The organism is Sanguibacter sp. 25GB23B1 (genome assembly GCF_040012415.1).
In the GTDB taxonomy this organism is placed as follows: Bacteria; Actinomycetota; Actinomycetes; order Actinomycetales; family Cellulomonadaceae; genus Sanguibacter.
In genome coordinates this window covers 56,063-112,263 of record NZ_JBDYKL010000008.1, presented here as the reverse complement: position 1 = coordinate 112,263, position 56,201 = coordinate 56,063, and the positions used below count along the sequence as shown (strand labels likewise).

The window sequence follows — 56,201 nt, the reverse complement described above, 5'->3', positions numbered from 1 at the left end:
CCGTCGCGGCCGGCCTCGGTGTAGCCGGAGCGCCACCAGGCCGGGTCCTGGCGCAGGTCGTCGTCGAGGTCGGTGTGCTCGGGCAGGCCGAGCTCTTCGCCCTGGTAGACGTAGGCCGATCCTGGGAGCCCGAGCATCTGCAGCGTCGCGGCGCGGGCACGGCGCAGGCCGAGCTCGGCGTCGGGCTGCGGGTCGGTCTTGCCGATCCCGTTGGGACGCACGGCACCGCCTGTGAGCCCCATGCGGGACGCGTGCCGGACGACGTCGTGGTTGGAGAGCACCCACGTCGTGGGCGCGCCCACGTCGTCCGACGCCACCAGCGAGGCGGTGACGACCGAGCGCAGCGCCGCAGCGTCCCATGCGGTCGTGAGGAAGGAGAAGTTGAAGGCCTGGTGCATCTCGTCGCTGCGGACGTAGCGGGCGAGGCGGCTCAACGGCTCGACCCACGCCTCGGCGACGAGCGCGCGGTCGCCGTCGTACTCGGCGAGGACCGTGTGCCAGGCGCGATAGATGTCGTGGACACCCTCCTGGTCGAACATCGGGCCGCTGTTGCCGGCACCGGTGGACCCGTCCTCGGCGGGCTGGTGCGCCTCCTCGGTGGTGCCTTCGACCATGGAGACCTCGCCGTCCCAGTCCGGGAGGCCGGGTGCCTTGACCATCCCGTGCGCGACGTCGATGCGGAAGCCGTCGACTCCGCGGTCGAGCCAGAACCGCAGGACGTCCTCGAACTCGGCGCGCACCTCGGGGTGGTTCCAGTCGAGGTCGGGCTGCGTGGTGTCGAACATGTGCAGGTACCACTGGCCGTCGGCGACGCCGTCGACGGCCGCGGCGGCGCGCTCGCTGACGCGCGTCCAGGCGGGACCGCCGAAGATCGACTTCCAGTTGTTCGGGGGGAGCTCGCCGTGCTCGCCCGTGCCCTCGCGGAAGAGGTAGCGGGCGCGCTCGGGGCTGTCCGGGCCGGCGGCGAGGGCGGCCTTGAACCAGTCGTGGTCGTCCGAGGTGTGGTTGGGCACGAGGTCGACGATGACGCGCAGGCCGACGTCGTGGGCGCGCTCGAGGAGGGTCTCGAAGTCGGCGAGGGTGCCGAAGAGGGGGTCGACGTCGCGGTAGTCGGCGACGTCGTAGCCGGCGTCGGCCTGGGGCGACCGGTAGAACGGCGAGAGCCAGACCGCGTCGACGCCGAGCGCGGTGAGGTGCTCGAGGCGCGAGGTGATGCCGGGGATGTCGCCGATGCCGTCGCCGTCGCCGTCCGCGAAGGAGCGGGGGTAGACCTGGTAGATGACGGCGCTGCGCCACCACTCGCGTGCGGCGTCGCTGGCCGCGTGGAGGAGCGTGGCTCCCGTGGAGGTCAACGCGAGGGTTGCCTCGTCGGTGCTGGTCGAATCGATACGAGTCACGACGACGGTTTCCTTGTCAGTGGTTGCGGGTGGAGTGCTGGTCTGGGGTGAGAGGGGGCTTCAGGTCGACAGGCTGGCGCGCTGCTCGGCGTGGGCACGCATGTCGGGGGAGGCCCCGGTCGAGTTGCGGACGATGAGCTCGGGGTGGAAGAGGAGCTCGCTGCGCGGCGCCGAGGTGCCGTTGATGACGGAGAGCAGCGCGCTGATCGCGGCGTGGCTCATCGCCGAGACGGGCTGGCGGACGGTCGTCAGGGGCGGGTCCGTGAACGCGATGAGCGGCGAGTCGTCGTACCCGACGACCGAGAGGTCGTGCGGGACGGCCAGCCGGCGCTGGTGCGCGGCGCGGACGACGCCGAGGGCCATGAGGTCCGAGCCGCAGATGATGGCGGTGTGCCCGGAGTCGATGAGGTCGCCGCCGGCGGCCTGGCCGCCCTCGACGGTGAACAGGGACGTCGCGACGTGCGGGCTGGCGTCGTCGATCCCGAGGTGACGCGAGAGCGCGTCGCTGAAGCCCTCGAGCTTGCGGCGCGCGGTGATGAAGCGGTCCGGCCCGGTCGCGAGGCCGATCGTGCGGTGACCCAGGGAGACGAGGTGTCGGACGGAGAGCTCCATCGCTGCCATGTCGTCCGCAGAGATGAACGGAGCGTCGATCTCGGGGGCGTAGCCGTTGATGAAGACGAGCGGGACGCCGCGGTTGCGCAGCTGCTCGTAGCGGGCTCGGCTGGCCTGGGTGTCGGCGTGGAGGCCGGAGATGAAGAGGATGCCGTCGATCGAGTGGTCGAGGAGCATCTCGATGTACTCGTCCTCGGTGGTCCCGCCGGGGGACTGTGTGCACAGGAGCGGGGTGTAGCCGCGCTGGGAGAGCATGCTCTCGATCGTCTGCGCGAAGGCGGGGAAGACGGGGTTGGTCAGCTCGGGGACGATGAGCCCGACGAGGCCGGCGGACCGGTTGCGGAGCTTCTCGGGTCGCTCGTAGCCGAGGACGTCGAGTGCCGCGAGCACGGCCTGTCGTGTCTCGGAGGCGACGCCGACCTTGCCGTTGAGGACGCGCGAGACGGTCGCGGTGCTCACTCCGGCCTGCTTGGCGAGGTCGGTGAGGCGGGTCTTGGGGCCCGGTGCTGGTCCTGGTGTCGGGGGAGCAGTCAGGGACACACCAGACCTCCTTGTCGTGAGTCAGCGCCTCGCGAGGGCTGAGCGTGGTCGAGCGATCGTTGCAACGGCTTGCAACGGGCTGCCGGCGAGTCACGATACCCCAGCACCGCGGGAACCCGGGAAATACTGGCACATGTTGTGGCTTCTTGCGTCCACGGGCCAATCGTTGCATGAAAGTTACTGCAACGACTTGCAAGGCTGACGGGTCAGCGGCTAGCGTCCAGAGCATCAGGGCCAACGGCGGTGGAATGCACCGGCGTGGCCGGAAGCACCCTCATCCCTTGGAGACTCAGATGCGACGGAGCATCCTTCTTACCGGTCTGCTGGCCACGAGCCTCACCCTCGCCGCGTGCGGGTCGAGCGACGACAGCACCGATGACGCAGGCACAGACACCACCGCAGGAGACAGCGGCGCCCTCACCATCTGGGTCGACGACACCCGCGAGGCCGCCGTCGCATCAGCGGCCGAAGCCTTCACCGAGGACACCGGGGTCGAGGTCGACCTCGTCCAGAAGAACTTCGACGACATCCGCCCCGACTTCCTCGCCCAGGTCCCCACCGGCGAAGGCCCCGACATCACCGTCGGAGCCCACGACTGGCTCGGCGAGCTCGTCAACAACGGTGTGGTCGCCCCGATCGAGATCGGGGAGAAGGCCGGCGAGTTCGACGACGTCGCGCTCCAGGTCTACACGCTCGACGGCCAGCTCTACGGCCTGCCGTACGCCGTCGAGAACCTCGCACTCATCCGGAACACCGCCCTCGCCCCCGAGGCGCCTGCGACGTGGGCTGACATGGTCGCCGCAGGCCAGGCCGCAGGGACCACGTTCCCGGTGCTCGTCCAGAGCAACGGCGAGGCCGGGGACCCGTACACCCACTACCCGATGCAGACGTCCTTCGGCTCGACGGTCTTCGCCCAGGACGCGGACGGCCTGTACACCACCGAGCTCACGCTCGGCGGTCCGGAGGGTCAGGCGTACGCCGCGTGGCTCGCCGAGCAGGGCGCCGCAGGCATCCTGGACATCGACACGACGTACGACATCGTCGTCGAGGAGTTCAAGAACGGGAACTCGCCCTTCATCATCGGCGGCCCGTGGATGGTTGCGTCCTTCGAGGGCATGGAGCTCGCGATCGACCCCGTCCCGTCGGCCGGTGGCCTGCCCTCGCAGCCGTTCATGGGAGCGCCCGGCTTCTACGTGAACGCCCAGAGCGAGAACCAGCTCCTCGCCAACGAGTTCCTCATCGACTACATGTCCACCACCGAGGCGCAGGTCGCGCTCTACGAGGCGGGCGACCGTCTCCCGGCGCTCACCGCCGCGGCCGACCAGGTCGCTGCGACCGACCCGATCGTCGCCGGCTTCCGCGACGCTGCTGCCGACGCCGTCCCGGCACCGTCCATCCCCGAGATGGCATCGGTGTGGACGTTCTGGGGCAACACCGAGGCCGCGATCGTCTCAGGCAAGGCCGCACCGGCCGAGGCCTGGGACAAGATGGTCGCCGACATCCAGGGCGCGATCGACGCGACGTCCTGACCCACGCACGACCGACGTGGCCCGTCCCTCCCCGGGGCGGGCCACGCCGCGGGGCCGTCACACCGATGTGACCGCCCGAACCGATCGTCCCCGCCGCCGCCTCGTGTGCTGCGCGGTCCCGAGCACGTCGCACGGAGGAACAGATGAGCGCCCCCCACCAGCTGGACGAGGCCGAGGTGGACCGACCCAAGCGGTCCAGGTCGACGTGGATCTCCCACGCACAGGACTTCCGGCCCGGCTTCTTCGTGAAGCTCGCGATCATGGCCGTCCTCGACGCGCTCGGCGTCTATGTCGTCATCACCGCGTTCGCCGTGGGCTCGACGGTCATCGCGTGGAGCATGGTCGCCCTCCTGCTGGCGGCGAACATCGTGTACTTCACGAAGCGTGCGCTGCCCATGAAGTACCTGCTCCCCGGGCTCGCCTTCCTCTTCGTCTACCAGGTCTTCACCATCGGCTATACCGGCTACGTCGCGTTCACCAACTACGGCGACGGCCACAACGGGACCAAGGACCAGGCCGTCGAGGCGCTCCTCGCGCAGAACGAGAAGCGGGTCGAGGGTACCGACAGCTACCCCCTCGTGGTGGTCCGAGACGGTGACACGCTCGGCTTCGCCGTGATCGACGGTGACGACGTCCGGGTGGGAACCGCCGACGACCCGCTGGAGGTCGTCGACGGGGACGTCTCCGACGGCACGATCACGAGCGTTCCCGGATTCGACATCCTCGACCGGCAGGGTGTCCTCGCCGAGCAGACGGCCGTCGCCTCGCTCCGGGTCGCGTTCTCCGACGACCCGGAGAGCGGATCGATCCGCACCCAGGACGGTCGCAACGGCTACGTGTACGAGTCGATCCTCGCCTATGACGAGGACGCCGACACGATGACGAACGCCGAGACGGGCGTCGTCTACACCGTGAACGACTCCGGGCAGTTCGAGTCGGCCGACGGCGAGACGCTCAACGTCGGATGGCGCGTCTTCACCGGTCTCGACAACCTCAAGACCGCGTTCGGCGACGAGCGCTACTCCGTCCCGTTCCTCAAGGTCCTCGTGTGGACGTTCGTCTTCGCGATCGTCTCGGTCGCGGGCACCTTCTTCATCGGACTGTTCTTCGCGATCGTCCTCAACGACCCGCGCCTGCGGTACCGGCGCATCATGCGGTCGTTGCTCATCCTCCCGTACGCGTTCCCGGCCTTCATGTCCTTCCTCCTGTGGCGAGGCATGCTCAACACGAAGTACGGCTTCATCAACGAGACCTTCTTCGGCGGGATGGACATCAACTGGCTCGGCGACCCGACGCTCGCGCGCCTGGCCGTCCTCGGCGTCCAGATGTGGGTCGGCTTCCCCTACATGTTCCTCATCGCGACCGGCGCTCTCCAGTCGATCCCGGGGGAGACGATCGAGGCGGCGAAGATCGACGGCGCAGGTGCGCTGCGGATCTGGCGCTCGGTGACGATGCCGCTGCTCCTCATCGCCGTGACGCCGCTGCTCATCTCGTCCTTCGCGTTCAACTTCAACAACTTCAACATCATCGAGATGCTCACCGAGGGCGGGCCCATGTTCCGCGACGCGTCGGTGCCGATCGGCTCGACGGACATCCTCATCACGATGGTCTACTCCATCTCCGGGCTCGACGGTGGGGCGCCGAAGAACTACGGCCTCGCCAGCGCCCTCTCGATCATCATCTTCCTGATCGTCGCGACGATCTCGGTGATCAGCTTCAAGAAGTCGCGGACACTCGAGGAGATCAACTGACATGTCGACCACCACTGCATCTCAGAGCACCCTCCCCACCGACCGGGTCAAGGCCACCCGACGTCGCTGGTGGCGCGAGGTCGGCTGGCGCTACGTCGTGGGCGTCCTCGCGATCGCCTACGCCGGTTTCCCGATCCTGTACATCCTCTCGGCATCCGTCTCCGACGGCGGGACGCTCACGGGCTCGACGTCCCTGTTCACCTCCTTCTCCCTGGAGAACTTCGTCGCCCTCGGCGACACCCGGTTCTGGACGTGGACGGTCAACACCCTCGTCATCGGGACGATCACCGCGATCGGCACCGTCCTCATGGGGGCGGCAGCCGCCTACGCCTTCTCCCGCTTCCGCTTCACGGGCCGACGTCTCGGTCTCACGAGCCTTCTCGTCATCCAGATGTTCCCCCAGGTGCTCGCCTTCGTCGCGGTGTTCCTGCTGCTCCTCAGCCTCGGCGAGGTCGTCCCCGTCCTCGGCCTGAACTCGCGGCTGGCGCTCATCATGGTGTACCTCGGTGGCGCGCTCGGCGTGAACACGTTCCTCATGTACGGGTTCTTCAACACCATCCCGGCGGAGCTCGACGAGGCCGCGAAGATCGACGGCGCCACGCACGCCCAGATCTTCTGGACGATCATCCTGCGCCTCGTCGCGCCGATCCTCGCGGTCGTCGCGCTCCTGTCCTTCGTCGGGACGTTCTCGGACTTCCTCCTCGCCAAGCTCATCCTGCAGTCGGAGCAGAACTGGACCCTCGCCGTCGGTCTCTACCAGTGGGTCTCGGACCAGCTCTCCGCCAACTGGGGCATCTTCGCGGCAGGCGCAGTCATCAGCGCGATCCCGGTCGTGGCGCTCTTCATCTTCCTGCAGAAGTACATCGTCTCGGGCCTCACCGCCGGGGCCGTCAAGGGATGACGGTTCGGCACCACACCGATGCCGAGCCCGCCGGGACGGGTGCGGGTCACCTGCTCGCCGACCCGCACCACGACGGCTCCGACCTCTACGTGAGCCGGCAGACGCCTCGGCTGGGGGACCGCGTCACCGTCCGGGTGCGCGTCCCGGTGGAGCTCGACGAGCGTGGGGTCCACGTGCGGGTGGTGCGCGACGGCGAGCCGCGCACTGCTCCAGCCCGTCTCTCCGAGACGACGAGCACGGACCGCTGGTACGAGGCGGACGTCCTCGTGCACAACCCGGTGACGAGCTACCGCTTCCTCATCGACCTGCCGAGTGGCTACCGCTGGCTCACCGGTCGCGGGCTCGTCGACCGTGACGTCCCCGACTCGGCAGACTTCCGGCTGACCGTCTTCGAGCCCGCACCCGCGTGGATGTCCGGCTCCGTCGTCTACCAGGTCTTCCCCGACCGCTTCGCCCGGGGGAGCCCCGAGCCCCGGCTCCCGGGATGGGCGCACGCGGCCGGCTGGGACGACGAGCCGCTCGCCTCCGGCCCGGGAGTGGGCACCCAGCTCTACGGCGGCGACCTCGCCGGCGTCGAGGCTCACCTCGACCACCTCGTCGGGCTCGGCGTCGGGACGCTCTATCTCACGCCGGTCTTCCCGGCGCGCTCGAACCACCGCTACGACGCGACGAGCTTCGACATCGTCGACCCGCTGCTCGGCGGAGACGCGGCGCTCGCCGCGCTCTCCCGAGCCGTTCACGAGCGTGGCATGCGCATCATCGGCGACCTCACGACGAACCACACCGGAGCCGGCCACGAGTGGTTCGTCGCCGCCCAGGCCGACCGGTCGAGCGAGGAAGGCTCCTTCTACTACTGGAGCGACGACGAGCCCGGCTACGTCGGATGGCTCGAGCACGCCTCGCTCCCCAAGCTCGACTACCGCGCACCGGCCCTCGCACGGCGCATGATCGAGGGACCCACGTCGGTCATCGGTCGATGGCTCGCCCCACCCTTCTCGCTCGACGGCTGGAGGATCGACGTCGCGAACATGACCGGCCGCTACGCAGACCAGGACCTCACCCACGAGGTCGCGCGGACCGTGCGCGCGACCATGACCGAGATCAACCCCGACGCGGTGCTCGTCGCCGAGCACTTCCACGACTCCGGGGCCGACATGACCGGCGACGGGTGGCACACGTCGATGAACTACTCCGCCTTCACCCGACCGGTGTGGTCCTGGGTGGTCGACCCAGCCAGCACCCTGCCCGCCCTGGGGCTCCCGACGACCCTGCGCCGACGCTCGGGCAGGGACATGGTCGCGACCATGCGCGACTTCGACGCCGTCGTGCCGTGGAAGGTCACGGCCGCGCAGTGGAACATGCTCGGCTCGCACGACACGCCACGGCTGCGAACGCTCGTCGGTGACCGCGCCATGGTCGAGGTCGCCGCAGGGATGCTCCTCACCTACCCGGGCACCCCCGTCCTCTTCGCCGGGGACGAGCTCGGAGCGCAGGGGACCAACGGCGAGCACGCGCGCGTGACGATGCCCTGGGACGCCCCCGAGCGCTGGGACGCCGAGACGTTCGAGGTGTTCCGCGCGCTCATCGCGCTCCGCAACGACACCGACGCCCTGCGGACCGGCGGGCTGCGCTGGGTCGTCGTCGAGGACGACGCCGTCGCGTACCTGCGCGAGACGCGCCACGAGAGCGTGCTCGTCCTGCTCGCGCGCGCACCGTGGGCGGGAGCCTGCCTGCCGACCTCGATCGTCGCGCCCGGCACCGAGCCCCGCACGCTCTACGGGCGCAGCCCGCTCGAGAGCAGCGACCACGGCTGGGTCCTCCCGTGCAGCGGACCCGGCGTGCACGTGTGGCGGCTGCACGACGGTGTCCGTCCAGGTGCCCGTGCCGCCGATCGCTGACGCGTCCACACCGCGGACCCAGGCGTGTCGTTAGGGTTGACCCGTGCCCACCGCAGAAGATCACCACTCCAGCTCCGGCTACAGCCCCGCCGACCGCGCGCGCTGGATCGACGAGGCGCCCAAGAGCAAGGCACGCACCCCGTTCGAGCGGGACCGCGCACGCATCGTCCACTCGTCAGCGCTCCGACGTCTCGGCGCCAAGACCCAGGTCATGGGACCGGCCTCGGACGACTTCATCCGCACGCGCCTCACGCACACCCTCGAGGTCGCGCAGGTGGGCCGGGAGATCGGCAAGGCGCTCGGGTGCGACCCCGACGTCGTCGACACCGCCTGCCTCGCCCACGACCTCGGGCACCCGCCGTTCGGCCACAACGGCGAGCGCGCGCTCGCCGACCTCGCCGCGAAGATCGGCGGGTTCGAGGGCAACGCACAGACCCTGCGCCTCCTCACCCGGCTCGAGGGCAAGGTCTTCTCCGAGGACGGCTCGACCGCAGGGCTCAACCTCACCCGCGCGAGCCTCGACGCCTCCGTGAAGTACCCGTGGGCGTTCGGCCTCGGACCGCTGCGTCTCGATGGTCGACCGACGCACAAGTTCGGCGTCTACGCAGACGACATGCCCGTCTTCGACTGGCTCCGCCAAGGGGCGAAGGACGGGATGAAGTGCCTCGAGGCCCAGGTGATGGACCTCGCGGACGACATCTCCTACTCGGTGCACGACGTCGAGGACGGGATCGTCGGCGGACGTTTCGACCTCGCGATCCTCGCCGCCGACGAGGAGCGCGCACGCGTCATCGACGCGGTGCAGACCTGGTACGGGCACCTCGTCTCGCCCGACGCCCTGCGGGCGGCCATCGACCGCCTCGACGCAGCCGGGCTCCTCGTGAAGGGCTTCGACGGCTCGCGCCGCGCCCTGGCCACTCTCAAGGACACGACCAGCCAGCTCATCGGGCGCTTCTGCAAGGCCGCGCAGAAGGCGACCCGGGCGGAGTACGGCGAAGGTCACCTCACCCGCTACGCGGCGACCCTCATCGTTCCCGACCACACCCTCGCGGAGATCCTCGTCCTCAAGGGGCTCGCGGTCGCGTACATCATGGCCCCGCGTGAGGCGGAGCCGCTCTACATCTCGCAGCGGGAGCTCATCGCCGACCTCGTCGAGGTGCTCAGCGACCGTGCGCCGACGGCCCTCGAGCCGTCGTTCGCGGTCGACTGGGCCGAGGCGGCCGACGACGCCGCGCGTCTGCGCGTGGTCATCGACCAGGTCGCCTCCCTCACCGACGTCTCAGCGGCCCAGTGGCACGGTCGGCTGGTCCAGCCAGGTGCCCACTACCTCACGTGACACCGCGCGTAGAGTGGAGAGAGCGTCGACCGGGAGCGGTCGACAGCCCCACGAGGACGAAGGACGCATGATGAGGATCGAGGAGACGCGGCTGCCGGGGATCGGTGCCCGGTACGACTTCGCGACAGAGAAGGGCCGGCGCGTCGGTGTCATCTCCCAGCGTGACGGCGCCCGGCACGTCTTCCTCTACGACCCGCGCGACCCCGACGCGTGCCAGGCGACGATCGTCCTGTCCGCCGAGGAGAGCCAGACGCTCGCCGAGCTCCTCGGCGCCCCACGGATCGTCGAGCGTGTCGTACGGTCGAACGACGACGAGGATGCCCTGCCGGGCGAGAGCTCCGGCGCCGGACGCGTGTGAGCCACACCGCCAGCCTTCTCGTCGAGCTCGGGGCGGTGCTCTTCGCCCTCGGTGTCATGGGACGGCTCGCCGGCCGCTTCGGTCTGTCACCCATCCCGCTGTACCTCCTGGCAGGCCTGGCCTTCGGCACGGGCGGGCTCGTCCCGCTGCAGGCCCCTGAGGAGTTCTTCACGACCGGCTCCGAGGTCGGTGTCGTCCTCCTGCTGCTCATGCTCGGGCTCGAGTACTCGGCCGACGACCTCGTGGCCAACCTGCGTCAGCAGGCACCCGTCGGCATCGTCGACCTGCTCCTCAACGGCCTCCCCGGGGTCGCGTTCGCCCTGCTCATGGGGTGGGGACCGATCGCTGCACTCGCGATGTTCGGGGTGACGGCGATCAGCTCCTCGGGGATCATCTCGAAGGTCCTCACCGACATGGGACGGCTCGGAAACAGGGAGACGCCGAGCGTCCTGAGCATCCTCGTCCTCGAGGACCTCTCCATGGCGGTCTATCTCCCGGTGCTCACCGCGCTCGTCGCGGCGTCGAGCGGGGCGACTGCCGTGCGGTCCGTGCTCATCGCCCTCGCGACGCTCGCGGTCGTCCTCGTCCTGGCCCTCCGGCACGGGAAGGTCATCTCGAGCCTCGTCGTCTCACGGTCGAACGAGGTCCTGCTCCTGCTCGTCGTCGGTCTCGCTCTCCTCGTGGCAGGAGGGGCGGAGGCCGTGCACGTCTCGGCTGCGGTGGGAGCGTTCCTCCTCGGGATCGCGCTGTCCGGCGAGGTCGCCGAGCATGTCCGCGGACTGGTCGGGCCGCTCCGCGACCTCTTCGCCGCGGTGTTCTTCGTGTTCTTCGGTCTCTCCACCGATCCCACCCAGCTCCCGTCCGTCCTCGTCCCGGCGGGGATCCTCGCGATCGTGGGCATCGCGACCAAGCTCCTCACGGGCTGGATCGCCGGTCGTCGAGCGGGAGTGGGGCCAGGTGGGCGGATCCGTGCGGGGGCGGCCCTCGTGCCTCGCGGTGAGTTCTCGATCATCATCGCCGGCCTCGTCGGAGCGTCGGTCGAGCCGGCGTTCGCCCCGACGGTCGCCGCGTACGTCCTCATCATGGCTGTCGTCGGGCCGCTCGTCCCGCGCGTCGCCGACCCGTTCGCCCGGCGTCTCGCCCGCCGAGCCGCCGACCGTCGAGAGGTTGCCGTCGGTCCCGAGAACACCGCGCCGGTCGCGGGCACCTAGACTCGTCGCGTGGCAGGCCTCATCAAGCGCGAAGACGTGGACGCAGTCCGTGAGAAGGCGCACATCGAGGAGATCGTGGGTGAGCAGGTCACCCTGAAACCCGCCGGTGTGGGCTCGATGAAGGGGCTCTGTCCCTTCCACGACGAACGGTCGCCGTCGTTCCACGTGCGACCGCAGGTGGGGCGCTGGCACTGCTTCGGGTGCAACGAGGGCGGCGACGTCATCTCGTTCGTCCAGAAGATCGACGGGCTCGGGTTCTCCGAGGCGGTCGAGTACCTCGCCGGCCGTGTGGGCATCCAGCTGCGGTACGAGGAGGGCACGGGACCCCGCCGCACGGAGGAGCCCGGCACCCGGCAGAAGCTCCTCGAGGCGCACCGGATCGCCGGCGCGTACTTCATGGAGCAGCTGCTCACCCCCGAAGGGGCGATCGGGAGGACGTTCCTCGCCGAGCGGAGCTTCGACCGCGGCGACGCCGAGCACTTCGGCGTCGGCTACTCGCCCAACGGCTGGGACCACCTCCTGCGCCACCTGCGCGGCCGCGGCTTCACCGAGCCCGAGCTCACCGCGACCGGCCTCATGAGCCAGGGCAACCGCGGTCTGTACGACCGGTTCCGCGGCCGCCTCATGTGGCCCATCCGCGACGTGACGGGCGAGACGATCGGCTTCGGCGCCCGCAAGCTCCACGAGGACGACCAGGGGCCCAAGTACCTCAACACCCCCGAGACGGCCCTGTACAAGAAGTCCCAGGTCCTCTACGGGATCGACCTCGCCAAGCGTGACATCGCGAAGAACAAGCAGATCGTCGTCGTCGAGGGGTACACCGACGTCATGGCAGCGCACCTCTCCGGGGTGACGACGGCCGTCGCGACGTGCGGGACGGCGTTCGGCACCGACCACGTCCGCTTCGTCCGGCGCCTCCTCGGCGACACGAGCGCTGGTGGGGGAGTGAAGCTTGCTGGTGGCGGCTCGTCGGGCGGCGAGATCATCTTCACGTTCGACGGCGACGCCGCGGGTCAGAAGGCTGCGATGCGCGCCTTCGGCGAGGACCAGAAGTTCTACGCGCAGACGTTCGTCGCGGTCGAGCCGAGCGGGATGGACCCGTGCGAGCTCCGTCAGGCCCGCGGGCCGCAAGCTGTCCAGGCCCTCGTCGACGGGCGGCAGCCCCTCTTCGAGTTCGTCATCCGCACGACCCTCGGCACGTACGACCTCGAGACCGCCGAGGGACGTGTCTCGGCCCTGCGCGCGGCCGCCCCGGTGGTCGCCGGCATCCGCGACACCGCCCTGCGTCCCGAGTACGCCCGCATGCTCGCCGGCTGGCTCGGCATGGACGGGGAGTCTGTCCGGCGCGCTGTACAGGATGCGAGTCGGGCCGCGTCCGGCGGCGGGTCCGCCGGCGCGGCGCGTGGCGCGTCGACGAGCGGACAGCAGCGCGGTGGATCCGACCGCAGCCCGAGCGGCGACCGTGGAGCGTCGCCCGACCGAGGCCAGGTCCCCGGCGCGGGCGGCGGCGGCGCCCCCGCGCGGCCGAGCCAGGACGACCCCATCGCCCGCCTGGAGCGCCAGACGCTCGAGGCTGTCCTGCAGTACCCGCACCTCGTGCCCGCGCAGCAGCTCGACGAGCTCCCTGGGGACGCGTTCACCGTGCCGGCGTGGCGAGCCGTCCACGAGGCGATCCGGGCCGCTGGTGGGCTGCAGGCGGCCGGGCAGCACGGCGCCTCGGAATGGGTGGGTCTCGTCAGCGAAGAGGCCGCCGGGCCGGTCACCCAGCTCGTCAACGAGCTCTCCGTCGCCCCGATGCCCGAGGACCGCCCCGGAGCGATCGAGGACTACGTCCGTGGAGTCGTACGAGCGTTCCTCGAGCTCGGGCTCACCCGCAAGATCGGCAATGCCAAGAGCAAGCTCCAGCGCATCGACCCGACCGCCGAGCCGGAGGCCTACCAGCAGGCGTTCGCTGACCTCCTCACCCTCGAGCAGGAACGCCGGGTGCTGCGCGACCGCGACTCCTGATCGTGCGTCCGCGCCGCGCCCCGACCTGGTGGGCGGCGGACGCTGCGTGAGCGTCAAGGCGAGAACGACAGAGCCCGTGACCTGCATCTCTGCAGGTCACGGGCTCTGTGGGTGTGGCTCCCGCGACTGGACTCGAACCAGTAACCGTCCGATTAACAGTCGGATGCTCTGCCAATTGAGCTACGCGGGATCGACCGGAGAAAACTCTATCAGCCTTCCGAGGGTGCTCCTGACGCCGCCGACAATCGCGACATCGCGGCCCTCACGAGGGGGGCAGCGGACGGTGCGCCCAGGTCCGCCCCGGGGTCGGCGACAACCTGGAGGAAGAGCTCGTCCGTCGCCGAGCGGCGGACCGCGACCCGTGCGCTCGAGCCCTCAGGGAGGTGCACCGTCTCCGACATGACGACGGACGACTGGACCCTCTCCCGGAACACACGGAGGAACGCGGTCCGGGTCGGCTTCGCCATCACGAGCTCCAGCGGGGACGATCCGTCGACCCACTGGACGACGAGCGCCGCCTCCTCCGGGTCCCAGCGGCCGCGGTCCACGTCGCTCCACGGACGCAGGACGGGGGCGGCTGTGAGGAGCGCAAGGCCTTCTCGGGTCGCCACGGCCCACGACCCGTCGACGAGCGATGCCTGGGCGATCGCCCTGTCGCCACGGCGCACGAGCGACGCCAGCGCCGGTCGGAGGTCGGCGGGGAGCGCTTCGTCGCGCGAGAACAGAGCCATGGGCCCACCGTATCTCGCTGTCGAGCGTCTTCCCCGCACGGTGCCCCGTGCCGGGCTTGAACCGGCGACCAGCCGATTATGAGTCGGGTGCTCTGACCAACTGAGCTAACGGGGCGCGGTGGCGATCCTATCCGTCGCCGGGCGGTGCGGGGCGCGTGGTGCGAGGATCGGTCCCGTGACTTTTCAGACATCCGCGCGCGGCGCCGCCCATGACCTCTCCGACTCCCGATGGTTCCAGCTCGTCGCACGCGGGGGCTACGCCGTCAGCGGCGTGCTCCACGTGGTCATCGGGTGGATCGCGGTGCGTGTCGCTCTCACGAGCGGGACAGGGGGGACGTCATCTGCGGACCAGAGCGGGGCACTCTCCGAGATCAAGGAGACGTCGTGGGGGCCGGCGTTCCTGTGGTTCGCGGTCGTCGTGCTCGTCGCGCTCGCCCTGTGGCAGGTGACAGAGGCGGTCGTCGGTGGGGGAGCCCGCGGCGGTGACTCCACGAAGCAGAAGGCCGCCCGTGCCAAGGCTGCTGCCAAGGCCGTGGTCTATCTCGCCCTCGCCGGCCTGGCGTTCGGCGTCGCGACCGGGGAGAGCAGCGGTGGAGGCGGCGAGAGGATCACACGCTCCCTCATGAGCAGCGGGGCGGGCAAGGTCGCGGTCGCGGTCGCAGGCCTCGCGATCGTCGTCGTCGGGGGATACCACGTGTACAAGGGTGTGACGAAGAAGTTCCAGGAGGACCTCGTCGGTGGTCCGGGCGGGCAGCTGGGGCGCGGGGTCGTCGTCGCGGGAGTCGCCGGGTATGCGGCGAAGGGGGTCGCACTCGTCGTCGTCGGCGGCCTCTTCGTGATCGGCGCGGTCCAGGCGGACCCCGAGAAGGCGTCCGGCCTCGACGTCGCCCTCAAGTCGCTCGCCGAGCTCCCCTACGGCAAGGTGCTCCTCGTCCTCGTCGGTGCGGGCTTCGTGGCCTACGGCGTGTACTCGTTCGCCCGGTCGCGCTACGCGAAGATGTGACCGGTCGTGACCGCCGCCTGTGACCGACGACCCCGGCGACGCGTTCTCGTCGCCTGCTGGTGGCATGGAAGAATATGGCCATGGCTATGAGAGAGATCCGCGTCATCCCCGACCCCGTTCTTCGCACACCGTGCGACGAGATCGTCGTTGTCGATGACCGGGTCAGGAGCCTGGTCGAGGACCTCGTCGAGACCGTCGACCACGACGGACGCGCCGGGCTCGCCGCGAACCAGATCGGCGTGAGCCTGCGGGCCTTCTCGTGGAACATCGACGACGAGGTCGGGTACGTGCTCAACCCGAAGATCGTGGAGCTCTCCGAGGACGAGTACCAGGACGGTGACGAGGGCTGCCTGTCGGTCCCCGGGCTCTGGTACGCGACGAAGCGCGCGTGGTACGCGCGTGTCGAAGGGATCGACCTCGACGGCAACAAGGTCGTGGTCGAGGGCACCGAGCTCATGGCGCGCTGCCTTCAGCACGAGGTCGACCACCTCGACGGCTACCTCTACCTCGACCGTCTCGAGAAGTCGGTCCGCAAGAAGGCCATGCGCGAGCTGCGTGAGTCCCTCTAGTCCTGGTTCGGCGATGTCGTTGGTCAAGACCGGCGATGTAGGGCATGATGTGCACCAGCAGCACCGTTTCCGTGCGGTGCGGTCGTTCAGGGAAGCATCCGTGCGTCTCTGAGGTGCATCGACGTAGTAGTTCACCTGGGTTCCGAGGTCGTTGGGGAAGACGAATCTCAACCTGGGAGGGACAACATGGCTGGTGCAATCACCCGCGGCGTACTTTTTGTGCACTCATCTCCACGAGCACTCTGCCCGCACATGGAGTGGGCGGCAGGCAATGTCCTTGGCGCGCCCGTCTCGCTCGACTGGACGGAGCAGCCTGCCGCGCCCGGACTCTACCGGGCCGAGTACTCCTGGCAGGGACCTGCCGGCACCGGCTCGCGCCTCGCGTCCTCGCTGCGCGGGTGGACTCACCTGCGCTACGAGGTGACCGAGGACGCGAGCACGGGGACCGACGGCTCTCGGTGGAGCCACACCCCTGAGCTCGGCATCTTCCATGCCGCGACGGACGTCCACGGCAACGTGGTCATCCCCGAGGACCGTGTCCGCGCCGCGCTCGAGTTCGCCGCCGAGCCTCGCCGCATGCGTGACGAGCTCCACCTCGCGCTCGGCCAGGCGTGGGACGACGAGCTCGAGCCCTTCCGCTACGCGGGAGCCGGCGCGCCCGTCCGCTGGCTCCACCGCGTCGGCTGACCGTCTAGGCCCTGGGTCCGACCCGAGCAGGCATCGGGTCGACCACGCTGCCCACCCGGCAGCACCAGCACCATCGCCGCCCGAGGCGGCAGCGCCCTCCACGCACGACCGAAGGCTGCACCCCCGACGAGGGGTGCAGCCTTCTGTCGTGCTCTCGGCGCGTGCAGCGCTCGGTGCTAGGCGCTCGTGACGACGAGGGCGACGTTGTGCCCACCGAAGCCGAACGAGTTGTTGATCGCCGCGACCGGCCCGGCAGGCAGGTCCCGGGGGACGTCGCGCACGAGGTCGAGAGCCAGCTCCGGGTCCGGGTCCGTGACGTTGATCGTCGGCGGTGCCTTGCGGTCGTGCAGGGCGAGCACGGTGAAGATGGTCTCCAGCGCGCCGGCGCCGCCGAGGAGGTGGCCCGTCATCGACTTGGTGGCCGAGAGCGCGACCCCGTCGGCGGAGGATCCGAGGACCTTGCTCACCGACCGTGCCTCGATGAGGTCTCCCACCACGGTGGAGGTCGCATGAGCATTGACGTGCACGACGTCGCTGCTCGCGACCCCGGCGTCGTCGAGGGCCGACTGCATCGCACGGACCTGGCCGTCGCCCGTGGGCTCAGGAGACGTGATGTGGTAGCCGTCGGCCGAGAGGCCGATGCCGCCGATCGTGGCGTACACGCGCGCGCCACGGGCCGCGGCGTGCTCGGCGGACTCGAGGACGACGATGCCGGCACCCTCGCCGATGACGAAGCCGTCACGCGCGAGGTCGTAGGGCCGCGAGGCTCCGGCCGGGTCGTCGTTGCGCAGGGAGAGCGTGCGCGAGGCGGCGAAGGCCGAGATCGGCATGGGGTGGATCGTCGCCTCGGTACCGCCTGCGACGACCACGTCGGCACGGCCTGTGCGGATCATCTCCACGCCGTACGCGATGGCCTCGGCCCCGGACGCGCAGGCGGAGACGAGAGCGTGCGCGCCGGCCCGCGCGCCGAGCTCGAGCGAGACGTAGGCGGTGGGGGAGTTGGGCATGAGCATCGGGACGGTCATGGGCAGCACGCGGCGTGCGCCCTTCTCGCGGAGGGTGTCCCACGCGTCGAGCGTGGTCCAGATGCCGCCGATGCCCGAGGACACGACGGTGCCGAGACGGTCGCCGTCGAGCTCGGGGGAGCCAGCGTCGGCCCAGGCCTCGCGGGCGGCGATGATCGCGTACTGCGTCGAGGGGTCCATGCGCTTCGTCTCGGTCCGGGCGAGGACCTCGTCGGGCTTGACCTTGATGGACGCCGCGAAGTTCACAGGCATGCCGTACTTCTCGGCCCAGTCGTTGTCGAGGGTGCGTGCACCGGACTCACCGGCAAGAGCGGCGTTCCAGGTGGACGTCACATCGCCGCCGAGCGGCGTGGTGGCACCGAGGCCGGTGACGACGACGTCGCGAACGTTGGTCATGGGAGCTCCTGGGTGAGGTGGTGAGGAGTGACTGTCTGGCGCCCGCCTGGCAGTGCGGGCGGGCGCCAGAGGAGTCGGGGGAGGCGCAGGTCAGGCCTGGGCGCCGGTGATGAAGGTGACGGCGTCGCCGACGGTCGTGAGGTTCTTGACCTCGTCGTCGGGGATGGTGACAGAGAACTTGTCCTCGGCGTGGGTCACGATCGTCATCATCGACAGGGAGTCGATGTCGAGGTCGTCCGTGAAGGACTTCTCGGAGGTGACGGAGTCGGCGGGAAGCCCGGTCTCCTCGGCGACGATCTCGGCGAGGCCTGCGAGGACGTCTTCTGCGGTGTGTGCCATGGGTGTTGCTCCTTGGTGAGGTAGGCCGCGTGCGCGGCGTCGAGAGACGTACTGGGGAAACTTACGGCAGAACGACCACTTGGGCCGCATAGACGAGGCCGGCACCGAAACCGATCTGCAGGGCGAGGTCGCCCGACTTGGCCGTTCCTTCGCGCAGGAGACGCTCTGCGGCGAGGGGGATCGACGCCGCCGAGGTGTTGCCGGTCTCGGCGATGTCGCGGGCGATGACCACGGAGTCGGGCAGCTTGAGCTGCTTCGCGAACTGGTCGATGATCCGCATGTTCGCCTGGTGCGGGATGAACACCTGGAGGTCGTCGGCGGTGATGCCGGCGGCGTCGAGGGCCTCCTGCGCGATCTTCGGCATCTGGAAGCTCGCCCACTTGAACACCGGCTGCCCCTCCTGGCGCAGGGTCGGCCAGCCGAGCTCCGGGTTGTCCCGGAGCTCGCTCCAGCCGTGCGTCTGGCGGATCGTCTGCGCCCGTGAGCCGTCGGACCCCCAGATGGTCGGGCCGATCCCGGGGACGTCGGACGGGCCGACGATCGCGGCGCCGGCGCCGTCACCGAGGAGGAACGAGATCGAGCGGTCGGTCGGGTCGATGAAGTCGCTCATCTTCTCGGCGCCGATGACGAGGACGTGGCGAGCCGCACCGGACCGCACGAGCGCGTCTGCCTGCCCGATCCCGTACGAGTAGCCGGCGCAGGCGGCGGACATGTCGTAGGCGGCGGCGGTCGCGCCGAGCCGGTCTGCGAGGATCGCCGCCGCTGACGGCGTCTGGTGGAAGTACGTGACGGTCGAGAGGATCACCGCGTCGATGTCGCTGCCGACGAGGCCGGACGCCTTGAGCGCCTGGTTGGCGGCTGCCTCGGCGAGATCGATGACGTCGGTGCCCGCGTCGGCGCGCCGCCGCGTGATGATGCCGGTCCGCTGCCGGATCCACTCGTCGGACGAGTCGATAGGGCCCGCGATCTCGTCGTTCGTCACGACGTTGGCCCCCCGCTCGGCACCGATGCCGAGGATGCGGGAGAACTGCGGTCCGGTGGACTGTCTCAGCAGAGCGGTCACGTGAGGTCTTCTTCCAGCAGGTCGGGTGATGCGGCGTTCGTGGGTGCGCTGTGACGGGCGACGAGGTCGCGTGCCGCGTCGACGTCGGCGGGGGACTTCACGGCGAGCGTCTCGACACCGGGCAGGGAGCGTCGGGCGAGGCCCGTGAGCACGCCGCCCGGTGCCAGCTCGAGGACGGCGGTCACCCCCAGGGTGAGGAGAGCCTCCTGGCACAGGTCCCAGCGGACCGGCGCGACGATCTGGTCGGTCAGGCGTCGCAGGACGTCGGCGGACGCACCGTGCGCGCCGCCCCGGCTCTCGCCGTCGATCGTCGCGAAGGACGCGCCGTCCGCGTTGGACAGGAAGGTCGTCTGCGGGTCCTGGGCGGGCCAGGCGAGCGCGACGGGGGCGAAGGAGTCCAGCGCAGGCTGCATGAACGGGGTGTGGAAGGCGCCGGCGACCTGGAGCGGGATGACCCGTGCCTTGGCCGGCGGGTTCGCTGCGAGCTGCGCGAGGCCCTCGGGCGCGCCGGCAGCCACGACCTGTCCGGCGCTGTTGACGTTCGCCGGGTAGAGCCCCGCGGCATCGATCGCGGCGAGGACGTCCTCGGGTGTCCCGCCGACGACGGCGCTCATCCCGGTCGTCGTGAGCCCGGCCGCCTCGGCCATGAAGCGTGCGCGTGCCGTGACGAGGCCGACGGCGCCCTCGTCCTCGAAGACGCCTGCGACGGCTGCTGCGGCGAACTCACCGACGGAGTGGCCGGCGGTGACGTCGACGACGTCACTGGCGCTCCTGCCGTCGAGGATGACGCGCAGCGCGACGAGCGAGGCCGAGACGATGAGGGGCTGAGCGACGGCGGTGTCACGGATCGTGTCGGCGTCGGAGGTCGTGCCGTGCGCGACGAGATCGGTGTCGGCGGCCTGCGCGAGACGTCCGAGGTGGTCGGCGACACCGGGGATCTCGAGCCACGGGGTGAGCATTCCGGGGGACTGTGAGCCCTGTCCAGGGCATACGACGGCAAGCACGGTCTAACTTTGCCCGATTCAGTAGGGGACGGGGGCGTCACGACGCGCACGAAGAGTTTCCGTTGTAGTTGTGCACTACCTACAAGGAACAACGAACGAGGTACGCGGCGTCATCGGATCGATCCTAGCCGCCCCACGGCGAGAGCCACCTGGAGGACGAAGGACTCCCGGGCGTCGAGCGGGTCCCAACCGGTGAGCTCGGCCACCTTCCGCAGACGATATCGCACCGTGTTCGGGTGCACGTAGAGGTCTCGCGCGGCAGCCTCGAGGGAGCGCCCCGAGCCCAGGTAGGCAGACAGCGTCTCGAGGACGGAGCCGGTCGCGGCAGCGAGGGGCTCGTACGCCTGGACGGTGAGCACCCTGCGCGCGTCGGCGTCCCCGATGAGCACGCGCTCGGGCAGGAGATCGTCGGCGAGGACCGGGCGAGGGGCGTGCGGCCAGGCGGCGACGGCACGAAGCCCCGCCAGAGCTGCGGCGGCGGACCGCGAGGCGTCGTCGAGACTCTGCATCGTCGGGCCGATGATCACGGGACCGGGGCCGAAACGCGGAAGGAGGGTCGTCGCGGCCGCCTGGAGGTCGCCCTCCCCGCCGAGCACGAGCACGATGCGGTCGCCCTGGATCCCGACGAGAGCGTCCGCGACCGCGCGCCGCGTCGCACGTCGGAGCTCGGCTGCACGGACCTCGTCGAGGGGCTCCGGGGTGGTGCCGACCATGACGAGCACCGATCCACGCCCGCTCCAGCCGAGCGCCGAGACGCGGGAGCGCAAGGAGCTGTCCTGGTCGTCGCGCTGGATGGCGTCGACGACGAGCGCCTCGAGCCGCGCGTCCCACGCGCCGCGGACCTCGGCCGCGCGTGCATACACCTCGGCGGCGGAGAACGCGACCTCGCGGGAGTAGCGCAGCACGGCCTCGCGCAGGTCCCGCTCGCCGCCCGGGACGGCCAGCTGGTCGCTGTGCGTCTCGACGACCTCGACGACGATCCGCACGAGCTGGAGCGTGTGCTGCAGCGAGATCGATCGGGTGAGGTCCGGCGGGGCTGCGGAGAAGATCTCCCCGACGCCGTGCGGTGTGGCGCTCGGGTCGGCGTACCACGTGACGAACGCGGTGATCCCGGACTGGGCGACGAGCCCGACCCAGGAGCGGTCGTCGGCCGGCAGGGACCGGTACCAGGGGAGGTCCTCGTCGAGCCGGCGCAGGGCTGCGGCCGTGAGCAGACCGCTCCCGTCCCGGACCCGCTGAAGGTTCGCGGGCGACCCGGGTGGGGTCGCTGCGGCTGCTGAAGAGCTCGTCACGGCCGGTGGCATCCTCCGAGCATACGTCGGCAGTTGTGGGGAACTGACAAAGACGACCCCTGGGCCCCTGAGGTGACACAACGCACAATCTGGGCGGATGCACGGTGTGACCGCGTCCGAACAGCTATCGTCGGGATATGGCACTCATGCCCAGACTCCGTCAGCTCATGCGCCGAACAACCTCGGCCTCGACCATCGGCGCGCGCAGACCCACCACAGGTGAACGACGTGGAGACACCCTCCACGAAGACGCCCTGCGCGCGATGCTCGTCGATGATCCCAACAACATCCGGGCTTTTCAGGCCCTCTCGGAGGTGGTCCGACGACGGGCCGCCGAAGGCACACAGGTGGACGACCCCCTCTCCGCGCCCAGCGACGACCACGAGCAACGTCGCCGGGCAGCGGACCTTGCTGTCTGGGCGCTCGGTGAGGAGCTCGCAGGCAACCCGCGCGCCTGGTACCCGCTCATCGAGCTCGCACGGCTGTCCCTCGCGGACGACCAGGACGCCGCGATCCGTCGTCTCGCGACGGCAGCAGACCGTGACCCGTCCGGAGAGGCTCTCTCCGAGTCCATCGCGGTCCTGCGGGACGCCGGGCTGCCCGTCGAGGCCCTCGGGCTCGGTGTGGGGCACTGGCGGGCACGTGAGCACACGCCCGAGGTCGGCCGGCAGGTCGTCCGCGCGGCTCTCGACGCCGATCGCATCTTCGACGCGCGTCACCACCTCGACTCCCTGGCACTCCACCCGGACACCGAGGCAGCGGGTGCGATCCGTGCCGAGCTCGAGACGGAGATCGCTCAGGCCGAGCAGCACATCTCCGGTACCTGACCGGCGGGCGCTCAGCGACGCGCTCCCGCGGACGACGAAGGCCCGGTTCCTCATGGTGAGGAACCGGGCCTTCGTCGTGCTGCGGGCAGCTGAGGTCAGCTGTCGCCGCCCGCGTTGCCGGAGGTGCCGGCCTTCACGTCGTGGAGGCGGTACTTCTCGATGGCACGAGCCGGTGCGTCCGCAGGCACCTCGCCACGACGCGCCAGCTGCTGCAGCACCCGCGTCACGACGGAGGGGCCGTCGATCTTGAAGTACCGGCGTGCGGCGGCGCGCGTGTCGGAGAACCCGAAGCCGTCGGCACCGAGCACCGCGTAGTCGCCCGGGACCCACTGACGGATCTGGTCCGGCACGAGGTGGTCGAAGTCGCTGGTCGCGACGAACGGTCCCTGGGCACCCGCGAGCTTCGTCGTGAGGTAGGCCTCGCGAGCGGGCTCCTCCGGGTGGAGGAAGTTGTGCTGCTCGACGAGGAGGCCGTCGCGGCGCAGCTCGTTCCAGCTCGTCACGGACCAGACGTCGGCCTGGACGCCCCAGTCCTTCGCGAGCAGCTCCTTGGCCTCGAGCGCCCACGGCACCCCGACGCCGGACGCCAGGATCTGGGCGCGCGGGCCCTCGCCCTCGGCCGTGGCGACCTTGTGGATCCCGCGGAGGATCCCGTCGACGTCCACGTCTTCCGGCTCGGCCGGCTGGAGCATCGGCTCGTTGTAGACCGTGAGGTAGTACATGACGTTCTGGTCACGCGACTCGTTCTCGCCGTACATCCGCTGGATGCCGTCCTTGACGATGTGGCGGATCTCGTAGCCGTACGCCGCGTCGTACTGGACGATCGCAGCGTTGGTGCCGGCGAGGATCGGCGAGTGGCCGTCGGCGTGCTGGAGGCCCTCACCCGTGAGGGTGGTGCGCCCGGCCGTCGCGCCGATGATGAACCCACGCGTCAGCTGGTCTCCCGCGGCCCAGAACTGGTCGCCGGTGCGCTGGAACCCGAACATCGAGTAGAAGATGTAGAACGGGACCATCACCTCGCCCTGCGTCGCGTAGGACGTGCCGACCGCCTGGAACGCAGCAGCCGAGCCGGCCTCGTTGATGCCGGTGTGCATGATCTGGCCGGACTCGGACTCCTTGTAGGAGAGCATGAGCTCGCGGTCCACGGCGAGGTAGTTCTGCCCGAGCGTGTTGAAGATCTTCGCGGTCGGGAAGATGGAGTCCAGACCGAAGGTGCGTGCCTCGTCGGGGATGATCGGCACGATGCGCTTGCCGAACTCCTTGTCCTTGATGAGGTCCTTGAGCAGGCGGACGAACGCCATCGTCGTGGCGACCTCCTGCTGCCCGGAGCCCTTCTTGAGGATGTCGTACGTCTTCGCGTCCGGGAGCGTGACGGGTGCCGACTTCGAGCGACGCTCCGGCACGAATCCGCCGAGAGCACGACGGCGGTCCAGCATGTACTGGATCTCCGGTGCGTCCATTCCCGGGTGGTAGTACGGCGGGGCGTACGGGTCGGCCTCGAGCTCTTCGTCCGTGATGGGGATGTGGAGCGTGTCGCGCAGCGCCTTGAGGTCGTCCGCCTTGAGCTTCTTCATCTGGTGCGTCGAGTTGCGCCCGGCGAAACCGGAACCCAGACCGTAGCCCTTGATGGTGTGCGCGAGGATGACGGTCGGCTGACCGGTGTGCTCGGTCGCCGACGCGTAGGCCGCGTAGAGCTTGCGGTAGTCGTGACCGCCGCGCTTGAGCGCCCAGATCTCGTCGTCCGTCATCTTCTCGACGAGCTGCTTGGTCCGGGGGTCCCGGCCGAAGAAGTGCTCGCGGACGAAGGCACCGTCGTTGGCCTTGTACGTCTGGAAGTCACCGTCGGGCGTCGTGTTCATGAGGTTGACGAGCGCGCGGTCCTTGTCGGCGTTGAGCAGGGTGTCCCACTCGCGGCCCCAGATCACCTTGATGACGTTCCAGCCGGCACCCTTGAAGAACGCCTCGAGCTCCTGGACGATCTTGCCGTTGCCACGCACCGGGCCGTCGAGGCGCTGGAGGTTGCAGTTGACGACGAACGTGAGGTTGTCGAGCTGCTGCTGAGCGGCGAGCTGGAGCATGCCGCGGCTCTCGGGCTCGTCCATCTCGCCGTCGCCGAGGAACGCCCAGACGTTCTGCTGGCTCGTGTCCTTGATCCCGCGGTTGTGCAGGTAACGGTTGGTCCACGCCTGGTAGATCGCGCTCGCCGGGCCGAGACCCATGGAGACGGTCGGGAACTCCCAGAAGTCAGGCATCTGGCGCGGGTGGGGGTACGACGGCAGCCCGCCGCCCTCGTGGGAGTGCTCCTGGCGGAAACCGTCGAGCTGCTCGGCGGTGAGCCGGCCCTCGAGGAACGCGCGGGAGTACACGCCGGGGGAGGCGTGGCCCTGGAAGTAGACCTGGTCTCCGCCGCCCGGGTGGTCCTTGCCGCGGAAGAAGTGGTTGAGGCCCACCTCGTAGAGCGTCGACACCGACGCGTACGAGGAGATGTGCCCGCCGACGCCGATCTCCGGGCGCTGGGCGCGGGTGACCATGACGGCCGCGTTCCACCGGTTCCAGCTGCGGTAGCGGCGTTCCATCACCTCGTCGCCGGGGAAGTACGGCTCCTCGTGGACGCCGATCGTGTTGACGTACGGCGTCGTGATCGACGTCGGGATGGCGACGTTGCGCTCCCGTGCACGCTTGAGCAAGTTCAGAAGGACGTACCGGGCCCGGGGGCCGCCGCGATCGTCGATCAGCCCGTCGAGGGACTCGACCCACTCACCCGTCTCGGCGGGATCGATATCGGGGACCTGGCTCAACAGACCGTTGATCAACGGTCGTGACTCGTCGTGCGTAGCCACCTGCAACCTCACATCGTCTCCGGAGCATTGCGGGGCGGTCTGCCCCATCGCTCGCCTCGCCCGGGTGACGATCTCTGCGTGGGGCGCTTGTGCCGTTCGCAAAGTCCTCGTCAAGTCCGGGCGTTCTATCCATTCTCTGTGCACGGGGGACGGGAAAGCCACCCAGTGGCCTCGCCGAGGGACGTGACGTTCGTGACATCCACGGAATTCCGCGGTTCCGGGGGGATTCTCTGCCCTTCGGAGCGCTTCCGCGCGGTGAGACCGTGGCGGGCTCGGAGGTCGTCAGGGCCGAGCAGGGGGCCGCGACGAGCATGCTGACCACGGACTCTTCGGCGTTTCGTTCTGGATTCCGGGCGCGACGTGGCGCGGGGTGGGCTACGTTTGCGACCATTGATCCATCCGGCGCGGTCTCGCGTCCGGAACGTGACATGAAGGGAAGAACATCACCGTGGTAGCGACCACTGAACCTCAGGACGCGGACCGTCTCGGTTTCGCCTCAGGGTTCGTCGTCCAGGAGTTCGGCTGGGCCGAGGACGTCGACGACGCCCTGCGCACAGCGATCGAGACGATCACCGGGACGGAGCTCGTCGACGAGGACTACGACGACGTCACCGACGGTGTGGTCGTCTGGTGGCGCGAGGACGACGGCGACCTCACCGACACCCTCGTGGACGTCCAGACGGTCCTCGACGACGGTGGTGTGATCTGGATCTTCACGCTCAAGCCCGGCCGCGACGGCCACGTGGCCCACAGCGACATCCAGGAGGCGGCGACCACGGCCGGCCTGCACGCGACGACCACGTTCTCGGTCGCGACCGACTGGGCCGCCACGAAGCTCGGCACGCGCGGCCGCGGCAAGTAGCCCGATGGTCTCCGGACCCTCGACCGGTGCGCCTGCACCTGACTTCACTCTGACCGACACCCACGGGACTCCCGTGACGTTGTCCTCGCAGCGTGGCGCGCCGGTCCTCCTCGTGTTCTTCCCGTTCGCGTTCTCCGGCATCTGCACAGGAGAGCTCTGCGAGCTGCGGGACAACATCGCCGACTTCGAGACCGCAGGCGTCCAGCTCTACGCCGTCTCGTGCGACGCGGTCTTCGCACAGAAGGCGTGGGCCGAGCAGGAGGGGTTCGGTTTCGATCTCCTCTCGGACTTCTGGCCGCACGGCGACGTCGCACGTCGCTACGGCGTCTTCGACGACGAGCGAGGCCTCGCCCTCCGGGGCAGCTTCCTCCTCGATGCCGACGGCGTCCTGCGGTGGAGCGTGGTCAACGACCGTTCGCAGCGCCGCGAACTCGCGGGATATCGCGACGCACTGTCGCTGCTCTGACGGTCGACGGGGCGGTCATCTCCGAAGACGTGCGGCCCGTGGGGTGTCGATGGGTCGGTCAGCACCGGGTAGGCTGTGTCCGCCTGTTCAGGGGCCTGTAGCTCAGCTGGTTAGAGCGCCACGTTTACACCGTGGATGTCGGGGGTTCGAGTCCCTCCGGGCCCACCCTCCTGTACCACCCTCCCGGTCGGGCGTCGATCGTGCCGGGCCTTTCGTCCCTGGTGACGCGCCCGCTCCGGGAAGACGCTGGATCCATCAGCGCCGATCCGAGCGGGGGCAGGGGCCATGGGCAGAGCGACGACGCGTGACGAGCTCCTGGAGTCGAGCGAGGCGTCGTACGCCGCTCTCGGTGCTCTGCTCGACAGGCTTCCCGACGGCGCCCTGACCGCCCCGTTCCCGTTCGAGGATCGCGACCGGTGCGTCCGCGACGTCCTCGGACACCTCCATGCCTGGCACCAGATGGCACTCTCCTGGCACGAGGAGGGCTCCCGAGGGGAACGTCCGGCCATACCGGCACCGGGCCACACGTGGCGCACGCTGCCCGCTCTCAACCACGAGATCTGGTTGCGCTACCAGGACGTCGACCTCGCCACGGTCCGTGCGGACCTCGAGTCGACGCACCGCGCGGTCAGCGACGTCATCGCCGGGCACAGCGACGTCGAGCTGTTCACGAAACGGCTCTACCCGTGGACGGGGACCACGTCGCTCGGTGCGTACCTGGTCTCGGCCACCGCGAGCCACTATGCGTGGGCGCTGAAGAAGCTCAGGCGGTTCGAGCGCGCTCTCGCCGCCGATGTCGGAGGGCGTCCCTAGAGTGGTGTCATGGGACGCATCGTGTTCGACACCGCGACAAGCATCAACGGGTGGATCGCCGACGAGGACAACTCGCTCGCCTGGCTGTTCGCCGTCGAGAACGGGGAGAACCCTGACGAGGGACTCTTCCCTTCAGGTGCCGGCGTGCTCGTCGAGGGATCGACGACCTACGAGTGGATCCTCGCCGAGGAGGACCTGCTCGCCAACCCTGAGAAGTGGCACGACTTCCACGGCGACAGGCCGACCTTCGTCTTCACGACGCGAGAGCTGCCGGTCCCCGCGGGCGCCGACGTGCGCTTCGTGTCCGGGGCCGTCACGGACGCGTTGCCGGCGATCCGCGAGGCGGCGGGAGATGCCGACATCTGGGTGGTCGGAGGGGGCGACCTCGCCGGCCAGTTCTTCGACGCCGGGGTGCTCGACGAGATCGCTCTCTCCGTCGCCCCGGTGGCACTCACCGGCGGTGCGCCGCAGTTCCCCCGCCGGGTGGAGTCGGACCGCCTCCGTCTCCTGTCCGCGACGGCGGTGGGCCAGTTCGCCCGCCTCGTGTACGAGGTCCGGCCGGCATCGTAAGACCAGCCCGGCCGGACCCGGTGCGCGTACCCGTCAGTGTGCGACCACAGGGACGTCGTCGGCGACGGTCGGGACGGCCGCCGCGCGTGCGGCGCGGTCCGCCCGCGAGCGGAACAGCGTCACGGTGGCGACCGCACCGAGCAGGAAGATGACGCCCGAGGCGGTGTACGCGGTCGAGTAGCTCTGCAGCGCCGCTTCCGCGAGCACGTCGGGCGTCGAGGCGGGGTGGTCGACGAGGTAGCTCGTCGCTGCCGTGGCGGCGAGCGTGTTGAGCAGAGCGGTACCGATCGCGCCGCCGACCTGCTGCGAGGTCGACACCATCGCCGATGCGGCGCCCGCCTGCGAACGGTCGACGCCGAGCGTCGCGACCTGGAAGGAGGGCGGCATGATCGACCCCATCCCGATGCCCATGGCGACGAGCCCGGGCAGCACGTGCACGTAGGTGCTGTCGACCTCGAGGAGCGTGAACGAGAACATCGCGAGCGCCCCGATGGTCATCCCGACGGGCACGACGATCCGTGGGCCGAACCGCGGGAGCAGGATGTTCGTCTGCACCTGTGCGGTGATGATGATCGCGACGACCATCGGCAGGAACGCCGTCCCCGTGCGCATCGGGCTGAAGGCGAGGGTGGACTGCAGGTAGTAGGTGAGGAAGAGGAACACACCGAACATCCCTGATCCGGCGACGAGGATCGCGACGAACGCCCCTCCGCGGTCGCGATCGACGATGATGCCCAGCGGCAGCACAGGATGAGCCGACGTGCGCTGCCGGAGCACGAACCCGACGAGCAGAGCGACTCCGACGGCGAGCGACGCCCACGTCACAGGTGCATCCCAGCCGGACGGCTCGGCCTGTGAGAATCCGAACACGAGCGCGAAGAGGCCTACGGAGCCGAGCAGCACACCGGGGACGTCGAGCGGCTGCCGACCGGCGTGACCACCTCGTGGGAGCAGCACGATCGCGGCGCCGAACGCGACCGCCGCGATGACGACGTTGACGTAGAGGTTCCACCGCCAGTCGAGGTTCTGGGTGAGGTAGCCGCCGAGCAGCAGGCCGATCGCGCCGCCCATGCCTGCGATGGCACCGAAGACGCCGAAGGCGCGCCCGCGCTCTCTCGGGTCGGTGAACGTCGTGGTGAGCACGGACAGTGCCGCGGGCGCGAGGGCGGCGGCGAACACGCCCTGGAGAGCGCGGGCCGCGACGAGCAGGGGGAAGGTCTGAGCGGCACCGCCGAGCGCGGACGCCAGGGCGAACCCGACGAGCCCGAGAAGGAACATGCGGCGTCGACCGAACATGTCCGAGAGTCGCCCGCCGAGCAGGAGGAGGCTCCCGAAGGCCAGCGCGTAGGCGGTGACGACCCACTGGCGGTCGTTGTCGGTGAAGGTGAGGTCCAGCTGTGCGGACGGGAGTGCGATGTTCACGATCGTCGCGTCGAGCACGACCATGAGCTGGGCGAGGGCGACCGTCGCGAGGACGAGCCAGCGTCGCGACGCTGGGGGAGCAGCATCGCGGACGGGTGGTCCCGCGGGATGAGGGGACGTGAGTGAGGGCATGAGGATCTCCGGGGACGTCGTGGTCGGTGGCACGACACTAATGCAGAACTCGACAGTTCCGAAACCCCTCGGTCTCGATTTGTCTCCGCGTGCTCGTCTCAGCCACAATGGGACGCGACGAGGAGGCAAGATGGACGTGCAGGACGACCAGCGAGCGCAGGTGCAGCCCGCGCGACGTCCCGGTCGACGCCGCGACGACACTCGTGACAGGGCGATCCTCGATGCCGCCCGCGAGCTGCTCGTCGAGCGTGGCTACGAGAACATGACGATGGACGCTGTCGCCGAGAGGGCGGGAGCCGGCAAGGCGACCCTCTACCGCCGGTGGTCCTCCAAGACCGCCCTCATCGTCGAGGCCATCACGTGTCACCGCTACACCGATCTGACCATCGAGGACATCCCCGACACCGGGTCGTTGCGGGGGGACCTGCTCGAGGTGCACCGTGCCAAGATGCGGACCGACACCGACGCACTCATGGCAGGGCTCGCGGCCGCGGTCCGGGACGAGCCGCAGGTGGCGTCGGCATTCCAGCGCCAGTTCGTCCAGGCCCGCACGGGCCTCATGCGTGATCTCTTCGAGCGGGCGGACCGCCGTGGCGAGATCCCCCCGGGACGAGACCTCGACATGATCGCGACGGTCGGGCCGGCGATGATCTCCTACCAGAAGGCCATCACCGGCCGACCGCTCGATGCCGACTTCATCGTGCGGCTCATCGACACCGTCGTCGTCCCGCTGGCGACCGCCGTGAGCCCCAGCGAGGCGCAGGGGCGCTGAGCTCGGGGGTCACTCCACGGGCTCGGCCCCCGTCCGCCGACGGCGGAGGACCAGGAGCGCAGCACCCGCGCCGACCAGCACCGCGGCGACTGCGAGGATCGCGCCGATCTCCGCTCCCGTCCGCGCGAGCGACCCGGAGGTGCCCGTGGTGCTCGACGGAACCGCCGCGCCCGCGACGGGCGCCGTGGCCGTCACCGTGACCTCGGCCTGCGCCAGCAGGACACCGTCCGGACCGCGCACCTGGAGATGGTGGACGCCAGCGGCGAGCGTCGCCGGGATGGCCACCGTGACCGACGCGCTACCGTCTGTGACGACGGCAGACCCGAGCCGCTGGTACTCGCTCGCGATGCCGACCTCGATCTCCGGCACGTCCAACCCCGTCACCCGGACGGTGACCGGTTCGCCCGCCCGCAGCGACGGGGTGTCCAGACTGATGACCGGAGCGCTGGGTTCCTCCGGTGTCGGAGCGACCGCGACGGTGATCGGGACGGAGGCCGACCGGCCGCCGAAGGAGACCGTGACGAGCTGTGCGCCGGCGACCGACATGTCCGGCGACGAGAACACGGCCTCGGTCGTGACGTCGCGTGTCGTCTCGTCCGCGTACGTCGCGGTGACGGCCATGCCCGTCCGGTCGAACACGTCACCCACGGTGTAGTCAGCGCGCGCCGGTGGTGTCACCGCGATCGACACGAGCTCGACCTCCACCGTGACGAGCCCGTCGAGTGCGGAGCTCACGAGCGTGGCAGCGGCATCGACATCCGTCTGCGACGCACGCGAGCCGGCCAGCACGACCTCCGCTGTCTCGATCGCGGTGTCGAGCGTGGCGAGCGATGTCGGCGTGAACTGCGCCCGGTCGATCCCGCGCGCCTCGGCGACTGCGCTCTGGAGTGCGGTGGTGTCGACGACCTCGGTCGCCTCGACCAGCGTGAGGCGGATGTCGTCGAGGTTGCCCCAGGCGCCGGCAGACAGGGCGAACGTCGCCCCGACGGTGACGGTGCCGTCGCCTCCGACGACCACCTCGTCGACGGTCGCCGTCGAGTACACCTGCCAGCCGTCGAGCCTGATCGGTGCGGTCGACTCCTGGCCGCCGCTGGTCGCTCGGAGCAGCATCTCGTCGGACGCTCCGGCGGCACCGCCCTGGCTCGTCGCCGTGAGCCGGTACGTGCCGGCGGGTACGCCGGTGACGGTCTGCTCGATCCCGAACGTGTAGGCCGTCCCCAGCCAGAACTTCAGCGCGTTCGCGCCGTGGGCCGCGTCGACGTCCGGTGTGACGGACGCGCCGGTCCCGGTGAGCGTCCACATCGAGAGGTCGTCGTCCTCGAAGCTGTGGTTGGCGACGTGGTTCTCGGCGGTGACGGAGATCGTCGCCGACGCCGTGAGGCCGTCGACGGTCGTCCCGGTGACCTGGTAGGTCCCCGGACCCCGGATCCAGTCGACTGCGTTGCTCCACGTCACGGGATGCGCCTCGACGGAGCCGTCGTTGTAGGTGACGTCGACCGTGCCTGGCAGGGTGATCGGGTCGCCGTCGAGGACGGCGATCTCGACGGCCTCGATGCTCACGACCTCGAGTGGAGCGGTCGTGCCGGTGCGGGCGTAGCGGAAGACGTTGAGCGACTCGAGCGGAGCCCCGGTGGCGTCGAACATCGCCTGGTTGTCCCAGGACGAGCCGCCGTACCACTCGCCGGCGTCCTCCGGGTCGTACTCTCCCGCGAAGCTCGTCGCCCAGCCGGACCCGTGCGTCTCCCAGAGGACCTTGTTCTGGTCGAGCTGGGCAGGGGTGCCCACCGGCAGCCACGCGGGCTCCCAGTAGAAGACCCCCAGACCTGCGGGGCCGACGTCGGTCACCGCCTGCATGACGTCGCGCACGGCGGTCGCCTGGCCCTGGACCGAGGACGGGTACTGGGTGAAGCCGGAGGACGGCTTGATCGTGTTCTCGTGGCCGTCGCCGTCCTCGAGGGTGTAGTTCCAGGACGTCTCGGCGACCATGACCTTCTTGTCGTACGTCGCGGCGACGTCCGTCAGGACGGAGGTGAGGTTCTGGAGCGAGCCGTGCCAGAACGGGTAGTACGAGCTCGCGAAGACGTCGTACTCGACACCGTAGGTGTCGAGACCCGCGGCGATCGAGGCGTAGGAGCCTGCGCGCTCGGGGTTGGTGAAGTGCAGGGCGACGAGCGCGTCGGGGAAGACCTCGCGCACCGCACCGCTCCCGGCGGCGAAGATCTTCGACATGTTCGCGAGCCCGGTGACTCCGGCGACCCCGTTGTTCGTCTCGTTCCCCACCTGGACCATGCCGACGTCGACGCCCGCGTCCTCGAGCTGCGTGAGTGCGTCGCGAGTGTATGCAGCGGTCGCGTCCGCCTTCTCGTCGACCGTCAACCCCACCCAGGCCTTGGGGGCCTGCTGCTTGGCCGGGTCCGCCCAGAAGTCGGAGTAGTGGAAGTCGACGAGCAGCCGCATGCCGTGCTCGGTGGCGCGCTCGCCGATCTCGATGGCGGTCGCGAGGTCGTTGTTGCCACCGCCGTAGCCGCGTCCCTGCGTGTCGGCTGGGTCGTTCCAGACGCGGACTCGGACGTAGTTGATGTCAGCCGACTCGAGGACGTCGAAGACGTCGGCCTCGTTCCCGTCCCAGTCGCGGAAGGTCACACCGCTGTCCTCGAGAGCGACGATCGACGAGATGTCGACGCCGTTGATGAAGTCCTCGGCGAGGCCGTCGACCTTGTCGACGACGATCCCTGCCTCGATCGGGCCCGAGGGGTCTGCCGCCGAGGCGACCTGGGGAGCGCAGAGGACTGCGCCGATCGTGGCCAGCGCCGCGAGCCGTGCCGTCTGGCGTCGTCGTGGTGGGTGCATCTCGCATCACGTCCTGTCGAGCGTCGTTGTTCGAAGGTGGACCAGACGGGTGCGGCAGACCGTGGGGGCGGTCTGGGCGGTATGTCGTCGGTGACACCGCCAGTCTGGATTGCGCAGACTGTACACGGTCACAGGGTGAGTGCGAGAGCCTGTGTTGCAATGCCTCTCAGATCCTGGGATAGCAACGATCTGACTCAGTCAGACGGCTGGGACCGCGCACAGTCGGCGGTGTGGAGTGGATGACGGGCGACAGGCCGGCGGCGCGCCCATTGATCGGTCCCCGACCGGCCGCTAGCGTGGTCACGATGACCGCTGACCGCGTAGGGACTCTCGACGCGGTCGACGAGGCTGCCACGCTCCTGGGCTCGCGAGTACCGCACGACCCACCCCTGAGAGGACCAGCATGAACCGAGACGTCGACCCCGAGAGCGTCGTCGCCCGACGCGAGCTGACCCTGGACGGACGGGACGTCACGCTCCTCGTCGGCGCGGCGCGACCGTTCGCCGACGACGAGCCGGACGTCTTCTGCCCGTTCCGGCTCGAGGAGGCCGACGGCACCGAGATCTGGTCCGCCGTCGCCGGTGGTGTCGACACGGCCCAGGCGGTGCTGCTCGCACTCACCGGCGCGGGCGAGCGCCTCGCGGCGCACGACGGTGACGTGACCTTCGCCGGGAGCCACGAGCTCGGCCTTCCCCGGATCTCGACGTCCGGTGCCGGCTGGACCGCCTCGTTCAGTCACGGGCTCGACACCCCGGACACGGCGTCAGCTAGCCTGCCAGGGTGACCTCCATACCCCACCTGTCCGACGTCGTCAGCCTGCTCGACGCGCGTTTCCCACCACGCGCCGCAGAGTCCTGGGACAGGGTCGGGCTCGTCGTCGGTGAACCGCGGCGCGAGGTCCGCAAGGTCCTCTTCGCCGTCGACCCCGTCCGGACCGTCGTCGAGGAGGCACTCGAGTGGGGTGCCGACCTCCTCGTGACGCACCATCCGCTCCTCCTCGACCCGGTGAGCTCCGTCGCGGCGACCACCGCCAAGGGTGCCGCCATCACCTCGCTCGTCCGCGGAGGGTGCGCGCTGTACGTCGCCCACACCAACGCAGACTCCGCCGCAGGGGGCGTCGCGGACGCGCTCGCGGACCTGCTCGGCCTCGTGGACCGCCGACCGCTCGTCCCAGCCGACGGCCTCCCGCTCGACAAGCACGTCGTCTTCGTCCCCACACCGTCTGCTGGTGATCTCGTCGATGCGATGACCGCAGCCGGCGCCGGATCGATCGGCGAGTACTCGCGCGTCGCATGGACCACGACGGGCATCGGAACGTTCGTGCCCTCCGACGACGCCACGCCGGCGATCGGCTCCGCCGGCGTCGTCGAGGAGGTCCCGGAGACCCGCGTGGAGATGGTCGCCCCCCGGGCGGCCCGTACCAGGGTCATCGAGGCGATGCGCGCAGCCCATCCGTACGAGGAGGTCGCGTTCGACGTCCTCGAGCTCGCACCCCGTGCCGCCGGGACAGGGCTGGGTCGTGTCGGCCGGCTCGGGAGCCCGTCGACGCTGCGCGAGCTCGCGCAGCACGTCGCGACCGTGCTGCCGGGGACCGCCCAGGGCGTCCGGGTCGCGGGCGACCTCGACTCGCGCGTCGCGACGGTCGCCGTGCTCGGCGGGTCCGGCGGGTCGCTCTTCGACGCCGTGCGCGCTGCGGGGGTCGACGTCTACGTGACCTCCGACCTGCGCCACCACCAGGTGTCGGAGCTCCGCGAAGAGGTCGAGTTCCAGGCGATCGCCGACGGGCGGTCGCCGGAGAGCGCGACGCCCTTCGTCATCGACACAGCGCACTTCGCGAGCGAGTGGCCCTGGCTGCAGCACGCCGAGCAGGACCTGGTGCACGATCTCGGTGCGATCGGCACTACGGTTGAGACCCGGGTCAGCACCCGTCGCACCGACCCCTGGGTCGCGCGCGTCGCGTCGAGCGGCCCGATCGAGAACTGAACACTCATCAGCGCTACGGAAGGACACCACCCGTGACCACAGCACCCGTCGAGGACCAACGTCGGCTACTGGAGGTCCAGGCGCTCGACACGCGGGTCCAGCAGCTCGCGCACAAGCGCACGTCGCTCCCTGCGCTCGCTCGTGTCGCGGAGGTCGAGTCGCAGCTGGCCGACCTCCACACGGCGCTCGTCACGTCCCGCACGGCGGTCAACGACCTCCGACGCGAGCTCTCGAAGGCCGAGACGGACGTCGAGCAGGTCCGTGCGCGAGCGACCCGCGACCAGTCTCGCCTCGACTCCGGAGCGGTCGGCGCGAAGGACGCGCAGGCGCTCGTGAGCGAGCTCGAGTCCTTGGCTCGTCGACAGAACGAGCTCGAGGAGATCGAGCTCGAGATCATGGAACGGCTCGAGGCCCACGAGGACGCGCTCGCGAAGCTCGACGAGGCGAACGCGAAGGTCCTCGAGGCACAGGCCGAGGCCGCGGCGGAGCGGGACGCGGCGTTCGCCGAGATCGACACCGAGCTGAACGCCGTTCAGGCGCAGCGGGTGGGTGCAGTGGACGGCATTGACGCCGGCCTCGTCAAGCTCTACGACAAGCTCCGCGGACAGCTCGGTGGCCTCGGTGCCGCGGCGTTCCGCGGACGGCGCTGCGAGGGATGTCGTCTCGAGATGAACCCGACCGACGCGCAGCGGATCCGCACCGCCGCACCCGAGCAGGTCATCACCTGCGAGGAGTGCGACCGGATCCTCGTCCGCTCCGTCGAGCCGAAGCCGGTCGACTGACCGTGCCTCCGGAGGACGACGTCTCGTCAGAGCCTTCGCCTGACGGGGCGACGTCTCGTCACGCCGTGCCCCGGCCACCGGGCACCTCGCCACGCTTCGACGCCGCCGAGCCCCTGACGATCGTCCTCCTGCGCCACGGGGTCACCCCGCTGACGCTCTCCGGCGCCTACTCCGGAGGCGGCGTCCCGGGCCCGAGCCTCACCGGCCACGGACGGATGCAGGCCGCTCGCGCAGCGGACCTGGTCCACCGGGTCGGGCGAGACCTCTGGCAGGACCTCCCGCAGCCACGCGAGATCGTCGCGTCACCGATGGTGCGCACCCAGGAGACGGCGGCGCCCGTGGCGCACCGGCTCGGGCGAGGCATCGAGACCGGCCCGGCCTTCGCGGAGTGCGACTTCGGAGAGTGGGAAGGTCTCACGGCCGCCGAGATCGAGGAGCGGTGGCCGGGCGAGGCCCGGCTGTGGCACGAGACCGGGACGTTCCAGCCGCCGGGCGGTGAGTCCGTCGCCCAGGTGGGGGAGCGTGTGTGGGGTGGCGTGCGCACGCTCCTCGACGCCGGTGTCGACCGCACGGTCGTCGTCGTGTCCCACGCGGTGTCCGTCCGTGCGCTCATCGGGACCGCTCTCGGAGCCCCGGCCTCGCACTGGTCGCGCATCCGGCTCGCCCCCGCATCGTTGAGCATCGTGCGCGTCTGGCGTGACGAGACGGCGGAGGTGTCGGTCGTCGGCATCCCGTGCGAGATCTGACAGGCGACCTCGAGCGCTATCGGACGACGAGCTCCAGGACCGAGGAGCAGGACGGGCCCGCCGTGTGCGTCGCATCGAGCAGCGTGGTTCCGACGAGCTCGTGCGCGGCCTTGTAGAGCTCTTCTCCGGAGCGTGGTGACTCGCCACCGCGGGTGAGCAGGTGGCGGACGAGGAGCCCGCGCGTGTGCTTCGCGTTGTGCGAGACCACGGTGCGTCGCCCGTCGAGCTCCCGCAGGACCCGCACCGTCACCCAGTCCGTCCCACGTGCCGGCCGCCAGGCGGCGAGATAGGCCGCCGAGCGACAGTCGACGACGACGTCGTCGAGAGCGCGAGGTGCGAGCGCCGTCTCGAGGTGCGGCCGCCAGGACGGCGCGAGGCGCCCGATCCCGGGCAGCTCGGTGCCCATCGACAGGCGGTAGGCGGGGATCCGGTCGTCTGGCCCGACAGCGCCCCAGAGCGCGGACACGGTGACGACGCTCGTCCGGGCGAGCTCGGCAGCCTCGCCGGTGAGCGACGCGAGATCCGCAGCGGCGTAGAGGACGCCCGAGTAGACGTCAGCGGCACGCCCGGCCGGTTCGACGTCGAGCCGTGTGTTGCGTGCCACCTCGTCCGCCAACCCCGCACCGACGCCGAGCACGGTGAGGGCATCCCGGCGCGCCAGCGCGCGCCGCAACGCCGTGAGGACCTTCCGACGGTGCCGAGAGAGGCCCGGGCTGCTCGAGGCGGCGAGGTCGACCGGGTCGCCCGCAGCCGACGGGGTCTTTCCCTCGGACGGGGGGAGGAGGATGAGCACACGACGATTTTAGTGCGTGCACACGTCCGCCCCGTCCGGTAGGTTCTGCGCCCATGGCACAGGTCAAGGTCTACGGCAGACGCTCCGCCTGGGCGCACGAGCGTGACGCGCTCTCCGGGCGGATCCACGACGCTCTCGTGGAGGCGTGGAAGCTGCCCCGCGACAAGCGGTTCCAACGCTTCCTCTGGCTCGACGACGACGATCTCGTCGCCCCGCTCCGTGGCGAGCGCTACCTCGTCGTCGAGATCGTGGCGTTCGCCGGACGGAGCCCGGAGGCGAAGCGGGCGCTCGTCGCGGCGCTCTACCAGCAGGTGTGCAGAACGTTCGATCTCACGGTCGACGACCTCGAGATCGTCATCCTCGAGAGCCCGCAGGACGCGTGGGGGATCCGCGGTGTGAGCGGCGACGAGCTCACGCTCAGCTACCCCGTCTCGATCTAGTCCTCGCGCCGAGTAGGCTCTTCCCTGCGGATGAGTTGGCCAGGCGACCGCGTCGAGGGGTTCGCCCCTCGCCGAGGAACGTCCGGGCTCCACAGAGCAAGGTGGTGGGTAACGCCCACCCGGGGTGACCCGCGGGACAGTGCCACAGAGAACAGACCGCCGACGCGCTCGCGCGCCGGTAAGGGTGAAACGGTGGTGTAAGAGACCACCAGCGTGCCGGGTGACCGGCGCGGCTAGGTAAACCCCACCTGGAGCAAGGTCAGACAGGATGCGTTCGAGGGCTGCTCGCCCGAGCATCTGGGTAGACCGCTAGAGACGTGCGGCAACGTACGTCGTAGATGGATGGTCGTCACCTGCGCGCGGGCAACCGACGCAGGCACAGAACCCGGCGTATCGGCCAGCTCATCCGCCTTTTGGCGAGCCATTCCCCGAGGCGCGCGCGAAGCTCGTCGTCGGTCGGCTCGCGCACGACGGTGACGATCGCGTCCCCCGTGATGACGGCGTCCGGCTTGAGGTGCAGGACGAGGGACGCCGGGCCGCCGGCTGCCTGCCCGAACTCGACCGCGACGATATCGTCCGACACGTCCACGCCGTCGACGGTGACGCCCGCCGTGACGGGGGACGTCGTGGTGAGCGTGAAGGGCGTGGTCTCAGCGGTCGGGGTCGTCATGCCCCGATGGTCACTCGGGCGGTGTGACGCGATTGCGGACGATGACGGCGTTGCGCGCTGCGGCCTTGGACCCGACGACGCCGTCCGCGAGGTCGATGTTCGTGCGGCGCCGTGTCGCCACCTGCCGGTCGAGGTTCACGCTTCGAGGCTGGCGGGCGTAGGCGGCCGCGCGAGCCTCCTCCGCGGCCTGCTGGTCCGCGCGCTGCGCCTCCGTGGTGGTGGCCCGGGCGCGCTTCGCGTCCGCCTCGCTCTCGATGTCGATGCGCGGCGAGGACGAGCGGTGGCAGTTCGGGTGGCTGATCGGGTACTCGCGCGCCCGCTTAAGGGTCACGATCATGCCGTTGGCCTTCTGCAGGTCCGCGTGGTCCGTCCACCCGCAGTCGGCGCCGTCGAAGATCTCCATCCACCCGACGCCGAGCGCCTCGGCCTGGTTGAACGCGCCCTCCTGGTGGGCGATCGCCGTCTTGGTGCGCAGGACCATGTCCGTGTACGTCGACAGGCCAACCTTGCGCCCGTTCGCGTACGTGATGGACGTGATCCCGTTCGGGATGAGCTCGGCTGCGAGGCGCACGCCAGCCTGCTCAGCGGTCAGACCCGTGTAGATCTTCGCGCGCACCCAGTCGCGCGTCATCGTCCGCGTGAACGCCTTTGCGGACTCGTCCATGCCGCGGGTCGCGAGGAGGATGTCGTCCATCGTGTCCTGGGCGAGGGCGGTGATCGCACCGGCGTCGATGGCTGTGAACGACGCGACCGTGTTCACCGCTACGGCGGTCGTGAACGCACCGACCTCGTAGGCCGCCTGCGTCGCGGTGAGGACCGACGTGGCGGCGAGCGTGTCGACCTGGTCCCCGAGCGAGCGCACGGACGCCTCCAGCTCCTTGAGCCGGTACGCGCGCACCGACGGCACGAGGCCCCACCACTCGAGAAGGAGGGCCTCCTGCTCGCGCATGATCCACGCCCAGACCGCGGTCACGTCGGCGCGCAGCTGGGCGGTGAGGTTCTCGATGCTGTCGGGCTGGGTCACCGGTAGCGGTCCGGGCGCAGGATGGGCGCGACCTGCATCCGACCGGACGTGTCGGTCGGGTTGAGGAGGTCCTCGAGACGCGCGATCTGCGCAGCGAGGCTCGCGAGGTTCGCCTTCGAGAAGCCGACGTTCAGGACGCCGTCGAGACCGAAGTTCGAGACCTCCTGGCCGCCAGCGGACGCGTCGGCGTACCGGCGCTTGAGGACCCGGATCGCGACGGGCAGCCAGTGCCCGAGCTCGTCAGACCAGCCTTCGAGGACGGTGTCGTTGGGTGCGGTGCCGACCTCGTCGCGGATTCGCGCGAGGTCCGTGTCAGAGATGGCCATGGAGGAAGAGTCGCCCCACCGCTGTGACTGGTGCAGTCCACTCCGGCGTGCACTGCACCAGTCACTCGCGTCAGAGCTTGAGGCCCCTCAAGCTGTTCTTCGCGAGGATGTTCTGCACCGCGATCTTGATGGATACCTTCGCAACCGATCCAACAGCCTTCGCCCGGTAGGTGTAGTAGTTGTTGATCGCAGTGATCTCTTGCTGCGGCGTGATGTCGGACCGTTGCGAGAGGTCGTAGTAGCAGTTCGTGTACCCCACGTACTGGATGGCGTCGCGGTACTCTGCCTTGCTCTGCTTGGCCGCAAGGTTGACGTAGGGGGTGACGCACGCGTTGAAGGCACTCGACGCGGGGGACGCGCTCGCGGGTCCACCGGCGGCGATCAAGCCGCCTCCCGCAAGTGCGCCGGCGAGAGCGAGGGAAGCAAGGCGCTTTCGAAGAGTGAGCATTTGGTCTCCATCATCGTTGAGTCCGGTCTCTCCGGATCGCTCTGAACTTCGGTCACGAAAGACGGTAACTTGAGCGGCCGTTTCACCTTCCTCAGGTATGTCAACACGGCGTCGAGGTGGATGTCGACGATTGGCTGTTCGTGCAAGACCGCGGGCCCGGTTCACCCGCAAGCCCGGCTGGGATCTCGACTGTCCAGAGCTACTATCAGTTCCGTGAACATGAGCTGGTGGAATGGCGACACTGTCAAGGTTCGGGGCGGTGCGGACTACTGGACTACCGCACCGGATCCTGCGCAGAGGGAGCATGAAGAGGTGTCGGATGCTCATATTCGCGCTCGGCTTCAGGTGGCTGAAGACATCGTGGAACGCCAACGATCATCCTTCGATACGCCTCTAACTATTCCACTCTTGGCGTTCATCGCGGTACTCTTGCCGCTGATTGTTTCCTTCATAGTCGACTCAAACAGGGCGAGCGAAATCGATCAAATGTCCATAACTGAGAGTGTTATGAACTGGCTTCGAGTCTCATACATCTTCCTCATGTCCTTCATTGCCATAGGTGTTGCGAGGCACGCCCAGCTTCGGCAACGACGCGGTGCGGCCGCATTGCGCTGGGTGCGGTACCTGAATAGCGAACTCGAGACGCGCGCAGAGGAGCGTCGCGTTGCGGAACGGAAGGTCTCGGCTCTGACTCCCGCGGTGGCGCCCAGCATCTCCGCACACCTGCGGGCGGCAGGGAGCCTTGCGGCGCATGCGCCAGCCTTCCGAGCCCTTAGCCGTTCGAAGTAGGGAGCGGGGTGCCTGAAAGGGTCGAACTGCGACAATCCCAGTCCATCGGCGGTTAGGGTTCGGATAGCGCGCGATCGTAACATCGCGTGGGTCTGCGTTCCTTGACATGCCATGGCTGACGAGCGCCGACCTTGTCTTCGCGTGGACCAATCCGCCGGTCAGCTTTATCCGGATTCCTTCTGCCACAATCGGGCCCCTTGCTCAGTCGTTCGGGTATGCGTGCTCAGGCATGACGGGCCAGATGATGTCAGAGACGTCCCACTCCTCGAGGCCCTTGCCCACGATGAGCAGGTCCCGGATCTCGAGGGGGTCATGCCGTCCGCGTAGCACTCGCCGAAGAGCGGCATGACGCGGATCATGGCGCGCCGAACGCGCCCACTCGGATCGTAGGACCAGTCGTTGTTCTCCATGATGTCCTTCCGTTTTGGGTGATCACCAGGAGTTCCCAGCGATCGACATGTTCGCGGCCGCAGGCCACGCCAGGGTGCTTCCAGATGTACGGGCCTGGATCAGTCCGGTCGTAGCGTTCACCTGGAACTGGAGTGCGGACGGCCCGGTGTAGGAGCCGCCAACCAGAAGGCCGACGGCCGGTCGCAGCCCTTCTGGGATGGTGCCGAGTGCGACGAACGAGCCCGATGCGATCGACCCTGACACGTCCGCGTTGAACGCGCCCCTGGACTGGATGATGCCGTTGCGTCGGCGCACCACCATCGAAGACGACCACCCGGTCGCGGGAGTGACTGCTTTCCAGTCGGTGTCTGGCTCATATGTCTGACCGACCTCGCGCCACGAAGTCCACGGCTCGCTCGAGAAGCGCGCACGCCAGAAGTGCCTCGCCCGGTTGCTCCCGCCGTACACCTCATACGTTTGGTACGTGAAGTTCGGTCCGGCGGCCTTCACGGTCAGGAAGCCGGCGAACGAGACTGGATACCCCACCCCGGTCGCTGCACCTGAGTTCGTGTCCTGATGGAAGATGCCAGCCGAGCGATAATCGTCGAGCTTGTGCTGGGTCGCCGGTAGTGGCGCTGGCACCTGGAATCCAGTCAAAGCATGGCGAAGGGCCTTGAGGTCTATGGCAAAGGCCGTGGCGAGCAGGAGGGCGCGGCTCGAGAGGCTCACGCGAGCGCTGCTTGGTAGATAGCAACGAGGTCGACCTCCGTGTCACCGACGGCCGCAGCGGACGCGGCACCGATGTTCGACCGGCCCTGGGCTTGCTGGGTGGTGTCGAACGCCTGCGCGGCATCCACGCGCACGCGCAGGGCGATCGCGCTCAGCACACCGTTCACGATGGCCTGGTCCGCGGCGAGCGCGTCGGCGAACTCCTTGAGCGTGTCGAGCGAGCCCGGTGCGCCGGCGACGAGCGCCGTGATGGCCATGTCGATGCTGGAGACGATCTTCGACGACGAGTAGGTGGTCTCGGTCGAGACGTTGGCGTCGTCGATCGAGTCGCCACCGCCGCCCCCGGAGAGCGCGAGAGCACGAGCCTCGTTGAGGGCTGCGACGAGGTTGCCCTTCGCCGTCGTGGTGAGGCCCGACAGGTCGGTCAGGTTGCCGTTGACGAGTGTGCGGAGGGCCTTGGCTTCGGTCGCGGAGCGGAGCGCGAGCTCCTCGAGGTTCGCCTGCAGAGTCATCAGAGGAGTCCGTTCTCGTAGATCAGCCGGAGCCGAATCATGTTGTCGTATGCGGGGTGGGGTCGTTGACGTGCTCGGTGAGGTTGCCGCCGACGAGGGACGCGAGCCATTCGGACTGGGTGCCGACGAACCCGTCGAGCAGGACCACCTGGTATGCGGACAGGCCGGCGGGTCCGGGCGGGGAGATGGCCTCGGTCACTTCGATGACGGCCTGGGCCTGCTCGTGCACCTCGATGACCGTGCGGGCGGGCTCGATGACCTCGATGACGGGGTGGCTCACGGTGCGGTCCGGGTGGCGTCGGGGGAGACGGTCACGGCGCCCATGACGAAGCGCACGACGGTCTCGCCGTTGATGAGCTCGAGGTCCCCCACGCCGGTCGGGAGCGCTTCACCGTCGGTGATGTTGCTCCGCGTGGGCGGCGGTCGCGCGGTCACCGACTCGGCGAGGTCTGCGATCGCGCTGAGGGTCTCAGAGCTGCACGTGAGGGCGGTGAACGGGGCGGGCTGGAAGCCGCCGTTGATGCACGCAGCCGGTCTCGCGGTTGCGCCTTTCGTCCGGAGCGGCGGGGTTGCCGAGGATGACGAGGGCGCCCAGAGTTTCGATCTGCGCACGGCGCCTGCCCATGTGGCGGATCCGGCCGATGTCGCCTTTGTCGGCGGCGCCGGTCTTGACGCGTCGGTCGATCCGGCCATCAGAGAGGGTCACCGCCAGGTGATCGGCGGTGGCCTTCGCAGGCCGGGAGCCCGCGGCTCGTGCGGACTTCCGTGTGCGTGTCACGTCAGAACCGCGGCTCGTCGGTGAACGAGGAGCCACCGGAGGCGGCCGAGCCTGCCGTGGCCCACGGCTCGTCCGCCGTCGCTAGCCAGCGCTGACGTGCGACGACGCACGCCGACCCTGGGAACTTGAACACGCAACTACGTATAGTTTCGGTCAAGGGCTTGCCAAGAGGCGGCGGACGAAATAGCCTGAACATCGTCGTCACGGGCACTGTCGCATCAAGAAGTGGTGGACCCGTCGCGTGACACCAACTGGCTGAAAGCGGTGTGTCATGAATGAGCCCAAAGCGCAGGCAGGCGGAATCCGGCTGACCGAAGAACCACGTTCCAGCGTCGTGGACATGTGGGGCGAGATCGATGGGGCACTGAGGCCCCAGGCGAGCCTCGCACTCGCGAGCGCTCTCGATCGTGACCTCCCGGTCATCATCGACACGTCGCGTGTGACGTTCATGGACTCCACAGGGATCGCGTTCCTCGTGCAGTTCTACACGATCGGCCGGGAGGAAGGACTCTCCGTCGCCCTCCGGAACCCGCCCCGCGTGGTGAGTGACGTCCTCTCGATGCTCGGCGTCGACGGCTTCCTCAGCGCACAGTCCTCGAACCTCGTCGCCAGCTAGGCAAGCCGGCTCGCAGAGCACGCAGAACCACGAACAGGCCACGCACACGTGCGTGGCCTGTTCGCGTCGTACCCGTGCTCCCTCAGCGGGCGGAGCAGCTCCGAGCGGGACTAGCGCGCGCTGGCCTGCGCCGCGAGCGCAGCCGCACCGACGATCCCTGCCGCGTTGCGCAGCTTCGCGGGGACGATCGGCGCACGGAGGTCGAGCCGGGGGAGGAACTCCTCGTGGTGCTTGCTCACGCCGCCGCCGACGACGATGAGGTCGGGGGAGAAGAGCATCTCGACGACGCTGAAGTACCGCTGCAGGCGCTTCGCCCACGCGCCCCAGCCGAGGTCCTCGCGCTGTCGCGCGCTGTCGGCAGCGCGCGACTCGGCGTCGTGCCCGTCGATCTCGAGGTGTCCCAGCTCGGTGTTCGGCAGGAGGTTCCCGTCGACGATGAGAGCGCTGCCGATGCCGGTCCCCAGGGTGACGACGAGGATGACACCGTCCTTGCCCTGGGCGGCGCCGTAGGTGGCCTCGCCGAAGCCAGCGGCATCGGCATCGTTGACCGCGACGACCGGGCGCCCCAGGGCCTCGGCGGCGAGCGCCTGGAGGTCCGTGCCCGCCCACGAGGCGTCGAGGTTGGCGATGCTCGGGACCACGCCGTGGTGGATCGGCGCCGGGAAGGCGATGCCGACCGGCGTGTCCTGAGGGAGGTCGAACGACTCGGCCAGCTCGCGCAGGACGGCGCTCACGGCGTCCGGGGTCGACTTCGACGGGGTGGGGATGCGGATGCGGTCGGCCGCGAAGGTTCCGGTCGTGAGGTCGACCGGTGCACCCTTGATCCCGCTCCCGCCGATGTCGATGCCGAACGCTGTCTGCGTCCGGTGGCCCGTCGGGTTGTTCTCAGGTGAGGTGTTCATGGCAGGGTCAAGATCTCCGCTCCGGTGTCAGTGACGACCAAGGTGTGCTCGAACTGGGCTGTGCGTCGCCGGTCGGCGGTGACGACGGTCCATCCGTCGTCCCACACCTCCCAGTCGTAGGTGCCGAGCGTGAGCATGGGCTCGATGGTGAAGACCATGCCGGGCTCGATGACGGTGGCGTAGCTCGGCGCGGCGTCGTAGTGCGGGATGATCAAGCCGGTGTGGAAGGCCTCTCCCACACCGTGCCCGGTGTAGTCCCGGACCGTGCCGTAGCCGAAGCGGTCCGCGTACTTCTCGATGACGCGGCCGATGACGTTGACCTCGCGGCCGGGCTTGACGGCCTTGATGGCCCGCGCGAGCGCCTCGCGCGTCCGCTCGACGAGCAGTGCGGACTCCTCGTCCAGGTCACCCACCCCGAAGGTGGCGTTGTTGTCGCCGTGGACACCGTCGATGTAGGCCGTGATGTCGACGTTGACGATGTCGCCGTCGGTGAGGACGGTGGAGTCGGGGATCCCGTGGCAGATGACCTCGTTGACCGACGTGCACAGGGACTTCGGGAACCCGCGGTACCCGAGCGTCGACGGGTACGCGCCGTGGTCGAGGAGGAACTCGTGCCCGATGCGGTCGAGCGCGTCCGTCGTCACACCGGGCTCGACGTGGCGTCCGACCTCGGCGAGCGCCTGCGCGGCGATACGGCTCGCGACGCGGATCCGCTCGAGCGTCGCAGGGGCTACGACGTCCGGACCGGAGTACGGTGACGGCCCCTGCTTCCCCACGTACTCGGGTCGCGGGATCGAGGGCGGCACTGTGAGGAGCGGGCTCACCGTCCCCGGGGTGACTGCTGGTCTGGGCGCGTGCACGGTGGGCATGTCTGGCAGTCTACGGAATGAACCCTCGCGCTGCGGCGAGGGTGCTCGTGCGGGCCAGGGCCCGAGGAAGAGGGACGGGATGAAGACCGAGTTCTACTTCAACACCAAGACGCGCCAGGTCGAGGAGGGCAAGCCGTCGTCGTGGACGAACCGGATGGGGCCGTACCCGACCCGGGAGGCCGCAGCACGCGCGCTCGAGAAGGCGGAGCGCCGCACCGAGGCGTGGGACGAGGAAGACCGCCAGGACCGCGCGCCGGGCGACCCGGAGTAGTCGTCCGGCGCGTCGTCTGGTCCGGGCTGGTCAGTGCTCGTACTGGTGCTCAGGACCGGGGAACGTGACCGACCGGACCTCGGTGATGTAGTCCTGCGCCGCTGCGGACAGCGCCGCGCCGACCTGGCCGAACTGCTTGGCGAACCGCGGGGACCAGTCCCCGATCCCCGCCATGTCGGTCCAGACGAGCACCTGCCCGTCGACCTCGGAGCCTGCCCCGATGCCGATCGTGGGGATCCGGAGGATCTCGGTGACCCGAGCGGCGAGCGGCGCGGGGACCATCTCGAGGACGACAGCCACGGCCCCGGCCTCCTGGAGGGCGAGGGCGTCGGCGCAGAGCCGCTCGGCGGCCTCGTCGCCGCGGCCCTGGATGCGCTTCCCGCCGAGCATGTTCTCGGACTGCGGTGTGAAGCCGAGGTGACCGAACACCGGGATCCCGGAACCTGTGAGCAGCTCGACGTGCGGAGCGATGCGCGCACCACCCTCGATCTTCACCGCGTGGACCTCCGCCTCCTTGAGCATGCGGACGGCACTCGCGTGGGCGTGCTGCGGCGACGCCTCGTACGAGCCGAACGGCAGGTCTGCGACGACCATCGCGTACTGTGCGGCGCGCGCCACGGAACGGGACGCCACGACGAGCTCGTCGAGGGTGACGGGGATGGTCGTCGCGTGGCCGAGGACGTTGTCGCCCATCGAGTCGCCGACGAGGATGAGGTCGATGCCGGCCTCGTCGAAGATCCGACCGGTGATCGAGTCGTACGCGGTGAGCATCGTGAGCTTGGTGCCCGCCGCCTTGTGCTCGGCGAGGTGGTGGACCCAGAACCGCTTGCGCGACGGGGGCGTGCTCGGCACGGCGTTCGGCGTGGTCGATGGTCCCGGCGTGCTCGGGAGTGCGTGCTCTGCCACGGGGATACCTCTCTGTATCGGTTCAGGGGATGGACGGCAACGGGCTTCAGGCGATCGGCTCGCGCCAGCGTGACGTGATGGGGAGGCGGCGGTCGCGCCCGAACGCGAGGGCGGTGACCTTCGGTCCGAGCGGGTACTGGCGACGTTTCCACTCGGCCCGGTCGACGAGGCTGACCACCTTGTCGACGACAGCGTCGTCGAAGCCGCGCGCGAGCAGCTCGGCGCGGCCCTCAGCGTGCTCGATGTAGGCGTCGAGGACCTCGTCGAGGAGGTCGTACGGGGGCAGGGAGTCCTGGTCGACCTGTCCGGGCCGGAGCTCCGCGGAGGGCGGCTTCGTGATCGAGCTCTCCGGGATGGGCGGGATCTCGCCCGCGTCGACCGAGACGGTGTTGCGCCAGCGGGCCAGCGCCCACACGAGGGACTTGTCGACGTCCTTGAGCGGGGCGTAGCCGCCGACGGCGTCGCCGTAGATCGTCGAGTACCCGACGGCCAGCTCGGACTTGTTGCCCGTCGCCAGCACGAGGTGTCCCTCGGCGTTCGACAGTCCCATGAGGATCATCCCGCGGACCCGCGCCTGAAGGTTCTCGGCGGCGACGCCCTCGAGGTGCAGCTCACCCTGGAAGGCGTCGACCATCGGTTCGATCGACTGGACCCGGTAGCTCGCGCCGATCCGGGCAGCGAGGTCGGCCGCGTCGTCCTTGGAGTGGCCGGACGAGTAGACGGACGGCATCGAGACGCCGTGGACGTTGCTCCCGCCGAGGGCGTCGGCCGAGATGGCAGCGACCAGCGCGGAGTCGATCCCGCCGGAGAGACCGAGCGTGACGGACGTGAACCCGTTCTTGCGTGCGTAGCCGGCGAGGCCTGTGACGAGTGCCCGGTAGACCTCCTCCTCGGTCTCCAGCGGGGCGGCGATCTCGCCGCGGTGGGGCGTGGCACCGTCCTCGGCCAGGTCCCAGACGAGCAGGTGCTCGACGAACTGCGGGGCGCTCGCGAGGAGCGTGCCGTCGGTGCCGACGACGAAGGACCCGCCGTCGAAGACGAGGTCGTCCTGGCCTCCGACCATGTTGACGTACACGACAGGTGCCCCGACCTCGCGTGCCCGTCGTGCAGCGAGCTCGGTCCGGACGTGTCCCTTGCCCTGCTCGAACGGTGAGCCGTTGAGCACGAGCAGCATCTCGACCTCGGCGTCGTCCATCTCGGATACCGGGCCGCCGTCCTGCCAGATGTCCTCGCAGACGACGATCCCGACCCGCCGCCCGCCGATGTCGACGACGCAGCTCTCCTGGCCTGCGGCGAAGATCCGGGCCTCGTCGAACACGCCGTAGTTGGGCAGGTGGTGCTTGTCGTACGACGCGACGACCTGACCGTGCTGGAGCATGACCGCGCGGTTCGTCGGACGCGGCTCGGGGTGGTCCGCGCTGGGACGCACGGCGCCGACCGTCCCGACGACGACGCCCACGTCACCGAGACCGAGCGCGTCGAGCCTGCCGGCGATCGTCTGGAGCGCAGCCTCGGCCGCCCGCTGGAACGACGCCCGGAGGGCGAGGTCCTCGATCGGGTAGCCGGTGACCGTCATCTCGGGGAAGACGACGACGTCGGCCCCCGCTGCGGCCGCCTTCTGCGTCCAGTCGATGACCGCCTGAGAGTTCGTGTCGATGTCCCCGACGCACGTGTCGATCTGCGCGAGGGCCACCCGGATGTCCGCCATGGGCACCAGCCTAGGGTCTTCTGCGGACCCCCTGGGTGCGCCGGGCACCATTGTGGGCGGACATCAGCGATGATGTACGCATGGACAGGCAGCAAGAATTCGTGCTCCGCACGGTCGAGGAGCGCGACATCCGCTTCATCCGTCTCTGGTTCACCGACGTCTTGGGCATGCTCAAGTCCGTGGCGATCGCCCCGGCGGAGCTCGAGTCGGCCTTCACGGAGGGCATCGGGTTCGACGGGAGCGCCATCGAGGGCCTCACACGGGTCTACGAGGCGGACATGGTCGCGCGCCCTGATCCGACGACGTTCCAGATCCTGCCGTGGCGCGGGGACACCCACGGGACCGCGAGGATGTTCTGCGACATCCTCACGCCGGACGGCGAACCGTCCCTCGCCGACTCCCGCAACGTGCTCAAGCGAGCGCTCGCGAAGGCGAGCGACCAGGGCTTCACGTTCTACACGCACCCCGAGGTCGAGTTCTACCTCTTCGAGCCCCCGACGCCCGACGGCCCCCTCATCCCGATCGACCACGGCGGCTACTTCGACCACGTCGCCCGGACGCAGGGCCACGACTTCCGTCGGGCCGCGATCACGATGCTCGAGTCGATGGGCATCTCCGTGGAGTTCTCCCACCACGAGGCCGGCCCCGGTCAGAACGAGATCGACCTGCGCTACGCCGACGCGCTCACGACCGCCGACAACCTCATGACCTTCCGCACCGTGGTCAAGGAGGTCGCGCTCGAGCAGGGCGTCTTCGCGTCGTTCATGCCCAAGCCGCTCGCGGACCAGCCCGGCTCCGGCATGCACACGCACCTGTCGCTCTTCGAGGGCGACCGCAACGCGTTCCACGAAGCCGGCGCGCAGTACGAGCTCTCGAAGACAGCCCGGCACTTCATCGCCGGTCTCCTCGTCCACGCGGCAGAGATCACCGCGGTGACCAACCAGTACGTGAACTCCTACAAGCGGCTCTGGGGCGGCGCCGAGGCGCCGAGCTACATCTGCTGGGGCCACAACAACAGGTCGGCTCTCGTGCGCGTCCCGATGTACAAGCCCGGCAAGGGCAACTCGAGCCGCGTCGAGTACCGCGCCCTCGACACGGCGACCAACCCGTACCTCTCCTTCGCGCTCATGCTCGCTGCCGGTCTCAAGGGCATCGAGGAGGAGTACGAGCTCCCGGACGCGACCGAGGACGACGTGTGGGAGCTCACCGAGTCCGAGCGCCGCGCCATGGGCATCAAGCCGCTGCCGCAGTCGCTCGACGACGCGATCGCGATCATGGAGACGTCCGAGCTCGTCGCCGAGACCCTCGGTGAGCACGTCTTCGACTTCGTCCTGCGGAACAAGCGCCAGGAGTGGGACGGCTACCGGGCCCAGGTCACGCCGTTCGAGCTGAAGCGCCTGCTCCAGGTCCTGTGACGGACCGGCGGGATGCCGTGACGGCGGCAGGGTCGTGAGCATGTCACGCACGACCACGCTGAGCGGGCGGCTGACCCGGCTCGGTTTCGCCGACGTCTCGCGCGCGGCGCAGCTGTGTGCCGACGACGAGCTCGTCGCCGTCGTGGGAGCCGTCACGCCCGAGTCCGAGCTGCTGGCCTGCCTGGGCGAGGCCGCGGACCCCGACCTCGCGCTGCTCGCGATGGTGCGCCTGTGCTCGACCCTGTGCGCCGACGGGACGGACGCGTCTGTGGCACGGACCGTCGCGCTGCGCCGGCTCTTCGCCGACGGCGATGGTCGTGACGACGCTCGGGGTGACGACCACCCTGACGCCCCAGGCCCGGACGACGCCACCGTGCGCCGCCGGCTCGTCGCCGTCCTCGGTGCCTCGTCCGCGCTCGGGGACGACCTCGTGCGCCACCCGGACCTCCTCGACGTCGTGGCCGACGTGCGCCCTGCTGTCGGCATCGACGTGCGCGCCGTCCGGGCCGAGCTCCTCGAGGCGGTCGGTGCCGACCCGCTCGCCGACGTCCCGGTCGCGTCCGGGCACGGACCGGCGGTGGTGGACGCGATGCGCAGGGCCTACCGGCGACGGCTGCTGCGCATCTCTGCGACCGATCTCGTCTCCCACGAGCCGCTCTCCATCCTCGGTGCCGTCGGGGCGGCCCTGGCCGACCTCGCGGCGGCGGCGCTCGAGGCCGCCCTCGCGATCGCCCGCGCCGAGCTGCCCGACCACGGCGAAGGTGTCCGCATCGCGGTCCTCGGCATGGGCAAGTGCGGCGGTCGCGAGCTCAACTACGTGAGCGACGTCGACGTCATCTACGTCGTCGAGCCCGTCGAGGGCTTCACCGAGGACTACGCGACGACCGTCGGCTCGCGACTGGCGACCTGTCTGACGCGCGCGTGCGGCGGTCCCTCCTCCGAGCCCGCGCTGTGGCCCGTCGATGCCGCCCTGCGACCGGAGGGCAAGAACGGCCCCCTCGTCCGGACGCTCTCGAGCCACGTCTCGTACTACGAGCGCTGGGCGAAGACGTGGGAGTTCCAGGCGCTCCTCAAGGCGCGCCTCGTCGCCGGGGATGCCGAGCTCGCGGAGGCGTACGTCGACGCCGTCCGACCGATGATCTGGTCCGCGGTGAGCCGGCCGAACTTCGTCGAGGACTCCCAGGCGATGCGCCGCCGTGTCGAGGACAACGTCCCGGCCGCAGAAGCAGACCGTCAGCTCAAGCTCGGCAAGGGTGGGCTGCGAGACGTCGAGTTCACCGTCCAGCTCCTCCAGCTCGTCCACGGGCGCTCCGACGAGTCGATCCGTAGCCCCAACACGCTCACGGCGCTCGCCGCGCTCGCGACCGCCGGCTACGTGGGCCGGGAGCACGCGGCGAAGCTCGCCGTCTGCTACCGCTTCCTCCGCACGCTCGAGCACCGGATCCAGCTGTACAACCTCCGCCGCACCCACCTCATGCCGACTGGGGAGGACGACCTGCGTCGCCTCGCCCGCTCGATCGGGATGCGGATCGACGGCGCCGAAGGACTGCTGGCGCGCTGGCGGACCGTGCGGCGTGACGTCCGCACGCTCCACGAGGAGCTCTTCTACCGCCCCCTCCTGCCGGCGACCGCGCAGCTCTCCGCGGAGGAAGCCAGCCTGGCTCCCGATGCTGCCCGCGCCCGACTGGCGGCGATCGGCTACCGCGACCCCGCCGGTGCGTTGCGGCACATCGCCGCTCTGACCGAGGGGGTGAGCAGGCGAGCGTCGATCCAGCGACAGCTCCTGCCGGTCATGCTCGGATGGTTCGCCAACGGATCGGACCCTGACGGGGGACTGCTTGCGTTCCGGCGGCTCTCGGAGGAGCTCGGCGGCACCCACTGGTACCTCAAGCTGCTCCGTGACTCAGGATCCGCGGCATTCCGCCTGGCCTACCTGCTCTCGACCTCGAAGTACGTCGCCGAGTCGCTCGGCCGGTCTCCCGAGTCGGTCACCTGGTTGGCCGAGGACGCCGACCTGACGCCGCGACCCGTGGAGAGGCTGCTGCGGGAGTCGGACGCCTTCCTCACCCGCGCGACGGCGTGGGAAGCGGCCATCACGCTGCTCCGCGCGATGCGGCGCCGCGAGCTCGCCCGGATCGCCTGCGCCGAGCTCCTCGGTGTGTGCGACTCGCCTGCAGCCGCTCTCGGCATCTCCGACGCGGCGGACGCCTGCCTCGTCGGAGCCGTCCGCATCGCGCACAGGGTCGTCTGCGACGAGCAGGGCCTGAGCACGCAGTCGCCGCCGGCGATCATGTCGATCATCGCGATGGGCCGGCTCGGCGGACGCGAGCTCGGCTACGGCTCGGACGCCGACGTCATGTTCGTCTACGAGGCCAACGGCGACACGTCTGCTGCTGCGGCGCTCGCCTACGCCCACGCCGTGGCGCTCAAGATTCGTTCCCTCCTCGGCGCGACGAACGAGGAGCCACCGCTCCAGGTCGACGCCGACCTGCGTCCCGAGGGCCGCAACGGACCACTCGTGCGATCGTTCGAGTCCTACGTCGAGTACTACGACAGGTGGTCCGCCGCGTGGGAGAGCCAGGCCCTCCTCCGAGCACGCCCGGTCGCAGGAGACGCCCGCCTCGGTGAACGCTTCATCGAGCTGATCGACCCGCTGCGCTACCCGGAGGGCGGTCTCGACGCCGCGACGGTCCGAGAGATCCGCCGGATCAAGGCACGCGTAGAGTCCGAGCGGCTCCCGCGCGGTGTCGATCCGGCACGTCACCTCAAGCTCGGCAGGGGAGCGATCAGCGACGTCGAGTGGACCGTCCAGCTGCTCCAGCTCCTGCACGGCCACGCGGTCCCCGCCCTCCGCACGACGGAGACCCTCGCAGGTCTCGCGGCGGCGGAGGCAGCGGGGCTCATCGCGACGGAGGACGCCCAGACGCTCACGGCCTCGTGGCAGATGGCGTCCAACCTCCGCGACGCCATCGTCCTGTACACCGGCCGCGTCGGAGGGGCGATGTCCGACGTCCTGCCGTCCGACTTCCTCGCCCTCGCGGGCATCGCCCGTGCGGTGCACTACCCACCCGGGAACGGGGCGCAGGTCGAGGAGGACTACCTGCGGACGGCCCGGCGCGCCCGCAAGGTCGTCGAGCGGGTCTTCTACGAGATCGAGGACTGATCACCGTCGGACGGCGGTGCGGGTTCCCCGTCCGTGGGACCGTCGGCCGGCGCCCGTGTGTCGTCGACCTCTGACCACCCGTCGGACTTCGCGGGATCGCGGAGCATGTGCGAGTCGATGAGCTCGTGCCGCCGCAGGTACGTCGACGCCACGGCCTGGACGGTCGCCGCGATCGGCAGCGCGAGGAACGCACCCAGCGCGCCGAACACCGCACCGAACGCGAGCACGACGACGAACGAGACAGCCGGGTTCATCTGGAGGGCGCGCGCAGACACCTTGGGCGCGAGCCAGAAGTTCTCGACCTGCTGGTAGAGGACGATGAACGCGACCACGAGGAGGGCCTTCTGCGGGCCGTCCGTCGTCAGCGCGAAGATGACGGGCAGTGCACCACCGATGTACGTGCCGATCGTGGGGACGAACTGCGAGACCACGCCGGTGAAGAGCGCCAGAGGGAGTGCGTACGGGATGTCGACGATGGTGAGGAAGACCCCGGTGAACACGCTGGCGACGACCGCGAGGATGATCCTCGAGTTGAGGTAGTCGGAGATCTTCAGCTGCGAGACCTCCCACAGGCGCAGGACCTCGGTCTGGTTGCGCGGGCTGAGCCACCCGCAGATGGACGCACGGAACTTCGGTCCCGCGGCCGCGAGGTAGTACGCGACGAGGAGGATCGTCGTGAAGGCGAAGACACCGCCGAGCACCGACGAGCCGATCGCGATCGCACGCGTGGCCACCTCCTCGCCCCACTCGTTGATGAGCTGCGACTGCAGCTCGCGCATCTCCGGGAGCTTGACGGCGAACTGGTCCTCGGTCCACCCTGCGACGCTCGCGTACGTGTCCGGGAGGGTGGTGATGAGCTGGGCGGCCTGTTCGGCGAAGAGCGTGCCGAAGAGGGTGAGCACCACACCGACGGCGGACAGGACGCCGAACATCACGGTCCCCGTCGCCGCACCGCGCTTCCAGCCGTGCCGGACGAGCCAGAGGATCATCGGCTCCATCGCGAGCGCGAAGAACAAGGCGATGACGAGATTGACGATGAGACCCGAGAGAGACCCGAGGGCCCGCCACGCGAAGATGCCGACGAACGCGGCCACGACGGCGAGCGCGAGGGCGCGGGGCAGCCATCGCGGTGGTTTGGCGGACGCCCGGGTGCCTGGCCTCGGTGCGGGTGCGGTGGTCACCACTGTGCTCCTTCTCGCCGGACAGGTCCGGGTCGTCTCGTGCGTCGATGCTCAGCAGCGAGAGGCGCCGCGAGCCATGGCGAAACCTACCGCAGCGCGACCCGTGTGCGACGCTCGTACGGTCACGCGTCCGTCCGTGGTGTCGGTCTCGTGGGACGGCGCCGACAGGGAGGAGACTCGTGGGGTGCCCCCGGTCGTACTCACACTCCCGTTCACCGGACGGTGGCTCGTGCAGAACAGTCCCGCGCGCCGGGTGCCGAGCCATGGCACGGACCTGTTCGGCGAGCGCTACGCGATCGACTTCGTGGCGGTGGACGCGCGTCGCAGGACTGCTCCGGTCCGTGACTGGCGCTCCGTCCTGTCCACCGAGCCGGCATCGAGGTTCTATGCCTTCGGCCGCCCGATCCTCGCGCCGGTCGGCGGTGTGGTCGTGGTGGCGCACGACGATGAGCCCGACCACGCTGGGCGCCGCTCGCAGCTCGCTCTCGTCCCCTATGCGCTGGGGCAGGTCTCTCGGGTGCGTGCAGGGTTGGGTGCGGTCGCCGGCAACCACGTGGTCATCGGGCTGGACGACCGGTCGGTGTACGTGGCACTCGTCCACCTCCGTGAGGGGTCGGTGCGCGTCCGTGCTGGGGAACGCGTCACGGTCGGTCAGCAGCTCGCCGAGTGCGGGAGCTCAGGAAACTCGACCCAGCCGCACCTGCACGTCCAAGCCATGGACGGCCCGGACGCGTCGGTCGCGCGCGGCGTGCCCGTCGAGTTTCGTCAGTATCGTCTCTGGCACCGCGACGGGACGCCCACGGAGATCGTCCAGGGCATCCCGGACGAGCGGGCAGTCGTCGAACCGTCGACAGCGAGCGGCCGTCGCCGTCACGGCTGACTCCCGCCTCGGTCAGCCGGGCAGCCAGCTGAGCAGCTGAGCAGTCGTCTCAGGTGCGCCGAAGAAGCTGGTGTGCAGCACGCCCGCCGAGTCGGGGAACGTGAACGCACGGTTCCCCGCGACGAGCGGGGCAGGAGCCGTGCTGCCCTGAGACACGCCGAGGGTCGGGACGACGAGGTCGTTCGCCGTGCCCCCGAACACCCGGTCGATGACGGCGTTGGCCACACCTCCCGCCACGAGGGACAAGAGCGCGCCGGTCGGACGGTAGTCAGCGGCGATCGCGTAGTAGTCCGCCGTCGGACGACGCCCGCGGTCGAGCCGCTCGATGAGGTCCCCGCGCGGGTCCATCGCCATGAGGCCCTCCAGACCGTGCAGCGCCGCGCTTCCGATGATCTTCACGATCGTGACGATCGCCTCGAGGATCTCGCTGACGACCTGCAGCGGTCCCGGCGGGGCAAGGTTGAGGATCGAGGTGTAGCGGTCGATGAACGCGATCATGTGGTCGGCGTCGGCCAGCGCCGTGCCGTGGTTCGGCGTCGCGACGAACACCGCCCGCCGCACGCTGAGACCAGGTGCCGCCCCACCGTCGAGCTCACCGGCGAGCACGCGCGACACCAACCCGCCGCGACTGTGGGACACGACGTCCACCTCGACGCTCATGCCGTCAGGCATGCGGG

Annotated in this window: 54 protein-coding genes, 3 tRNA genes and 1 other RNA gene (2 of these 58 running past the window's edge); 29 read left to right on the top strand and 29 right to left on the bottom strand. The window is 69.7% G+C overall.

What is annotated here, in order from left to right; all coding sequences use genetic code 11:
* Positions 1-1,352 carry the 5' portion of a glycoside hydrolase family 13 protein gene (locus ABKW26_RS07145; RefSeq protein ID WP_348592221.1) on the bottom strand. It extends 403 nt beyond the left edge of the window, so 1,352 of the gene's 1,755 nt are visible here — the first part of the coding sequence; its start codon is at positions 1,350-1,352; the stop codon falls past the left edge of the window.
* 105 nt (positions 1,353-1,457) lie between these two features.
* Positions 1,458-2,549, bottom strand: coding sequence for a LacI family DNA-binding transcriptional regulator (locus ABKW26_RS07140; RefSeq protein ID WP_348592189.1), 1,092 nt, complete (start codon positions 2,547-2,549; stop codon positions 1,458-1,460).
* 293 nt (positions 2,550-2,842) lie between these two features.
* On the opposite strand from ABKW26_RS07140, the gene ABKW26_RS07135 reads away from it, so the two are divergent.
* From ABKW26_RS07135 to dnaG, 8 genes are all read left to right on the top strand, one after another.
* The gene (locus ABKW26_RS07135; RefSeq protein WP_348592187.1) at positions 2,843-4,078 is read left to right on the top strand and encodes an extracellular solute-binding protein; all 1,236 of its coding nucleotides are present in this window, start codon (positions 2,843-2,845) and stop codon (positions 4,076-4,078) included.
* Between the two features lie 143 nt (positions 4,079-4,221).
* The gene (locus ABKW26_RS07130) at positions 4,222-5,829 is read left to right on the top strand and encodes an ABC transporter permease subunit (RefSeq protein ID WP_348592185.1); all 1,608 of its coding nucleotides are present in this window, start codon (positions 4,222-4,224) and stop codon (positions 5,827-5,829) included.
* Between the two features lies 1 nt (position 5,830).
* Complete coding sequence (locus ABKW26_RS07125; RefSeq protein WP_348592184.1) at positions 5,831-6,730, top strand: sugar ABC transporter permease; 900 nt, start codon at positions 5,831-5,833, stop codon at positions 6,728-6,730.
* Positions 6,727-8,628: a glycoside hydrolase family 13 protein gene (locus ABKW26_RS07120; protein ID WP_348592182.1), complete on the top strand. Its 1,902-nt coding sequence runs from the start codon at positions 6,727-6,729 to the stop codon at positions 8,626-8,628. Before ABKW26_RS07125 ends, ABKW26_RS07120 begins: the two co-directional genes overlap by 4 nt.
* A 43-nt stretch (positions 8,629-8,671) precedes the next feature.
* On the top strand, positions 8,672-9,964 hold the full coding sequence (locus ABKW26_RS07115) for a deoxyguanosinetriphosphate triphosphohydrolase (RefSeq protein WP_348592180.1): 1,293 nt from the start codon (positions 8,672-8,674) through the stop codon (positions 9,962-9,964).
* 67 nt (positions 9,965-10,031) lie between these two features.
* Positions 10,032-10,322 carry a hypothetical protein gene (locus tag ABKW26_RS07110; protein WP_348592178.1) on the top strand — a complete coding sequence of 97 codons (291 nt, stop codon included), beginning with the start codon at positions 10,032-10,034 and terminating at the stop codon, positions 10,320-10,322.
* Positions 10,319-11,533: a cation:proton antiporter gene (locus ABKW26_RS07105; RefSeq protein WP_348592176.1), complete on the top strand. Its 1,215-nt coding sequence runs from the start codon at positions 10,319-10,321 to the stop codon at positions 11,531-11,533. Before ABKW26_RS07110 ends, ABKW26_RS07105 begins: the two co-directional genes overlap by 4 nt.
* Positions 11,534-11,542: 9 nt before the next feature.
* A complete protein-coding gene (dnaG, locus tag ABKW26_RS07100) occupies positions 11,543-13,540 on the top strand; it encodes a DNA primase (RefSeq protein ID WP_348592174.1) in 1,998 nt (665 codons plus the stop codon).
* A gap of 114 nt (positions 13,541-13,654) precedes the next feature.
* On the opposite strand, the gene ABKW26_RS07095 is transcribed toward dnaG, so the two are convergent.
* The 3 genes from ABKW26_RS07095 to ABKW26_RS07085 form a co-directional block, all read right to left on the bottom strand.
* Positions 13,655-13,730, bottom strand: a tRNA-Asn gene (locus ABKW26_RS07095).
* Positions 13,731-13,749: 19 nt separating this feature from the next.
* On the bottom strand, positions 13,750-14,271 hold the full coding sequence (locus ABKW26_RS07090; protein WP_348592172.1) for a hypothetical protein: 522 nt from the start codon (positions 14,269-14,271) through the stop codon (positions 13,750-13,752).
* 41 nt (positions 14,272-14,312) lie between these two features.
* Positions 14,313-14,386, bottom strand: a tRNA-Ile gene (locus tag ABKW26_RS07085).
* 60 nt (positions 14,387-14,446) lie between these two features.
* On the opposite strand from ABKW26_RS07085, the gene ABKW26_RS07080 reads away from it, so the two are divergent.
* The 3 genes from ABKW26_RS07080 to ABKW26_RS07070 all read left to right on the top strand — a co-directional run bounded on the left by ABKW26_RS07080 (position 14,447) and on the right by ABKW26_RS07070 (position 16,530).
* A complete protein-coding gene (locus tag ABKW26_RS07080) occupies positions 14,447-15,274 on the top strand; it encodes a DUF1206 domain-containing protein (protein WP_348592170.1) in 828 nt (275 codons plus the stop codon).
* 80 nt (positions 15,275-15,354) lie between these two features.
* On the top strand, positions 15,355-15,843 hold the full coding sequence (gene def / locus ABKW26_RS07075; protein ID WP_348592168.1) for a peptide deformylase: 489 nt from the start codon (positions 15,355-15,357) through the stop codon (positions 15,841-15,843).
* Between the two features lie 186 nt (positions 15,844-16,029).
* On the top strand, positions 16,030-16,530 hold the full coding sequence (locus ABKW26_RS07070) for a DUF3145 domain-containing protein (protein WP_348592166.1): 501 nt from the start codon (positions 16,030-16,032) through the stop codon (positions 16,528-16,530).
* Positions 16,531-16,706: 176 nt separating this feature from the next.
* Here ABKW26_RS07070 and ABKW26_RS07065 read toward each other — a convergent pair whose 3' ends face one another.
* From ABKW26_RS07065 to ABKW26_RS07045, 5 genes are all read right to left on the bottom strand, one after another.
* Positions 16,707-17,951 carry a beta-ketoacyl-[acyl-carrier-protein] synthase family protein gene (locus ABKW26_RS07065; RefSeq protein WP_348592164.1) on the bottom strand — a complete coding sequence of 415 codons (1,245 nt, stop codon included), beginning with the start codon at positions 17,949-17,951 and terminating at the stop codon, positions 16,707-16,709.
* A 90-nt stretch (positions 17,952-18,041) separates the two neighbouring features.
* Positions 18,042-18,290, bottom strand: coding sequence for an acyl carrier protein (locus tag ABKW26_RS07060; RefSeq protein WP_348592163.1), 249 nt, complete (start codon positions 18,288-18,290; stop codon positions 18,042-18,044).
* A gap of 61 nt (positions 18,291-18,351) precedes the next feature.
* Positions 18,352-19,353, bottom strand: coding sequence for a beta-ketoacyl-ACP synthase III (locus ABKW26_RS07055; protein WP_348592161.1), 1,002 nt, complete (start codon positions 19,351-19,353; stop codon positions 18,352-18,354).
* Positions 19,350-20,357 carry an ACP S-malonyltransferase gene (locus tag ABKW26_RS07050; RefSeq protein WP_348592159.1) on the bottom strand — a complete coding sequence of 336 codons (1,008 nt, stop codon included), beginning with the start codon at positions 20,355-20,357 and terminating at the stop codon, positions 19,350-19,352. The genes ABKW26_RS07055 and ABKW26_RS07050 overlap by 4 nt, the downstream gene beginning before the upstream one ends.
* 110 nt (positions 20,358-20,467) lie before the next feature.
* Positions 20,468-21,661: a helix-turn-helix domain-containing protein gene (locus tag ABKW26_RS07045; RefSeq protein WP_348592157.1), complete on the bottom strand. Its 1,194-nt coding sequence runs from the start codon at positions 21,659-21,661 to the stop codon at positions 20,468-20,470.
* A 125-nt stretch (positions 21,662-21,786) separates the two neighbouring features.
* Between ABKW26_RS07045 and ABKW26_RS07040 the strand changes: the two genes are divergently transcribed.
* Complete coding sequence (locus ABKW26_RS07040; protein WP_348592155.1) at positions 21,787-22,476, top strand: hypothetical protein; 690 nt, start codon at positions 21,787-21,789, stop codon at positions 22,474-22,476.
* A 95-nt stretch (positions 22,477-22,571) separates the two neighbouring features.
* Here ABKW26_RS07040 and aceE read toward each other — a convergent pair whose 3' ends face one another.
* Complete coding sequence (aceE, locus tag ABKW26_RS07035; RefSeq protein WP_348592153.1) at positions 22,572-25,316, bottom strand: pyruvate dehydrogenase (acetyl-transferring), homodimeric type; 2,745 nt, start codon at positions 25,314-25,316, stop codon at positions 22,572-22,574.
* Positions 25,317-25,764: 448 nt separating this feature from the next.
* Here aceE and ABKW26_RS07030 point away from each other — a divergent pair, with 448 nt between their 5' ends.
* The 5 genes from ABKW26_RS07030 to ABKW26_RS07010 all read left to right on the top strand — a co-directional run bounded on the left by ABKW26_RS07030 (position 25,765) and on the right by ABKW26_RS07010 (position 28,027).
* Positions 25,765-26,178, top strand: a complete 414-nt coding sequence (locus tag ABKW26_RS07030; protein ID WP_348592151.1) for a DUF3052 domain-containing protein — start codon at positions 25,765-25,767, stop codon at positions 26,176-26,178.
* Between the two features lie 4 nt (positions 26,179-26,182).
* On the top strand, positions 26,183-26,644 hold the full coding sequence (locus ABKW26_RS07025) for a peroxiredoxin (protein ID WP_348592149.1): 462 nt from the start codon (positions 26,183-26,185) through the stop codon (positions 26,642-26,644).
* A 91-nt stretch (positions 26,645-26,735) separates the two neighbouring features.
* Positions 26,736-26,809 (top strand) — tRNA-Val (locus ABKW26_RS07020).
* 120 nt (positions 26,810-26,929) lie between these two features.
* Positions 26,930-27,457, top strand: a complete 528-nt coding sequence (locus ABKW26_RS07015) for a ClbS/DfsB family four-helix bundle protein (RefSeq protein ID WP_348592147.1) — start codon at positions 26,930-26,932, stop codon at positions 27,455-27,457.
* 9 nt (positions 27,458-27,466) lie between these two features.
* Positions 27,467-28,027 carry a dihydrofolate reductase family protein gene (locus ABKW26_RS07010; RefSeq protein WP_348592146.1) on the top strand — a complete coding sequence of 187 codons (561 nt, stop codon included), beginning with the start codon at positions 27,467-27,469 and terminating at the stop codon, positions 28,025-28,027.
* Positions 28,028-28,060: 33 nt separating this feature from the next.
* Here the strand turns inward: ABKW26_RS07010 and ABKW26_RS07005 are convergent, their stop codons facing one another.
* Positions 28,061-29,581, bottom strand: coding sequence for an MFS transporter (locus ABKW26_RS07005; RefSeq protein ID WP_348592145.1), 1,521 nt, complete (start codon positions 29,579-29,581; stop codon positions 28,061-28,063).
* A 130-nt stretch (positions 29,582-29,711) separates the two neighbouring features.
* On the opposite strand from ABKW26_RS07005, the gene ABKW26_RS07000 reads away from it, so the two are divergent.
* The gene (locus ABKW26_RS07000) at positions 29,712-30,353 is read left to right on the top strand and encodes a TetR/AcrR family transcriptional regulator (RefSeq protein ID WP_348592143.1); all 642 of its coding nucleotides are present in this window, start codon (positions 29,712-29,714) and stop codon (positions 30,351-30,353) included.
* Positions 30,354-30,362: 9 nt separating this feature from the next.
* On the opposite strand, the gene ABKW26_RS06995 is transcribed toward ABKW26_RS07000, so the two are convergent.
* Positions 30,363-33,203 (bottom strand): glycosyl hydrolase 53 family protein, encoded by a 2,841-nt coding sequence (locus ABKW26_RS06995; protein WP_348592142.1) that lies wholly within the window; start codon positions 33,201-33,203, stop codon positions 30,363-30,365.
* Between the two features lie 403 nt (positions 33,204-33,606).
* On the opposite strand from ABKW26_RS06995, the gene ABKW26_RS06990 reads away from it, so the two are divergent.
* From ABKW26_RS06990 to ABKW26_RS06975, 4 genes are all read left to right on the top strand, one after another.
* Positions 33,607-33,987, top strand: coding sequence for a hypothetical protein (locus ABKW26_RS06990; RefSeq protein ID WP_348592140.1), 381 nt, complete (start codon positions 33,607-33,609; stop codon positions 33,985-33,987).
* The gene (locus tag ABKW26_RS06985) at positions 33,984-35,186 is read left to right on the top strand and encodes a Nif3-like dinuclear metal center hexameric protein (protein WP_348592139.1); all 1,203 of its coding nucleotides are present in this window, start codon (positions 33,984-33,986) and stop codon (positions 35,184-35,186) included. Before ABKW26_RS06990 ends, ABKW26_RS06985 begins: the two co-directional genes overlap by 4 nt.
* 32 nt (positions 35,187-35,218) lie before the next feature.
* Complete coding sequence (locus ABKW26_RS06980; RefSeq protein ID WP_348592137.1) at positions 35,219-35,968, top strand: C4-type zinc ribbon domain-containing protein; 750 nt, start codon at positions 35,219-35,221, stop codon at positions 35,966-35,968.
* A 65-nt stretch (positions 35,969-36,033) separates the two neighbouring features.
* Positions 36,034-36,714 carry a histidine phosphatase family protein gene (locus tag ABKW26_RS06975; protein ID WP_348592135.1) on the top strand — a complete coding sequence of 227 codons (681 nt, stop codon included), beginning with the start codon at positions 36,034-36,036 and terminating at the stop codon, positions 36,712-36,714.
* Positions 36,715-36,730: 16 nt separating this feature from the next.
* Here ABKW26_RS06975 and ABKW26_RS06970 read toward each other — a convergent pair whose 3' ends face one another.
* Positions 36,731-37,507, bottom strand: a complete 777-nt coding sequence (locus tag ABKW26_RS06970) for a peroxide stress protein YaaA (RefSeq protein ID WP_348592133.1) — start codon at positions 37,505-37,507, stop codon at positions 36,731-36,733.
* 53 nt (positions 37,508-37,560) lie between these two features.
* Between ABKW26_RS06970 and ABKW26_RS06965 the strand changes: the two genes are divergently transcribed.
* Both ABKW26_RS06965 and rnpB read left to right on the top strand, forming a co-directional pair.
* Positions 37,561-37,947 carry a tautomerase family protein gene (locus tag ABKW26_RS06965; RefSeq protein WP_348592131.1) on the top strand — a complete coding sequence of 129 codons (387 nt, stop codon included), beginning with the start codon at positions 37,561-37,563 and terminating at the stop codon, positions 37,945-37,947.
* Positions 37,948-37,978: 31 nt separating this feature from the next.
* Positions 37,979-38,356: RNase P RNA component class A (gene rnpB / locus ABKW26_RS06960), an RNA gene on the top strand.
* Positions 38,357-38,627: 271 nt separating this feature from the next.
* On the opposite strand, the gene ABKW26_RS06955 is transcribed toward rnpB, so the two are convergent.
* The 9 genes from ABKW26_RS06955 to ABKW26_RS06915 all read right to left on the bottom strand — a co-directional run bounded on the left by ABKW26_RS06955 (position 38,628) and on the right by ABKW26_RS06915 (position 43,746).
* Entirely contained in the window at positions 38,628-39,641 is a 1,014-nt protein-coding gene (locus ABKW26_RS06955) for a phage minor capsid protein (protein ID WP_348592129.1), read from the bottom strand.
* Positions 39,638-39,967: a hypothetical protein gene (locus tag ABKW26_RS06950; RefSeq protein ID WP_348592127.1), complete on the bottom strand. Its 330-nt coding sequence runs from the start codon at positions 39,965-39,967 to the stop codon at positions 39,638-39,640. The genes ABKW26_RS06955 and ABKW26_RS06950 overlap by 4 nt, the downstream gene beginning before the upstream one ends.
* Positions 39,968-40,037: 70 nt before the next feature.
* Positions 40,038-40,415: a hypothetical protein gene (locus ABKW26_RS06945; protein ID WP_348592125.1), complete on the bottom strand. Its 378-nt coding sequence runs from the start codon at positions 40,413-40,415 to the stop codon at positions 40,038-40,040.
* A 1,221-nt stretch (positions 40,416-41,636) separates the two neighbouring features.
* Positions 41,637-42,323 carry a pyocin knob domain-containing protein gene (locus ABKW26_RS06940; RefSeq protein WP_348592124.1) on the bottom strand — a complete coding sequence of 229 codons (687 nt, stop codon included), beginning with the start codon at positions 42,321-42,323 and terminating at the stop codon, positions 41,637-41,639.
* Positions 42,320-42,835, bottom strand: coding sequence for a hypothetical protein (locus ABKW26_RS06935; RefSeq protein ID WP_348592122.1), 516 nt, complete (start codon positions 42,833-42,835; stop codon positions 42,320-42,322). The genes ABKW26_RS06940 and ABKW26_RS06935 overlap by 4 nt, the downstream gene beginning before the upstream one ends.
* A gap of 37 nt (positions 42,836-42,872) precedes the next feature.
* On the bottom strand, positions 42,873-43,115 hold the full coding sequence (locus ABKW26_RS06930; RefSeq protein WP_348592121.1) for a hypothetical protein: 243 nt from the start codon (positions 43,113-43,115) through the stop codon (positions 42,873-42,875).
* On the bottom strand, positions 43,112-43,270 hold the full coding sequence (locus tag ABKW26_RS06925; protein WP_348592119.1) for a hypothetical protein: 159 nt from the start codon (positions 43,268-43,270) through the stop codon (positions 43,112-43,114). Before ABKW26_RS06925 ends, ABKW26_RS06930 begins: the two co-directional genes overlap by 4 nt.
* A 34-nt stretch (positions 43,271-43,304) precedes the next feature.
* Positions 43,305-43,541 (bottom strand): hypothetical protein, encoded by a 237-nt coding sequence (locus ABKW26_RS06920; RefSeq protein WP_348592117.1) that lies wholly within the window; start codon positions 43,539-43,541, stop codon positions 43,305-43,307.
* A 73-nt stretch (positions 43,542-43,614) separates the two neighbouring features.
* Positions 43,615-43,746 (bottom strand): hypothetical protein, encoded by a 132-nt coding sequence (locus ABKW26_RS06915; protein ID WP_348592115.1) that lies wholly within the window; start codon positions 43,744-43,746, stop codon positions 43,615-43,617.
* 138 nt (positions 43,747-43,884) lie between these two features.
* Here ABKW26_RS06915 and ABKW26_RS06910 point away from each other — a divergent pair, with 138 nt between their 5' ends.
* A complete protein-coding gene (locus ABKW26_RS06910) occupies positions 43,885-44,229 on the top strand; it encodes an STAS domain-containing protein (RefSeq protein WP_348592113.1) in 345 nt (114 codons plus the stop codon).
* Positions 44,230-44,339: 110 nt separating this feature from the next.
* On the opposite strand, the gene ppgK is transcribed toward ABKW26_RS06910, so the two are convergent.
* Together ppgK and map are read right to left on the bottom strand one after the other, a co-directional pair.
* Entirely contained in the window at positions 44,340-45,131 is a 792-nt protein-coding gene (ppgK, locus tag ABKW26_RS06905; protein WP_348592111.1) for a polyphosphate--glucose phosphotransferase, read from the bottom strand.
* A complete protein-coding gene (gene map, locus ABKW26_RS06900) occupies positions 45,128-46,000 on the bottom strand; it encodes a type I methionyl aminopeptidase (RefSeq protein WP_348592109.1) in 873 nt (290 codons plus the stop codon). Before map ends, ppgK begins: the two co-directional genes overlap by 4 nt.
* Positions 46,001-46,079: 79 nt before the next feature.
* Between map and ABKW26_RS06895 the strand changes: the two genes are divergently transcribed.
* On the top strand, positions 46,080-46,271 hold the full coding sequence (locus ABKW26_RS06895; RefSeq protein ID WP_348592107.1) for an SPOR domain-containing protein: 192 nt from the start codon (positions 46,080-46,082) through the stop codon (positions 46,269-46,271).
* A gap of 30 nt (positions 46,272-46,301) precedes the next feature.
* On the opposite strand, the gene panB is transcribed toward ABKW26_RS06895, so the two are convergent.
* Entirely contained in the window at positions 46,302-47,123 is an 822-nt protein-coding gene (gene panB, locus ABKW26_RS06890; RefSeq protein ID WP_348592219.1) for a 3-methyl-2-oxobutanoate hydroxymethyltransferase, read from the bottom strand.
* Between the two features lie 100 nt (positions 47,124-47,223).
* Entirely contained in the window at positions 47,224-48,885 is a 1,662-nt protein-coding gene (locus ABKW26_RS06885) for an NAD+ synthase (RefSeq protein ID WP_348592105.1), read from the bottom strand.
* An 80-nt stretch (positions 48,886-48,965) separates the two neighbouring features.
* Here ABKW26_RS06885 and ABKW26_RS06880 point away from each other — a divergent pair, with 80 nt between their 5' ends.
* Entirely contained in the window at positions 48,966-50,300 is a 1,335-nt protein-coding gene (locus ABKW26_RS06880; protein WP_348592103.1) for a glutamine synthetase family protein, read from the top strand.
* Between the two features lie 40 nt (positions 50,301-50,340).
* Positions 50,341-53,463 carry a bifunctional [glutamine synthetase] adenylyltransferase/[glutamine synthetase]-adenylyl-L-tyrosine phosphorylase gene (locus tag ABKW26_RS06875; RefSeq protein ID WP_348592101.1) on the top strand — a complete coding sequence of 1,041 codons (3,123 nt, stop codon included), beginning with the start codon at positions 50,341-50,343 and terminating at the stop codon, positions 53,461-53,463.
* Here ABKW26_RS06875 and ABKW26_RS06870 read toward each other — a convergent pair.
* A complete protein-coding gene (locus tag ABKW26_RS06870) occupies positions 53,445-54,644 on the bottom strand; it encodes an AI-2E family transporter (RefSeq protein WP_348592099.1) in 1,200 nt (399 codons plus the stop codon). The genes ABKW26_RS06875 and ABKW26_RS06870 overlap by 19 nt on opposite strands.
* 184 nt (positions 54,645-54,828) lie before the next feature.
* Here ABKW26_RS06870 and ABKW26_RS06865 point away from each other — a divergent pair, with 184 nt between their 5' ends.
* Entirely contained in the window at positions 54,829-55,524 is a 696-nt protein-coding gene (locus ABKW26_RS06865) for a M23 family metallopeptidase (RefSeq protein WP_348592097.1), read from the top strand.
* A 12-nt stretch (positions 55,525-55,536) separates the two neighbouring features.
* Here the strand turns inward: ABKW26_RS06865 and ABKW26_RS06860 are convergent, their stop codons facing one another.
* Positions 55,537-56,201, bottom strand: the end of a protein-coding gene (locus tag ABKW26_RS06860) for a hypothetical protein (protein WP_348592096.1). It continues 850 nt past the right edge of the window; the window shows 665 of its 1,515 coding nt (coding positions 851-1,515); its start codon lies off the right edge, out of view; it ends in the stop codon at positions 55,537-55,539.

Coding starts and splice junctions, on each gene's coding strand:
- ABKW26_RS06950 (WP_348592127.1), bottom strand. CDS start 39,967: ATGGCCATCTCTGACACGGACCTCGCGCGAATCCGCGACGAGGTCGGC.
- def (WP_348592168.1), top strand. CDS start 15,355: ATGGCTATGAGAGAGATCCGCGTCATCCCCGACCCCGTTCTTCGCACA.
- ABKW26_RS07010 (WP_348592146.1), top strand. CDS start 27,467: ATGGGACGCATCGTGTTCGACACCGCGACAAGCATCAACGGGTGGATC.
- ABKW26_RS07120 (WP_348592182.1), top strand. CDS start 6,727: ATGACGGTTCGGCACCACACCGATGCCGAGCCCGCCGGGACGGGTGCG.
- ABKW26_RS06875 (WP_348592101.1), top strand. CDS start 50,341: ATGTCACGCACGACCACGCTGAGCGGGCGGCTGACCCGGCTCGGTTTC.
- ABKW26_RS07070 (WP_348592166.1), top strand. CDS start 16,030: ATGGCTGGTGCAATCACCCGCGGCGTACTTTTTGTGCACTCATCTCCA.
- map (WP_348592109.1), bottom strand. CDS start 46,000: ATGCCCACCGTGCACGCGCCCAGACCAGCAGTCACCCCGGGGACGGTG.
- ABKW26_RS06945 (WP_348592125.1), bottom strand. CDS start 40,415: ATGCTCACTCTTCGAAAGCGCCTTGCTTCCCTCGCTCTCGCCGGCGCA.
- ABKW26_RS07040 (WP_348592155.1), top strand. CDS start 21,787: ATGGCACTCATGCCCAGACTCCGTCAGCTCATGCGCCGAACAACCTCG.
- ppgK (WP_348592111.1), bottom strand. CDS start 45,131: ATGAACACCTCACCTGAGAACAACCCGACGGGCCACCGGACGCAGACA.
- ABKW26_RS07135 (WP_348592187.1), top strand. CDS start 2,843: ATGCGACGGAGCATCCTTCTTACCGGTCTGCTGGCCACGAGCCTCACC.
- ABKW26_RS06895 (WP_348592107.1), top strand. CDS start 46,080: ATGAAGACCGAGTTCTACTTCAACACCAAGACGCGCCAGGTCGAGGAG.
- ABKW26_RS06885 (WP_348592105.1), bottom strand. CDS start 48,885: ATGGCGGACATCCGGGTGGCCCTCGCGCAGATCGACACGTGCGTCGGG.
- ABKW26_RS07025 (WP_348592149.1), top strand. CDS start 26,183: ATGGTCTCCGGACCCTCGACCGGTGCGCCTGCACCTGACTTCACTCTG.
- ABKW26_RS07005 (WP_348592145.1), bottom strand. CDS start 29,581: ATGCCCTCACTCACGTCCCCTCATCCCGCGGGACCACCCGTCCGCGAT.
- ABKW26_RS07090 (WP_348592172.1), bottom strand. CDS start 14,271: ATGGCTCTGTTCTCGCGCGACGAAGCGCTCCCCGCCGACCTCCGACCG.
- ABKW26_RS07110 (WP_348592178.1), top strand. CDS start 10,032: ATGATGAGGATCGAGGAGACGCGGCTGCCGGGGATCGGTGCCCGGTAC.
- ABKW26_RS07125 (WP_348592184.1), top strand. CDS start 5,831: ATGTCGACCACCACTGCATCTCAGAGCACCCTCCCCACCGACCGGGTC.
- ABKW26_RS07015 (WP_348592147.1), top strand. CDS start 26,930: ATGGGCAGAGCGACGACGCGTGACGAGCTCCTGGAGTCGAGCGAGGCG.
- ABKW26_RS07130 (WP_348592185.1), top strand. CDS start 4,222: ATGAGCGCCCCCCACCAGCTGGACGAGGCCGAGGTGGACCGACCCAAG.
- ABKW26_RS06880 (WP_348592103.1), top strand. CDS start 48,966: ATGGACAGGCAGCAAGAATTCGTGCTCCGCACGGTCGAGGAGCGCGAC.
- ABKW26_RS06910 (WP_348592113.1), top strand. CDS start 43,885: ATGAATGAGCCCAAAGCGCAGGCAGGCGGAATCCGGCTGACCGAAGAA.
- ABKW26_RS07045 (WP_348592157.1), bottom strand. CDS start 21,661: ATGCCACCGGCCGTGACGAGCTCTTCAGCAGCCGCAGCGACCCCACCC.
- ABKW26_RS07060 (WP_348592163.1), bottom strand. CDS start 18,290: ATGGCACACACCGCAGAAGACGTCCTCGCAGGCCTCGCCGAGATCGTC.
- ABKW26_RS07000 (WP_348592143.1), top strand. CDS start 29,712: ATGGACGTGCAGGACGACCAGCGAGCGCAGGTGCAGCCCGCGCGACGT.
- ABKW26_RS07065 (WP_348592164.1), bottom strand. CDS start 17,951: ATGACCAACGTTCGCGACGTCGTCGTCACCGGCCTCGGTGCCACCACG.
- ABKW26_RS06965 (WP_348592131.1), top strand. CDS start 37,561: ATGGCACAGGTCAAGGTCTACGGCAGACGCTCCGCCTGGGCGCACGAG.
- ABKW26_RS06990 (WP_348592140.1), top strand. CDS start 33,607: ATGAACCGAGACGTCGACCCCGAGAGCGTCGTCGCCCGACGCGAGCTG.
- ABKW26_RS06995 (WP_348592142.1), bottom strand. CDS start 33,203: ATGCACCCACCACGACGACGCCAGACGGCACGGCTCGCGGCGCTGGCC.
- ABKW26_RS06935 (WP_348592122.1), bottom strand. CDS start 42,835: ATGACTCTGCAGGCGAACCTCGAGGAGCTCGCGCTCCGCTCCGCGACC.